Annotated in this window: 55 protein-coding genes, 3 tRNA genes and 1 pseudogene (1 of these 59 running past the window's edge); 30 read left to right on the top strand and 29 right to left on the bottom strand. The window is 69.7% G+C overall.

Translation table 11 applies throughout. The annotated features are described in order from the left end of the window. On the top strand, window positions 1-117 hold the 3' end of the coding sequence (locus AB3M90_RS00295; protein ID WP_412949249.1) for a DUF4192 family protein. The gene continues 999 nt to the left of window position 1, outside the view; only the last 117 of its 1116 coding nucleotides appear in the window; the start codon falls outside the window, past its left edge; the stop codon is at window positions 115-117. 16 nt (window positions 118-133) lie between these two features. On the opposite strand, the gene lysS is transcribed toward AB3M90_RS00295, so the two are convergent. Then, entirely contained in the window at window positions 134-1666 is a 1533-nt protein-coding gene (gene lysS, locus AB3M90_RS00290) for a lysine--tRNA ligase (RefSeq protein WP_412949247.1), read from the bottom strand. Window positions 1667-1746: 80 nt separating this feature from the next. On the opposite strand from lysS, the gene AB3M90_RS00285 reads away from it, so the two are divergent. Then, complete coding sequence (locus AB3M90_RS00285) at window positions 1747-3678, top strand: DUF2207 domain-containing protein (RefSeq protein WP_412949246.1); 1932 nt, start codon at window positions 1747-1749, stop codon at window positions 3676-3678. A gap of 16 nt (window positions 3679-3694) precedes the next feature. Here AB3M90_RS00285 and AB3M90_RS00280 read toward each other — a convergent pair whose 3' ends face one another. The 10 genes from AB3M90_RS00280 to hpt all read right to left on the bottom strand — a co-directional run bounded on the left by AB3M90_RS00280 (window position 3695) and on the right by hpt (window position 12293). Continuing rightward, window positions 3695-4387, bottom strand: a complete 693-nt coding sequence (locus tag AB3M90_RS00280) for a DUF2520 domain-containing protein (RefSeq protein WP_412949244.1) — start codon at window positions 4385-4387, stop codon at window positions 3695-3697. A 4-nt stretch (window positions 4388-4391) separates the two neighbouring features. Further along, window positions 4392-6212, bottom strand: a complete 1821-nt coding sequence (locus AB3M90_RS00275) for a PH domain-containing protein (RefSeq protein ID WP_412949242.1) — start codon at window positions 6210-6212, stop codon at window positions 4392-4394. Next, entirely contained in the window at window positions 6209-6790 is a 582-nt protein-coding gene (locus tag AB3M90_RS00270) for a PH domain-containing protein (RefSeq protein ID WP_412949240.1), read from the bottom strand. Before AB3M90_RS00270 ends, AB3M90_RS00275 begins: the two co-directional genes overlap by 4 nt. After that, the gene (locus tag AB3M90_RS00265) at window positions 6741-7223 is read right to left on the bottom strand and encodes a DUF3180 domain-containing protein (RefSeq protein ID WP_412949238.1); all 483 of its coding nucleotides are present in this window, start codon (window positions 7221-7223) and stop codon (window positions 6741-6743) included. Before AB3M90_RS00265 ends, AB3M90_RS00270 begins: the two co-directional genes overlap by 50 nt. Next, entirely contained in the window at window positions 7220-7759 is a 540-nt protein-coding gene (gene folK, locus AB3M90_RS00260; protein WP_412949236.1) for a 2-amino-4-hydroxy-6-hydroxymethyldihydropteridine diphosphokinase, read from the bottom strand. Before folK ends, AB3M90_RS00265 begins: the two co-directional genes overlap by 4 nt. Beyond that, complete coding sequence (folB, locus tag AB3M90_RS00255; protein WP_412949234.1) at window positions 7756-8148, bottom strand: dihydroneopterin aldolase; 393 nt, start codon at window positions 8146-8148, stop codon at window positions 7756-7758. Before folB ends, folK begins: the two co-directional genes overlap by 4 nt. 32 nt (window positions 8149-8180) lie before the next feature. Then, window positions 8181-8984 (bottom strand): dihydropteroate synthase, encoded by an 804-nt coding sequence (gene folP / locus AB3M90_RS00250; RefSeq protein WP_412949232.1) that lies wholly within the window; start codon window positions 8982-8984, stop codon window positions 8181-8183. Beyond that, the gene (gene folE, locus AB3M90_RS00245) at window positions 8981-9610 is read right to left on the bottom strand and encodes a GTP cyclohydrolase I (RefSeq protein ID WP_412949230.1); all 630 of its coding nucleotides are present in this window, start codon (window positions 9608-9610) and stop codon (window positions 8981-8983) included. The genes folP and folE overlap by 4 nt, the downstream gene beginning before the upstream one ends. A 1-nt stretch (window position 9611) precedes the next feature. Beyond that, window positions 9612-11612: an ATP-dependent zinc metalloprotease FtsH gene (ftsH, locus tag AB3M90_RS00240; protein ID WP_412949228.1), complete on the bottom strand. Its 2001-nt coding sequence runs from the start codon at window positions 11610-11612 to the stop codon at window positions 9612-9614. A gap of 129 nt (window positions 11613-11741) precedes the next feature. After that, complete coding sequence (hpt, locus tag AB3M90_RS00235; protein WP_412949226.1) at window positions 11742-12293, bottom strand: hypoxanthine phosphoribosyltransferase; 552 nt, start codon at window positions 12291-12293, stop codon at window positions 11742-11744. Between the two features lie 102 nt (window positions 12294-12395). On the opposite strand from hpt, the gene AB3M90_RS00230 reads away from it, so the two are divergent. Beyond that, window positions 12396-12938: a DUF937 domain-containing protein gene (locus AB3M90_RS00230; protein ID WP_412949224.1), complete on the top strand. Its 543-nt coding sequence runs from the start codon at window positions 12396-12398 to the stop codon at window positions 12936-12938. A 96-nt stretch (window positions 12939-13034) separates the two neighbouring features. On the opposite strand, the gene tilS is transcribed toward AB3M90_RS00230, so the two are convergent. Continuing rightward, the gene (gene tilS, locus AB3M90_RS00225; protein WP_412949223.1) at window positions 13035-14021 is read right to left on the bottom strand and encodes a tRNA lysidine(34) synthetase TilS; all 987 of its coding nucleotides are present in this window, start codon (window positions 14019-14021) and stop codon (window positions 13035-13037) included. A gap of 74 nt (window positions 14022-14095) precedes the next feature. Between tilS and AB3M90_RS00220 the strand changes: the two genes are divergently transcribed. Continuing rightward, window positions 14096-14740 carry a TMEM175 family protein gene (locus AB3M90_RS00220; RefSeq protein ID WP_412949220.1) on the top strand — a complete coding sequence of 215 codons (645 nt, stop codon included), beginning with the start codon at window positions 14096-14098 and terminating at the stop codon, window positions 14738-14740. Between the two features lie 58 nt (window positions 14741-14798). Further along, a complete protein-coding gene (locus AB3M90_RS00215; protein WP_412949218.1) occupies window positions 14799-15290 on the top strand; it encodes an inorganic diphosphatase in 492 nt (163 codons plus the stop codon). A gap of 145 nt (window positions 15291-15435) precedes the next feature. Here AB3M90_RS00215 and AB3M90_RS00210 read toward each other — a convergent pair whose 3' ends face one another. Next, window positions 15436-16785 carry a M23 family metallopeptidase gene (locus tag AB3M90_RS00210; RefSeq protein ID WP_412949217.1) on the bottom strand — a complete coding sequence of 450 codons (1350 nt, stop codon included), beginning with the start codon at window positions 16783-16785 and terminating at the stop codon, window positions 15436-15438. Between the two features lie 208 nt (window positions 16786-16993). Between AB3M90_RS00210 and AB3M90_RS00205 the strand changes: the two genes are divergently transcribed. The 5 genes from AB3M90_RS00205 (at window position 16994) to AB3M90_RS00185 (ending at window position 17902) form a co-directional block, all read left to right on the top strand. Next, a tRNA-Glu gene (locus AB3M90_RS00205) sits at window positions 16994-17066 on the top strand. A 29-nt stretch (window positions 17067-17095) separates the two neighbouring features. Beyond that, window positions 17096-17169 (top strand) — tRNA-Asp (locus tag AB3M90_RS00200). 68 nt (window positions 17170-17237) lie between these two features. Next, window positions 17238-17310 (top strand) — tRNA-Phe (locus AB3M90_RS00195). Between the two features lie 139 nt (window positions 17311-17449). Further along, a complete protein-coding gene (locus AB3M90_RS00190; RefSeq protein WP_412949216.1) occupies window positions 17450-17602 on the top strand; it encodes a hypothetical protein in 153 nt (50 codons plus the stop codon). After that, window positions 17603-17902, top strand: coding sequence for a hypothetical protein (locus AB3M90_RS00185; protein ID WP_412949215.1), 300 nt, complete (start codon window positions 17603-17605; stop codon window positions 17900-17902). Window positions 17903-17985: 83 nt separating this feature from the next. Here AB3M90_RS00185 and AB3M90_RS00180 read toward each other — a convergent pair whose 3' ends face one another. The 3 genes from AB3M90_RS00180 to AB3M90_RS00170 form a co-directional block, all read right to left on the bottom strand. Then, a complete protein-coding gene (locus AB3M90_RS00180; protein WP_412949213.1) occupies window positions 17986-18831 on the bottom strand; it encodes a coiled-coil domain-containing protein in 846 nt (281 codons plus the stop codon). A gap of 48 nt (window positions 18832-18879) precedes the next feature. Then, a complete protein-coding gene (locus AB3M90_RS00175; RefSeq protein ID WP_412949211.1) occupies window positions 18880-20205 on the bottom strand; it encodes a peptidoglycan DD-metalloendopeptidase family protein in 1326 nt (441 codons plus the stop codon). A 111-nt stretch (window positions 20206-20316) separates the two neighbouring features. Then, window positions 20317-20598 (bottom strand): hypothetical protein, encoded by a 282-nt coding sequence (locus tag AB3M90_RS00170; RefSeq protein WP_412949210.1) that lies wholly within the window; start codon window positions 20596-20598, stop codon window positions 20317-20319. A 120-nt stretch (window positions 20599-20718) separates the two neighbouring features. On the opposite strand from AB3M90_RS00170, the gene AB3M90_RS00165 reads away from it, so the two are divergent. Together AB3M90_RS00165 and AB3M90_RS00160 are read left to right on the top strand one after the other, a co-directional pair. Continuing rightward, entirely contained in the window at window positions 20719-21024 is a 306-nt protein-coding gene (locus AB3M90_RS00165; RefSeq protein WP_412949209.1) for a DUF7882 family protein, read from the top strand. Window positions 21025-21096: 72 nt separating this feature from the next. Then, a complete protein-coding gene (locus AB3M90_RS00160; RefSeq protein ID WP_412949208.1) occupies window positions 21097-22470 on the top strand; it encodes a coiled-coil domain-containing protein in 1374 nt (457 codons plus the stop codon). Between the two features lie 132 nt (window positions 22471-22602). Here the strand turns inward: AB3M90_RS00160 and AB3M90_RS00155 are convergent, their stop codons facing one another. The 3 genes from AB3M90_RS00155 to AB3M90_RS00145 form a co-directional block, all read right to left on the bottom strand. Then, window positions 22603-23721: a fatty acid desaturase family protein gene (locus AB3M90_RS00155; protein ID WP_412951177.1), complete on the bottom strand. Its 1119-nt coding sequence runs from the start codon at window positions 23719-23721 to the stop codon at window positions 22603-22605. 139 nt (window positions 23722-23860) lie between these two features. Further along, window positions 23861-24145, bottom strand: a complete 285-nt coding sequence (locus AB3M90_RS00150) for a hypothetical protein (RefSeq protein WP_412949207.1) — start codon at window positions 24143-24145, stop codon at window positions 23861-23863. Between the two features lie 106 nt (window positions 24146-24251). After that, window positions 24252-25043, bottom strand: a complete 792-nt coding sequence (locus tag AB3M90_RS00145; protein WP_412949206.1) for a dioxygenase family protein — start codon at window positions 25041-25043, stop codon at window positions 24252-24254. A gap of 451 nt (window positions 25044-25494) precedes the next feature. Between AB3M90_RS00145 and AB3M90_RS00140 the strand changes: the two genes are divergently transcribed. Genes AB3M90_RS00140 through AB3M90_RS00115 form a run of 6 tightly spaced genes read left to right on the top strand, consistent with a single transcriptional unit; the run spans window position 25495 to window position 34980 of the window. Then, complete coding sequence (locus AB3M90_RS00140; protein WP_412949205.1) at window positions 25495-27027, top strand: sugar transferase; 1533 nt, start codon at window positions 25495-25497, stop codon at window positions 27025-27027. Further along, window positions 27027-27695: a hypothetical protein gene (locus AB3M90_RS00135; protein ID WP_412949204.1), complete on the top strand. Its 669-nt coding sequence runs from the start codon at window positions 27027-27029 to the stop codon at window positions 27693-27695. The genes AB3M90_RS00140 and AB3M90_RS00135 overlap by 1 nt, the downstream gene beginning before the upstream one ends. Window positions 27696-27721: 26 nt before the next feature. Further along, a complete protein-coding gene (locus tag AB3M90_RS00130; RefSeq protein ID WP_412949203.1) occupies window positions 27722-31411 on the top strand; it encodes a fibrinogen-like YCDxxxxGGGW domain-containing protein in 3690 nt (1229 codons plus the stop codon). Continuing rightward, window positions 31408-32142, top strand: a complete 735-nt coding sequence (locus tag AB3M90_RS00125) for a CDP-alcohol phosphatidyltransferase family protein (RefSeq protein WP_412949202.1) — start codon at window positions 31408-31410, stop codon at window positions 32140-32142. Before AB3M90_RS00130 ends, AB3M90_RS00125 begins: the two co-directional genes overlap by 4 nt. After that, the gene (locus AB3M90_RS00120) at window positions 32139-33482 is read left to right on the top strand and encodes an O-antigen ligase family protein (protein WP_412949201.1); all 1344 of its coding nucleotides are present in this window, start codon (window positions 32139-32141) and stop codon (window positions 33480-33482) included. The genes AB3M90_RS00125 and AB3M90_RS00120 overlap by 4 nt, the downstream gene beginning before the upstream one ends. Next, window positions 33472-34980, top strand: a complete 1509-nt coding sequence (locus AB3M90_RS00115) for a lipopolysaccharide biosynthesis protein (RefSeq protein WP_412949197.1) — start codon at window positions 33472-33474, stop codon at window positions 34978-34980. Before AB3M90_RS00120 ends, AB3M90_RS00115 begins: the two co-directional genes overlap by 11 nt. A gap of 9 nt (window positions 34981-34989) precedes the next feature. Here AB3M90_RS00115 and AB3M90_RS00110 read toward each other — a convergent pair whose 3' ends face one another. Beyond that, complete coding sequence (locus AB3M90_RS00110) at window positions 34990-36171, bottom strand: Wzz/FepE/Etk N-terminal domain-containing protein (protein ID WP_412949195.1); 1182 nt, start codon at window positions 36169-36171, stop codon at window positions 34990-34992. A gap of 457 nt (window positions 36172-36628) precedes the next feature. On the opposite strand from AB3M90_RS00110, the gene AB3M90_RS00105 reads away from it, so the two are divergent. Further along, complete coding sequence (locus AB3M90_RS00105) at window positions 36629-38167, top strand: glycoside hydrolase family 26 protein (protein WP_412949194.1); 1539 nt, start codon at window positions 36629-36631, stop codon at window positions 38165-38167. 63 nt (window positions 38168-38230) lie between these two features. Here the strand turns inward: AB3M90_RS00105 and AB3M90_RS00100 are convergent, their stop codons facing one another. Then, the gene (locus AB3M90_RS00100; RefSeq protein ID WP_412949192.1) at window positions 38231-39166 is read right to left on the bottom strand and encodes a glycosyltransferase family 2 protein; all 936 of its coding nucleotides are present in this window, start codon (window positions 39164-39166) and stop codon (window positions 38231-38233) included. A gap of 156 nt (window positions 39167-39322) precedes the next feature. Here AB3M90_RS00100 and pssD point away from each other — a divergent pair, with 156 nt between their 5' ends. From pssD to AB3M90_RS00085, 3 genes are read left to right on the top strand one after another with little or no spacing between them, the layout of a single operon-like run. Next, complete coding sequence (gene pssD / locus AB3M90_RS00095; protein WP_412949190.1) at window positions 39323-39802, top strand: PssD/Cps14F family polysaccharide biosynthesis glycosyltransferase; 480 nt, start codon at window positions 39323-39325, stop codon at window positions 39800-39802. Further along, window positions 39799-40395 (top strand): glycosyltransferase, encoded by a 597-nt coding sequence (locus tag AB3M90_RS00090; RefSeq protein ID WP_412949189.1) that lies wholly within the window; start codon window positions 39799-39801, stop codon window positions 40393-40395. The genes pssD and AB3M90_RS00090 overlap by 4 nt, the downstream gene beginning before the upstream one ends. Beyond that, on the top strand, window positions 40392-41267 hold the full coding sequence (locus tag AB3M90_RS00085) for an alpha-1,2-fucosyltransferase (protein WP_412949188.1): 876 nt from the start codon (window positions 40392-40394) through the stop codon (window positions 41265-41267). Before AB3M90_RS00090 ends, AB3M90_RS00085 begins: the two co-directional genes overlap by 4 nt. A 45-nt stretch (window positions 41268-41312) precedes the next feature. On the opposite strand, the gene AB3M90_RS00080 is transcribed toward AB3M90_RS00085, so the two are convergent. The 3 genes from AB3M90_RS00080 to AB3M90_RS00070 all read right to left on the bottom strand — a co-directional run bounded on the left by AB3M90_RS00080 (window position 41313) and on the right by AB3M90_RS00070 (window position 44657). Further along, window positions 41313-42293 carry a GDP-L-fucose synthase family protein gene (locus tag AB3M90_RS00080; protein ID WP_412949186.1) on the bottom strand — a complete coding sequence of 327 codons (981 nt, stop codon included), beginning with the start codon at window positions 42291-42293 and terminating at the stop codon, window positions 41313-41315. A 4-nt stretch (window positions 42294-42297) separates the two neighbouring features. Continuing rightward, window positions 42298-43326, bottom strand: a complete 1029-nt coding sequence (gmd, locus tag AB3M90_RS00075) for a GDP-mannose 4,6-dehydratase (RefSeq protein WP_412949185.1) — start codon at window positions 43324-43326, stop codon at window positions 42298-42300. Window positions 43327-43442: 116 nt separating this feature from the next. Next, window positions 43443-44657, bottom strand: a complete 1215-nt coding sequence (locus AB3M90_RS00070; RefSeq protein ID WP_412949184.1) for a glycosyltransferase — start codon at window positions 44655-44657, stop codon at window positions 43443-43445. A 117-nt stretch (window positions 44658-44774) separates the two neighbouring features. Between AB3M90_RS00070 and AB3M90_RS00065 the strand changes: the two genes are divergently transcribed. The 6 genes from AB3M90_RS00065 (at window position 44775) to AB3M90_RS00040 (ending at window position 50499) form a co-directional block, all read left to right on the top strand. Then, window positions 44775-45245: an FAD synthase family protein gene (locus AB3M90_RS00065; RefSeq protein ID WP_412949182.1), complete on the top strand. Its 471-nt coding sequence runs from the start codon at window positions 44775-44777 to the stop codon at window positions 45243-45245. A 58-nt stretch (window positions 45246-45303) separates the two neighbouring features. Next, window positions 45304-45801, top strand: coding sequence for a transporter substrate-binding domain-containing protein (locus AB3M90_RS00060; protein WP_412949181.1), 498 nt, complete (start codon window positions 45304-45306; stop codon window positions 45799-45801). Next, window positions 45798-46781, top strand: a complete 984-nt coding sequence (locus AB3M90_RS00055) for a cation efflux transmembrane domain-containing protein (protein ID WP_412949179.1) — start codon at window positions 45798-45800, stop codon at window positions 46779-46781. The genes AB3M90_RS00060 and AB3M90_RS00055 overlap by 4 nt, the downstream gene beginning before the upstream one ends. Window positions 46782-46860: 79 nt before the next feature. Continuing rightward, the gene (locus tag AB3M90_RS00050; RefSeq protein ID WP_412949177.1) at window positions 46861-47124 is read left to right on the top strand and encodes a glutaredoxin family protein; all 264 of its coding nucleotides are present in this window, start codon (window positions 46861-46863) and stop codon (window positions 47122-47124) included. Between the two features lie 29 nt (window positions 47125-47153). Continuing rightward, a complete protein-coding gene (locus AB3M90_RS00045; protein WP_412949175.1) occupies window positions 47154-48653 on the top strand; it encodes an MFS transporter in 1500 nt (499 codons plus the stop codon). Window positions 48654-48681: 28 nt separating this feature from the next. Further along, complete coding sequence (locus AB3M90_RS00040; RefSeq protein WP_412949173.1) at window positions 48682-50499, top strand: aldehyde dehydrogenase family protein; 1818 nt, start codon at window positions 48682-48684, stop codon at window positions 50497-50499. Between the two features lie 12 nt (window positions 50500-50511). Here the strand turns inward: AB3M90_RS00040 and ypfJ are convergent, their stop codons facing one another. After that, the gene (gene ypfJ / locus AB3M90_RS00035) at window positions 50512-51396 is read right to left on the bottom strand and encodes a KPN_02809 family neutral zinc metallopeptidase (protein WP_412949171.1); all 885 of its coding nucleotides are present in this window, start codon (window positions 51394-51396) and stop codon (window positions 50512-50514) included. A gap of 52 nt (window positions 51397-51448) precedes the next feature. Here ypfJ and AB3M90_RS00030 point away from each other — a divergent pair, with 52 nt between their 5' ends. Further along, the gene (locus tag AB3M90_RS00030; RefSeq protein ID WP_412949169.1) at window positions 51449-52438 is read left to right on the top strand and encodes a malate dehydrogenase; all 990 of its coding nucleotides are present in this window, start codon (window positions 51449-51451) and stop codon (window positions 52436-52438) included. 53 nt (window positions 52439-52491) lie between these two features. After that, window positions 52492-52962, top strand: coding sequence for a recombinase family protein (locus AB3M90_RS00025; protein ID WP_412949168.1), 471 nt, complete (start codon window positions 52492-52494; stop codon window positions 52960-52962). A gap of 35 nt (window positions 52963-52997) precedes the next feature. Here AB3M90_RS00025 and AB3M90_RS00020 read toward each other — a convergent pair whose 3' ends face one another. From AB3M90_RS00020 to AB3M90_RS00005, 4 genes and pseudogenes are all read right to left on the bottom strand, one after another. Continuing rightward, window positions 52998-53771 (bottom strand): FHA domain-containing protein, encoded by a 774-nt coding sequence (locus tag AB3M90_RS00020; protein WP_412949167.1) that lies wholly within the window; start codon window positions 53769-53771, stop codon window positions 52998-53000. A 61-nt stretch (window positions 53772-53832) separates the two neighbouring features. Then, the gene (locus AB3M90_RS00015) at window positions 53833-54393 is read right to left on the bottom strand and encodes a GAD-like domain-containing protein (protein ID WP_412949166.1); all 561 of its coding nucleotides are present in this window, start codon (window positions 54391-54393) and stop codon (window positions 53833-53835) included. A 10-nt stretch (window positions 54394-54403) separates the two neighbouring features. Next, window positions 54404-55045, bottom strand: a complete 642-nt coding sequence (locus AB3M90_RS00010; RefSeq protein ID WP_412949165.1) for a polymorphic toxin type 15 domain-containing protein — start codon at window positions 55043-55045, stop codon at window positions 54404-54406. After that, window positions 55045-55352 (bottom strand): annotated as a pseudogene (locus AB3M90_RS00005) (hypothetical protein); the annotation flags it as partial. The pseudogene AB3M90_RS00005 and the gene AB3M90_RS00010, both read right to left, overlap by 1 nt.

The following is a 55352-nucleotide window of genomic DNA, read 5'->3' as shown; positions in this document are numbered from 1 at the left end:
TACCTCGACCTCGTGCGCGAGATCGACCCGCACTACGGCCTCGCGATGCTTTTCGACGAGATGATCGGCGGCGCGATGCTTCCCGAGTGGGTGTTCCGGCGAGGGCCGGCGGCATGACCACCGGAGGCGACGGCTACTTGACGAGAGGGAACAGGATCGTCTCGCGGATGCCGAGCCCGGTGATCGCCATCAGCAGCCGGTCGATGCCCATGCCCATGCCCCCGGACGGCGGCATGCCGTGCTCGAGCGCTCGGAGGAACTCGCCGTCGACGGGCATCGCCTCGGCATCACCGCGCGCGGCGAGCTTGGCCTGCTCCTCGAAGCGCTCGCGCTGGATGACGGGGTCGACGAGCTCGGAGTATCCGGTCGCGAGCTCGAAGCCGCGGATGTACAGGTCCCACTTCTCCACGACACCGTCGATCGAGCGGTGCTCGCGCACGAGGGGCGACGTGTCGACGGGGAAGTCCATCACGAAGGTCGGCCGCACCAGGTCGCCCTTCACGAAGTGCTCCCACAGCTCCTCGACGAGCTTGCCGTGCGTGGCGTGCGCAGGCACGTCGACGCCGCTCGACTCGGCGAACGCGATCAGGTCGGCCACCGCGTCTTGCGGCGTGACGGTGCGACCGCACGCGGCCGACAGCGACTCGTACATCGAGATGCGGTCCCACTCGCCGCCGAGGTCGTACTCGGTGCCGTCGGCCCAGGTCACCGTCGTCGATCCGGTCACCGCGATCGCGGCCTGCTGCACCAGCTCCTGCGTGAGCGCGGCCATCTGCTGATAGTCGCCGTACGCCTGATAGGCCTCGAGCATCGCGAACTCGGGACTGTGCGTCGAATCGGCGCCCTCATTGCGGAAATTGCGGTTGATCTCGAAGACGCGCTCGATGCCGCCCACCACCGCGCGCTTGAGGTACAGCTCGGGAGCGATGCGCAGATAGAGCTCGGTGTCGAAGGCGTTGGAGTGGGTGATGAAGGGTCGCGCCGATGCCCCGCCGTGCTGGACCTGCAGCATCGGGGTCTCGACCTCGAGGTAGCCGTGACCGGCGAAGGTGGCCCGCAGGCTCGCGTTCACGGCGGCGCGAGCACGGACCGTGGTGCGCGCCTGCTCGCGGACGATCAGGTCGAGGTACCGGCTGCGGACGCGCCCCTCTTCGCTGAGCTCGGAATACGCGTTGGGCAGGGGGAGGATGGCCTTCGAGGCGATCGACCAGTCGTCCGCCATGATCGAGAGCTCGCCGCGACGGCTGGAGATGACCTCGCCGTGCACGAAGACGTGGTCGCCCAGATCGACGAACTCCTTCCATTCCGCCAGCGACTCCTCGCCGACGTTCGCCAGGGAGATCATCGCCTGGATGCGCGTGCCGTCACCGGCCTGCAGCGTGGCGAAGCACAGCTTGCCGGTGTTGCGGCTGAACACCACGCGGCCCGCGACTCCGACCACCACGCCGGTCTCGGCACCGGCGTCGAGCGCACCATACTCTGCTCGGAGGTCGGGGATCGAGTGGGTCACGGGCACGCCGACCGGGAACGCACCGCCGCCGGCATCCGTGCGCTTCTCGATCAGTCGCTCGCGCTTGGCGAGACGGACGGCCTTCTGCTCGTGGACGTCCTGCTCGGTCGAGAGGTCGGCCGTGGCCGGTGCGGGCGCGGCGGGCGCGTCAGTCATGTGGGGGGCTCCTTGAAGTCGTCCCCAGTTTACCGAGGCGCCGACGGGTCACATCCGCGCGGGCTGAGTAGCCTCGAACCATGAACGACGCACGGAGACATCGCCCGCTCGCCGCCGTCCTGCTCGCTCTCGCCGCGATCGTCCTGCCCACCGGCGCCGTGATCGCCCTGCCCGCCGGTGCGGATGCCGCCACCTCGGCCGCACCGGCATCCGCCTCGGTGCTCGCCGGGCTCCATGCCGACGGCGATGTCGACGACTTCTCCTACGCGTCATGGGACGCGGTCTACGAGGTCGGTCTCGACGACGACGGCCGCGCGCGCATGCACGTCACAGAGACCCTCGTCGCCCGTTTCCCCGACGACGACCAGAATCGCGGCATCGTCCGGGGCCTCCCGACCAGCTACCAGAACGCCGGCATCGACACTCGCATCGTCTCGGTGACCGATGAGGACGGCGCCGCCGTGCCGTACGAGACCGACGAGGAGGACGGGCTGCTGTTCGTCCTCACCGGAACCGACGCCTACGTGCGCGGCCTCACCACGTACGTGATCGAGTACGAGATGCGCGACGTGATTCTGCCCGCCGATTCGTCGACGGCCTCCGGCACCCGCGAGGGCGCGCGCGAGAGCGATGATCGACGACCGCCGGCCGACGAGTTCTTCTGGGATCTGCTGCCGTTCGACAGCACGCAGCCCATCGAGCGGTTCCGCGCCGACATCGTCTTCGACGCCGCGATGAGCGATCGGCTCATCGGATCGAAACGGTGCTACACCGGGTTCTCGGGATCGACGGCCGAGTGCGACATCGCCGGCCCCTCGGTCACCGACGGCATCGCCGCGTTCCGTGTCGAGTCGGGCGAGCGAGCCGCCGGCGACGGGGTGACGATCGCGATCGGGTTCGAGCCGGGCACCGCCGTCCAGCCGTCGGCGCGAACGCCGAATCCCGTCACCGACACCGTCCCGCTGGTGGCGGCGATCGGAGCCGCGACGCTGTCCGTGGGCGCCTGGGTCGGCGTGTGGAGCTTCCAGCGCCGGCGGCGCACCGCCTCCGGCATCGTCATCGCCCAGTACGACGTGCCCGACGCGATGCCGCCCCTCCTCGCCGCAGCCATCGTGCCGGGTGCCCGCGACGCCATCCCGGCGGAGATCGTGCATCTCGCCGTGCGCGGAGCCCTGCGCATCGAGGAGGGCTCCACACCCGAGAGTCCTCGGCTGCGGCGCCTCGCCGAACCCCGCGCCCTCGATCCCCTCGACACCGAGACCCTCGATGCCCTCTTCGTCGCCTCCGACGCCGCGGAGAGCGTGGACATCCCCTCCGAGAGCGCGGATTTCGCCGAACGCATGGGTTCCCTCGGGCAGAGCGGGGTCGCCGCGGCAGCGGCGCGCGGGCTCACGGCGAGGGCCCGCAGCCGCACCGCGATTGTCCTCCAATGGTGCGCGATCGCCATCGCCGTCGTCGGACTGACTCTCTCGGTGTGGGGTGTGGCGAGCGGACGGATCTCGGCGGTCCCGGCGCTCGCCGCGGTCTCGTTCGGCGCTGTGCTGGTGCTCGTCGCCTCGTTCTTCTCCTTCGCACGGCACACGGTGCTGACCCCCGACGGCGCGCGCGAGCTCGAACGCCTCCGCGGCGTGGAGGAGTTCATCCGCATCGCCGACGCCGACCGGCTGCGGATGCTGCAGTCGTACAGCGGTGCCGAGCGCCGACCCGACGGCGACGTCGACGTGATCCACGTCTACGAGCGCCTGCTGCCCTACGCGATGCTCTTCGGCCTGGAGAGGGAGTGGGGCGACGTGCTCGAGCAGGCGTACGCCCGCGAGCAGAGTGGTCCGGCGTGGATCGGCGACCCGACCTCTCCCCATCTCGGCATCGCCCTCGCCGGGTTCACGGCCTCGTCTCATGCGGCGGCGACGTACACCGCGCCGACGGCCGGAACGTCGTCGAGCGCCGGCGGTTCGTTCGGAGGCGGATTCGCCGGGGGCGGAGGAGGCGGCGGCTTCTCGGGCGGCCGCTGACAGCGCCGGTCCCCGGTCAGAGCAGGGGCGGAGGATCGGATGCTTCGCGCAGCGCGCGCTCGACCGTCGACTGCACGAGCGCCGAGAGGTAGCCGCCCGGATTCTCCACACCGATCTCGCGCAGCCGGGCGGTCGACTGCGCGATGACGGAGCGGGAGAACGTCGTCGCGGTCTCGACGGCATCCGCGTAGGCCGGTCTGTCGCCCTCGGCGATGACGATCGGCTCGCAGCCCATCTCGACGGCGAGCGCCTGGGCGATCGGCAGCACGGCCGCCGGCGCCGTCACGGCGGCGAAACCGGCCTGCAGCTGGCGCAGATCGATCGATGTGCCCGTGAACGTGATGGCGGGATGCACGGCGAGCGGGATCGCACCCCGCTCCGCCGCCGGTCGCAGCACCTCGGTGCCGTAGCCGGGGTCGGTGTGCAGGACCAGCTGCCCGATCTGCCAGCCGCCGACCTCGGCGATCCCCGCCACGAGCGATGCGAGCTGATCGGTCGGCACGGCCAGGATCACGAGCTCGGCCCGACGCACCACTTCGAGAGCCTCGAGCACCGGCACCCCCGGGAGGACGGCGGCGGCGCGCTCGTCGTCGGAGCCGTGGGTCCTTCCCACGACTGCGTGGCCGGCGCCGCCCAGAGCCGCCCCGATCACCGGACCCACGCGGCCGGCGCCGATGATGCCGACGCCGAGTCGTCCGTCGCGGACCACGCCGTCACTCACCGCGCAGCGGCGCGGCCGGCGGAGCAGACGGCGGCGCGACCGGCGGAGCAGGCGGCGGGGCGACCGGCGGCGCGACCGGCGGAGATGCCACCGGCGGCGAGAAGGGCGGCGGCGGGGCGACCGGCGGCGCGACGGTCACGCCCGCATCCGCGGCGTGCGCGCTCCATCGGTGGGTCGTGTCACGCGACGCTGCCTCCGCGGCGGCGCGGCTCACCTCGCCGAGCAGAGCCAGTGCGTCTTCGCGCTCCAGCCCGGAGAGGTACCCGGTGATGGGCCCCAGGGCCGTGTGGACCTGAGCGCCCGAGACGCGCTGCGCCCGGTCGATCGGGCCCTGCGAGAGCGAGACGCCCTGCAGTCGCGCGAGCGGGAAGATCGCGAGCTTGCGCCAGACCACACCGCGCCGCAGCAGCAGCCCGAAATCGGCGACCGCGTAGCCGTGGCGCTTCCACGACAGCGGACGGCGCCACCATGCCCGACGAGGCATCTTCCGGTACGGGTCTCCTTCGGCCGGCCCCACGACGCCCTGCTCCCACAGCTCCGACAGGGCTGAGGCGGGCATGTCGGGGAGCACCAGGCCCAGCACGCGCTCCACATCGGCGCGCTTGCCGACGGGGAGCACGACGTTGAACTGCTGCGCGCTCCCCGACTGCTGCGCGGCGACGCTCTTGCCGCTCATCCGGTTGATCTTGACCGTCCACCAACCGAACGGGCGCCACAGCAGCGATTGCGAGATCTCGACCGCGAAGATGCGCCCGGGAGGAAGGGTCTCGGTCACGGTGGTGAGCAGTCCGAAGGTGATGCGGATGCCGTCGGGGGTGGGCGCGATCGAGTAGCGCAGCGACTTCGAGATCTGTGCCCACGTGATGCCGACGACCGCGATGATCATGGGGATGCCGATGCCGAGGCCGATGCCCAGCGCCACCAGCCCGCCGCCGGGATCGCCGTCGGCCAGCAGCCCGATCAGCGTGCTGCCGATGGCGATCGCGAAGATCACGCCGAAGAAGAGCAGCCAGAGCAGTCCCGAGATCAGCTGCGATCCGACGAGACGGCCGGTCGGGATCTTCACGACGCTCTCGGGTGCGACGTCGGCGAGATCGACGCCGGTGATCAGGCTCGTCACACCCTCATTCACCGAACCGATCAGCTGCGCCCTCGCCGAGATCGGTGCCGCCGCGGCATCCGTCTGGGGGTTCAGGGCGGCGTGACGCGCCGCGCGCGCTCCGGAGGCGAGTCGGAGGATGTCGGCGCGCACCGACTCGGCGCGCGTCGTGGCGAGGTACTCCAGATCGACGTTGGCGTCGTTGCCCGCGCCCACGACCTCGAGCTTGGCGAGGCCGATGATGCGCGCGGGGAACGGACGCGTGAGGTTGACGCCCTGCACGCGGTCGAGGGGAGCACGGCGATGCGAGCGGAAGACGATGCCCTTGCGCACCTCGACGTGCTCGCCGGTGATGCGGAACTGGTGGAAGCGCCAGACGATCCAGAAGATCAGGATCAGGATGACGAGCAGACCCAGCACGCCGAGGAGCACGAGCAGGATGAGATTGTTCTCGAGCACCCAGTCGACCGGGCTTCCGCCGGTGAAGTCGCCGTAGTGCGCCTCCTCCGGCGTGAACAGCGCCACGAACCAGGTGATCAGCCGATCGCGCATGTTCGTGATCACGATGCCCGCGATGATGATCAGCACCAGCCCGCCCTTGAACAGCGGGGTGAGCGGATGCATCCGGTGCCATTCACCGTCGGCGAGGGTCGCCGAATCGTCATCACTCGAATCCGGCGCCGGCGGGCTGCCTGGCAGCTGCGGGGCGCTCACAGGCCGGTCCGCCGGGTCTCGGCCACCTCGATGAGGGTGTCGCGCAGCGCCTCCGACGCCGATTGCGTGAGTCCGGGGATCTGCACGCCGGTCGTCGCCGCGGCGGTCACCATCTTCAGCTGCGAGACGCCGAAGGCGCGGTCCAGCGGCCCCTGGGTGATGTCGACGAGCTGCATGCGGCCGTAGGGCACGGCGATCATCCGCTGCCACAGGATGCCCTTGCGGAAGACGATGTCGTCGGCGCGGAGCATGTATCCGATCGCGCGCGCCTGACGCGGCAGGATGATGAGCGTGATCACGGTGATGAGCAGGATCGCGCCCGCGGGGATCCACACCCAGTCCTGGCCGAGCACGATGTTCAGGGCCACGGCGGCGGCGATGACGATCGCGATGAAGATGAGGTTCTGCACGATCTGCGACACCACGTAGCGCGGCGAGATCTGGTGCCACGTGCCGTCGAGCTCGAGCCGCGCCGGGTTGCGGGTCGTGCGCAGCCGGGTGTAGGTGCCCTGGTCGAGCGCGTCGAGGTCAGTGCCCTCCGCCGGGTTCAGGGGCGCGGTCTCTGGGTTCTGAGTCATCAGGATCCTTCGGCAGGGTGCAGAACTGCTCGGCGACGAGCGCGGCGATCACGAGAACGATCGCACTCCCGATCAGGGCCAGCATGGCCACTGTCGACCCTACCGGCGGATCGATGGGCCGCGACAACAGGAAGGTCAGCAGGCCGGCACCGAAGCCGGCCATGATCGCGCCCAGCAGGCTGGATGCCCGTGCCAGGGTCGCGGCGCGCAGCGCCCGGAAGGGATCGATCCGGATGCCGGTCCGCACGCTGCTGCGCACCGGCCAGGCGACGCCCAGCGCCGCCGACGCGATCAGGAGCAGGAGGACGGGCAGCAGGAGCGAGGGGGTGAAGGTCGCGCGGCCGGCCGCCGTCAGCAGGTGGTCGAGGAGGAAGCCCACTCCGCCGCCCGCGAGGGCGAGCACGACGAGGAGACCGGCCGAGGTGCGCCTCATCCCTCGCCTCGCAGACGTAGCTCGGCCACCAGGTCCGCCACGCTGCCGTGCCCGTGGAGCCGGGCGTCGGGGTCGACGTCGAGCCACGGCTCGAGCACGAACAGGCGCTCGGCGGCGCGCGGATGCGGCAGCTGAAGCTCCGGGGCGTCGGAGACGACGTCGCCGTAGGCGATCAGGTCGAGGTCGAGCGTGCGGTCGCCCCAGCGCTCTCGGCGCGTGCGACCGTGCTCGTCCTCGATGGCGTGCAGCATGCCGAGGAGGATCTCGGGAGCGAGGCGGGTCGTGACGAGCGCGACGGCGTTGACGTACCCCGGCGCCTCCGGGTCGGGTCCGTCGATGCGCAGCGCCACCGTCTCGAACAGCCGGGACAGGCGCACGTCGCTCACCAGTGGCAGACGGGCGATGCGATCGGCGGCCGCCTCGACGGTCGCGCGGCGATCGCCGAGGTTCGCGCCGAGGGCGACGACCGCGAGGGTGTCGGGGCGTCCGGGTCCGGAGGCGGGGATGTCGGGCGGGATCGTCAGACTGCGGCTCATGCGGGGATGACCTCCCGGGCCGTGTCACGGCGGCGATGCACGGTGACGGACACGTCGTCGAAGGTCAGCGGGATCGGCGCGTGCGGCTTGTGCACGGTCACGGTGACCGCCCGCACGCGCACGTCGTCGAGAGCGATCCGCGCGATGCGCTCGGCGAGCGTCTCGATGAGGTCGACCGGCTCGCCGGCGACCACCGCCGCCACCCTCTGTGCCAGCTCGCCGTAGTGCACCGTGTCGTGGACGTCGTCGGACGCCGCTGCCGGCCGCAGATCGAGCCGCAGCCGGAGGTCGACCGTGAACTCCTGGCCCTCGTCGCGTTCGTGCGCGTAGACGCCGTGGCGCCCGAACACGGTCAGTCCCGTGAGGGCGATCTCGTCGAGCTGATCCATGCTTCTAGCGTACGGCGACGCCCGCGGGCCGTTCAGCCGTTCCAGGCCTGAGCGACCGCGAGGGCGTCGCGGGTCGAGGCGACGTCGTGCACGCGCACGGCCCAGGCTCCCGCCCGCGCGGCCAGCGCGCTGGTGACGGCGGTGGCCAGGTCGCGTCGCTCCTCCGAGACCTCGTCGCCGTCGCCGCGCCGCAGCGTCTCGGCGAGGAACCGCTTGCGCGACGTGCCGAGCAGGACGCGCGGCCCCAGGGCGACGATCTCGTCGAGACCGCGCAGCACGTTCCAGTTCTGGGTACCGGCCTTGGCGAAGCCGATGCCGGGGTCGACGATGAGACGCGACGGGGCGATCCCGGATGCCGCGGCCTCGCCCATCCGCTCCTGCAGCTCTCCCGCGACCTCGCGGGCGATCCGGCGGTACTCGGCGTTCGCGTACATGTCGGAGGAGAATCCGCGCCAGTGCCCGATGACGTAGTCGGCACCGGACTCGGCGACCGCCGCGCGCATGTCGGGATCGGCGAGGCCGCCCGAGACGTCGTTGACGATCCGCGCCCCCGCGCGCACGGCGGCGACGGCGGTGGCCGCGCTGAGGGTGTCGATGCTGACCGGAACGCCGGCGGCCGCGAGCTGCTCGACGACGGGGAGGACGCGCTGCTGCTCCACCTCGGGGGCGACACGCTCGGCGCCCGGCCGCGTGGACTCCCCGCCGACATCGAGCACGGTGGCACCGTCGGCGCGCAGTCGGAGTCCGTGGGCGACGGCCCGGTCGACGTCGAGGTAGCGCCCCCCGTCGCTGAACGAGTCGGGCGTCACGTTGACGATGCCCCAGATGCCCGTCACCACGGGAGGCCCTGGTCGGAACCATGGGTCCCTGAGCTCGTCGAAGGGCCGCCGATCAATGCGATGAGCTCGGCCCGAGCCGCAGCATCCGTGTACACGCCGCGCGCGGCGATCGTCAGAGTCGACGCCTCCGGCTGCCGACCTCCGCGCATCGTGACGCACCCGTGCGCGGCGTCGAGCACGACCAGCACGCCACGGGTGTCGAGATGCTCGGCGATCGCGTCGGCGATCTGCTCGCCGAGACGCTCCTGCACCTGCGGTCGCGCCGAGAGGATCTCCACCACACGTACGAGCGCGCCGAGGCCGACGACCCGCTCCCCCGGCAGATACGCGAGGTGGGCGTGCCCGGCGAATGGCAGCAGGTGGTGTTCGCACACCGAGCGGAAGCGGATGTCGCGCAGCAGCACGGCGCCCGACGGCAGGGTGTCGGGAGCCGGACCGCGGGTGACGCTGATGGTGCGCGCGAGCGGCTCGGCGGCATCCTCGCCGACACCGGAGAAGAACTCCGAGTACAGCTCGGCCATCCGCGCCGGCGTCTGCCTGAGCCCGGGGCGATCGGGATCCTCGCCGATCGCCTCCAGGAGCTCCCGGGTGAGTCGCTCGACGCGCTGCCTGTCGACGGTCACGTCACGCCGTCGCGGGACGGGGGTGCCCGGCTCCCGCCGAACCCTGCTGCGTGCGCGGCGCGACGGCCGGAGCCTCGACGGATGCCGCGAGAGACACGTCCTTCTTCGGCACCTCGATCGGCGGGCGCTCCGAGACGGGGCGGTCTTCGCTCGACAGCCACAGCGGACGCTCGGGCAGCTTCTTGACCTCGGTGAAGATCTCGGCGATCCGGTTGTGATCGAGCGTCTCCTCCTCGAGCAGCGCCAGGGCGAGGCGGTCGAGGATGTCGCGGTTCGCGCTGAGCACCTCGTAGGCCTCGTTGTGGGCCTGCTCGATCAGGGCGCGCACCTCGGCGTCGACCCGCTCGGCGACCTTCTCGGAGTACTCCCGGCCGCGGCCCATGTCGCGTGCCACGAACACGTCGCCGCCCTCCGAGCCGAGCTTGACGGGACCGACCTGCGTGGTCATGCCGTATTCGATCACCATCTTGCGGGCGATCGAGGTCGCCTTCTCGATGTCGTTCGACGCGCCCGTGGTCGGGTCGTGGAAGATGATCTCCTCGGCGACGCGACCGCCCATGGCGTAGGTCAGCTGGTCCTGGAGCTCGTTGCGGGTGACCGAGTACTTGTCGTCGAGCGGCAGCACCATCGTGTAGCCGAGCGCCTTGCCGCGCGGGAGGATCGTGATCTTGGTGACCGGATCGGTGTAGTTCATCGCCGCGGCGGCGAGCGCGTGCCCGCCCTCGTGGTACGCCGTGATGAGCTTCTCCTTGTCGCGCATCACACGCGTGCGACGCTGAGGACCGGCGATCACGCGATCGATGGCCTCGTCGAGTGCGCGGTCGTCGATCAGCTGCGCGTTCGACCGTGCGGTCAGCAGCGCGGCCTCGTTCAGCACGTTGGCGAGATCGGCGCCGGTGAAGCCGGGCGTCTTGCGCGCCACCACTTCGAGATCGACGTTCTTCGACAGCGGCTTCCCGCGGCTGTGCACCTCGAGGATCTTCTGGCGGCCCTTCAGGTCGGGGGCGTCGACGCCGATCTGACGATCGAAGCGCCCGGGGCGCAGCAGGGCGGGATCGAGGATGTCGGGCCGGTTCGTGGCGGCGATCACGATGACGTTGGCGTTCGGGTCGAAGCCGTCCATCTCCACGAGCATCTGGTTGAGCGTCTGCTCGCGCTCGTCGTTGCCGCCCCCCATGCCGGCCCCGCGGTGACGGCCGACGGCGTCGATCTCGTCGATGAAGATGATGGCGGGGGCGTTCTCCTTGGCCTGACCGAAGAGGTCGCGCACGCGAGACGCACCGACACCGACGAACATCTCGACGAAGTCGGACCCCGAGATGGAGTAGAACGGGGCGCCGGCCTCGCCCGCGACGGCGCGAGCCAGCAGGGTCTTTCCGGTTCCGGGAGGGCCGTACAGCAGCACGCCCTTCGGGATGCGGGCGCCGATGGCCTGGAACTTCGCGGGATCCTGGAGGAACTCCTTGATCTCCTGCAGCTCCTCGATCGCCTCGTCGGCACCGGCGACGTCGGCGAAGGTGACGGTCGGCGTCTCCTTGTTGACGAGCTTGGCCTTGGATTTGCCGAACTGCATGACCTTGCCTCCCCCGCCCTGCATCGACGAGAGCAGCCACCAGAAGAGGAGGCCGAGCAGCACGAGCGGCAGGAGGAGGGAGAGGAATCCGTCGAACCAGGTGGCGCGGGGCACGGCGTCGTTGAAGCCGTCCTTCGGCGCCGCGTCGTCGATGGCCGAGACCACCTCGTCGGCACGGGCCGTGACGTAGTAGAACTGCACGTTCTCGGAACCCTCGAACGGCTTCGACAGCGTCATGTCGACGCGCTGGTCGCCGTCGGTGTTCACGACCTCGGTCACCGTCTTGCCGGAGAGCAGCTCGAGCCCTTCCTGGGTGGTGATCTGCTTCGGAGCGCCGAGGTTCGAGATGAGGAGGAAGCCACCGAAGAGCAACGCGCCGATCAGCGCGACGTAGATCAGCGGGTTCCGGGTGAGCTTCTTCACATCCATGGTCGGATCAGCGTATCGCGCGTGCGCTAGGCACCCGCTGTGCGTTCACCCACGGCGTATCCCTTCGACGGGCTCAGGGATCCATGGGTCGACGAGCCGGCCGCCCGGGTCGCTGAGCCTGTCGAAGCGTCAGGAGTAGACGTGCGGCGCGAGCACCGCGACGTCTCGCAGGTTGCGGTAGCGCTCGTCGTAGTCGAGCCCGTACCCGACGACGAAATCGGTGGGGATGTCGAAACCGACGTACTTGCAGTCGATCTCGACCTTCGCCGCCTCGGGCTTGCGCAGCAGCGCGAGCACCTCGATCGACGCGGCACCGCGAGAGCCGAAGTTCTCGAGCAGCCAGCTGAGCGTGAGACCGGAGTCGATGATGTCCTCGACGATGAGGACGTGCTTGCCGTTGAGGTCGGTGTCGAGGTCCTTCCGGATCTGCACGACGCCGCTCGATTTGGTGCTGGCGCCGTAGCTCGACACGGCCATCCAGTCCATCGGCGCATGGAACGGCAGCGCACGTGCGAAGTCGGCCATGACCATCACCGCACCCTTGAGCACCCCGATCAGGACCAGGTCCTTGCCCTCGTAGTCGACGGCGACCTGCGCGGCGAGCTCGTCGAGCTTCGCGCGGATCTCCTCTTCGGTGACGAGGATCTGGGCAAGGTCGTCCTGGATTTCCGCGGCGCGCATGGGTCGATTTTAGGCGATCCGGTCGGATGCTCCGACCCGGCGGTCGCGCGCACTACTGTGAGCGGGGAGACGGGCGGATGCCCACGGACGGAAGGAATCATCATGGCTCTCGACGACATCCTCGGCCAGGTGCCGATCGACGACCTCGCCGCGAGGCTGGGGGTCTCCCGCGATGAGGCGAAGGTCGCGGTCGAGCAGGGCGGCGCGGTGCTGCTGAGCGGTCTCGCGAAGAACGCCGAGACCGCCGAGGGCTCTGCCGCCATCCAGCAGGCCCTGCAGAAGCACGCCGGATCGAAGCGGGCGTCGACGGTCGACGACGTGGATCAGGCCGACGGCGGCAAGATCGTCGCGCACATCCTCAAGGGCAAGGAGAAGGAGGTCGCCGATCAGCTCACCGAGTCGAAGGCGACCGCCGGAATCGACTTCGGGAAGCTCCTGCCCATCCTCGCCCCCATCGTGATGGGGCTGATCGCGAACGCCACCAAGGGCAAGGACGCCCCGGCCGGCGGTCAGGCACAGTCCGGCGGCGGCGGACTCGGCGACGTGATCGGCGGCCTCCTCGGCGGCGGCTCGACCTCCGGCGGATCGGGTGGCGTCGGCGATCTGCTCGGAGGTGTGCTCGGCGGGCTCTTCGGCAAGAAGTAGCCCGCGACCGGTCGTCGAGCGAGCGCAGCGACACGAAACGCGGGCTTCCCGATCGTCGAGCGAGCGCAGCGAGACGAAACGCGGGCTGCCGGACGATCAGCGGGCCGTGAACACGATCCGGCCTCCGCGCCGGACCGCCGAGCATCCGGGCAGATCGATGGGCCCTTGGCCGGCCCAGTCGGTGACGAGGCGCGCCAACTCGACGGTCTGGGTGCGGGTCAGGCTCGCGCCGAACTCGCTGTCGACGACCACCCGGATGATGCGGTTGCGCAGGGCCGCGGGGTTGGCGGCGAGCGCGGCGACGCTGACCGAGATACCCGCTTCGGCGTGCTCGACGATGTCTTCGATCGTCTCGTGGATGATCTCGTCGAAGGCCTCCGCGTCCTCGCGGAGCTGCTCTGCGGTGCGCGCGAGCGCTTCGGCGATGCCCGGCCCCAGTTCCGCCTCCAGCACGGGGAGGACCCGCTGTCGCACGCGCACGCGGCGGAAGCGATCGTCGAGGTTGTGAGGGTCGTCCCACGGGTCGAGATCGGATGCCGCGCAGAACGCGCGCGTCGTCTCACGGCGCACCGAGAGGAGAGGGCGCAGCCACCGCACGCCGGCGTCGTCGACCCGTTCGGGCGCCATGGCCTGCAGGCTCGCCGCGCCCGAGCCGCGCGCCAGGCCGAGCAGCACGGTCTCCGCCTGGTCGTCGAGCGTGTGGCCGAGCAGCACGGCCGAGCCGTGGAGATCGGATGCCGCGGCGCGCAGCGCGGCGTACCGGGCGTCGCGCGCCGCGGCTTCGGGCCCGCCGTCGGCCTCGACGGCCACGCGCACGGTCCGCGCCTCGAGGCCGAGCGCGGTCGCCGTGCGCTGCACGCGCTTCGCCACCTCGTCGGAGTCGGACTGCAGCCCGTGATCGACCGTGAGCGACGCGACCCTCAGGCCGAGCCGCGGCCCCTCGAACGCGGCAGCGGCGGCGAGCGCCAGGGAATCCGCGCCGCCCGAGAGCGCCACGACGACGGTGGTCCCCTCGGGAAGGCGGGCCAGCGCGGTGCGCACGGCGAGGCGGATCTCGGCGATGGCGGGAGCAGGAGACGGCACGGCTCCACGCTAGGGCACTGCCGGCACGCGGTCACGGCGAGCGTCGCAGAGGGGCGGGGTACTAGTCTGACGCCGTGACCGATCAGCCCCACAGATTCACCACAGAGAGGTTCAAGGCGTTCGTCGACGCGGTGGTGGCGATCGCGATGACGCTGCTCATCCTTCCCCTGCTGGAGGCGGTCTCCGACGCGTCGTCGGGGAAGCTCACCACGGCGGAGTTCTTCCACGAGCACACGTCCCAGCTCTTCAGCTTCCTGCTCAGCTTCGTGCTGATCGCCACCTTCTGGGTCGGGCATCACAGTCAGTACCGTGACGTCGAGGCCATCACCGGCCCGCTGCTCTGGATCAACATCGCCTGGATGGCGACCATCGTGTGGCTGCCCGTGCCGACCGCGATGATCGGGCAACTGGACGCCGATCCGCTGCAGGCGATCGTCTACATCGGCACGCTGATCCTGACGCAGGTCACCACGCTCTCCGGGTGGTTGTACCTGCTGCGGCATCCCGGCCTCACCACCACGTCCCGCACCGAGCTCCGCGAAGGAGTGCTCGGCGACGCGTCGGCGATCATCCTGTTCTCCCTCGCCCTCCTCATCGCCGTGTTCCTCGCGCCGTACGGATACGCCGGGCTGCTGCTCCTTCTCCTGAGCGGCCCGACGACCCGCCTCCTGCGCCGCCTGTGGGCCGGAGGCCGAGCGACGCCCGACGCACCGCGCTGAAGACGACGCCGGTAGGCTGGTCGGCGGCATCCACCCGTCTTTCCTGAGGAGCACACGCATGGGCGCACACGACGCCGTCATCGAGATCCCGCGCGGCAGCCGCGTGAAGTACGAAGTCGACCACGAGACCGGACGAGTGCACCTCGACCGCGTGCTCTACACCACCTTCGGCTACCCGGCCGACTACGGATACTTCGACAACACCCTCGGCGAGGACGGCGACCCGCTCGACGTGCTGGTGCTGCTGGACCACGCCATCTACCCTGGCGTGGTCGTCGAGGTGCGCCCCGTCGCGGTGCTGAAGATGAGCGACGAGGCCGGCGGAGACGACAAGCTCGTCGCGGTGCTGTCGAAGGATCCCCGCTGGGCGCACATCCAGGACATCGGCGACCTCGCCGAGTACACGAAGAAGGAGATCGAGCACTTCTTCGAGCACTACAAGGACCTCGAGCCCAACAAGTGGGTCAAGGTCGACGCGTGGGGCGACGCCGCCGAGGCGCAGCGCATCCTCGATGAGGCCATCGTCCGGTTCGGCGAGCAGGACCACTGACCTCCCGACCGGCTTGAGCCCCACCCCGGGGGGCCCTGAGCCCACCCCGTGGGTCGCTGAGCCCACCCCGTGGGTCGCTGAGCCTGTCGAAGCGTAGACCCCCGGTTCCGCCTCGCGGCCGGGGGTCTTCCGCGTCGGTCGGGGATCAGATCCAGACGTTGCGGTCGGCCATGAAGTCGGCCGGGTTCGTGTAGCGGCCGTTGAGGTAGACCTCGAAGTGGAGGTGGCACCCGAAGGATCCGCCGGTGTTGCCGGCGTAGGCGATCACCTGACCGGCGTTGACCCACTGGCCGCGCCGCACCGCGAACCCGTTGGGCTTGATGTGCGCGTAGCCCGTCGCGACGCCGTTCCCGTGCTGGATGCGGATGTAGTTGCCGTAGCCGCCGTTGGCTGCCGCGTAGTCGACGGTGCCGCCGTAGGCCGCGTAGATCGCGGCGCCGCATCCGTTGGCCAGGTCGATGCCGTAGTGCCAGCTCGACGAGCATCCGTTGGCGTTGCACTGCTGTGAACGGGGACCGTACCCGGAACTGCGGTGCCCGCCGTGCGGTCGCACCCAGCCGCCCGATCCGGGGGTGCCGCCCCCGCCGCTGTTGCCGGCGGCGGCCGCGGCGGCCGCCGCGGCCTCGCGCTCTCTGCGCGCCTTGGCCTCGGCCTCGACGCCGGCCTGATAGGCGGCCACCGTCGTCGCCGTGGTGTCCTTCAGCGCGGCCAGCTGGGCCTGCATGGTGGCGAGGTTGGTCGTCTGCTCATCGAGCGCCGCCTGCGCCGCGTCGGCCGCCTGCTGCGCCGCCTGCATCTTCTGCTCGGCGACCTGCTGCAGCCGGTCGCGCTCATCGCGCGCGACGACGGCCTGGTCGCTGAGCGACTGGGCGGAGTTGCGCGCCGCGACCGCGTCGTCGTAGACCGACTGGTTGTACTCGAGGAGCTTGTCCATCGTGCCGAGACGGGCGAGGAGCTCGTCGGCGTGGTCGGCCGAGCCTGCGAAGAAGAGTTCGAGCGAGGTGTCGTCGCCGCCGTTGCGATACAGCTGCGCGGCGACCTGCCCCGCCTTGCGCTCCGACTCGGCGGCGACGGCGGCCTGCGCGTCGGCCTGCGCCTGGAGCGCGTCGGCCTCCGCGATGGCCGCGAAGTAGGCCTGCTGTGCGGCATAGAACTCGTCGGACGCGACCTGCGCGGCGGCCTGGGTCTCGGCGACCTTCTGCGTGAGCGATTGGATGAGGCCCTCGATGCGGGCCACCTCGGCGGCCTTGGCCGCCTCGTTCTGCTTGGCGCGCTGCACGTCGTCCCAGCTCGGGTACGACGCGGCGTAGGCCGCGGAGACGCCGGACGAGATGCCGAAGGCGCTCAGGGCGGCGACGCTGAGCACTCCGAGCCCGAGCGCGCCTCGTCGGCTGATGCGGTTCTGCGAGAAGGCACGACTCTCCGCCGGGGTGGGCGCGCACCCGCAGTCGTCGGATGCCGCGGCCGCCGCATCCACGATGGTCCTGTCGTTCACTCGGCTCCTTCCGCCGGTTTCACACGTGTCACACTAACAACAACGTTCACATCCGCACCAGTGGAGCAGCGGACGCCGCGGCACGCGTGACCTCTCCATCGTGCTCCGAGAAGAGACGTCTGTGGAGGTGCCGCGCCCTCGATTCGCGATTTGCTCGGATCATCCTTTATGCTTGAGCGTCGGCAAGGAAGTCCCCCGGGACTGACTCGGCCCCATCGTTTAGCGGCCTAGGACGCCGCCCTTTCACGGCGGTAGCACGGGTTCGAATCCCGTTGGGGTCACACCTTCCGATACAATTGAAAACAAGTATGGCCCTGTAGCGCAGTTGGTTAGCGTGCCGCCCTGTCACGGCGGAGGTCGCGGGTTCAAGTCCCGTCAGGGTCGCTCCCAGCGACGAGCCTTTTCTTCGGAGAGGGCTCTTCGTCTAGGACGCGACAGCATCGCCGTCGCGCGGCTCTGTAGCTCAGTTGGTAGAGCGTTCGACTGAAAATCGAAAGGTCACCGGATCGATGCCGGTCGGAGCCACACGAACCGTCATTACAACGGTTCCAGAAACCCTCGCCTAGCTTCTACATGGCGGGGGTTTTGCTTTGCCCGGCCGTCAAGGCCCTCCGTCCGCGGGCCGTTGCCGTCTAGGCTCGTGCCGACGAACGAAGGAGCAGCGATGAGCGATCCGAAGAACACCGACGGCACCCCGAGCGAGGAAGAAGAGACCGACACGGCATCGGGCGACGCCCCCGAGCAGGCCGATCCCCAGACGACCGAGCACACGCTCGACGACGACGGCACGCCCGTGGAGAACCCGTCAGGGGGCTGAGTGGGTGAGACCGGCGGCTCGCGCCGCATCGAACTGGTGCTGCACAAGCCGTGGTTCGCCCTCTATGCGGGTATCCGGCCGACCCTCGTGATCGAGGGTCGCGGCCAGCCGACGCAGTGGGGCCGGGGAACCTGGCAGGTGCCGCGCGGCGCTCCGGTCGTCGTCGGCGCGTACCTCTTCACCCGGCTGTGGCGGTTCGGACAGGCGGAGATCACGGTCGACCCCGCCACGACGTCCGCGGTCGAATACCGGGCACCGGCGCTGCCGTTCCTGCCCGGACGCTTCCGCCTCCTCCCCTGAAGGCAGACGCGCAGACCGGCGAACGCAGACGCGCACACCGGCGAACGCAGACGCCGCAGACCGACCGAACGCATCCGTCCCGCTCAGAGCTCGTCGAGAGCCTGCCGCGCCTCGTCGACCGCCGACGCGGCGGCATCCTTCTTCTCCGACGCCTCACCCCGCTCGCGCTCAGCGTCGGGCAGGTCGCCGTGCACGCGCTTCACCTGGGTTCGCAGGGCGTCGAGTTCGCGTTCGAGGCGTGCGGCCTGATCCGACAGGTCGTCGGCGCGCTCCTGCAGCGACCGCAGCTCCTTCTCTCGGCGGGCCAGCTCCCGCTCCGCCGCGGCGAGATCCTTCTCGGCCGCGTTCAGCCGCCGCTCGGCGTCGCGACGCAGTCGCCGCGCCTTCAGCTCGTCGGCCGGAGGCTCGGGCGCCGTGGGTGTCAGCGCGACCTCCCCGACGACCGATGCGCGGATGTCGTCGGCGCTCGCTGTCGGCTCCAGAGCACGCACCAGCCGACCGGATGCGACCGCGGCCGCGGCATCCGGATCGAAGAAGGCGGCCGAGATGGTCTGCTCGACCGCTTCCCGCGTCGCGGACGTGACCCGTTCCCCTCTCGACTCGGCGAGATCGGCGGCGGTCTCGGCGAGTCGCCGCGTCAGCTGCCTCCTGTCACGGCCGAGCTTGGCGAGAGCCGGCGCATCGAGGTCGTCCTGCGCCTCCCGCAGCTCCGCGGCCAGCTGCAGCGCCTGGCCCAGCTGGTCTGCGCGCTCCTGAGCGAAGACGTTCACCACCCACGCCGCGACGGACGGCTTCTTGAGGGCCCTGACCTCTTTCGCGAGCTCGGGCGATGCGATCTCGGTGGCGCGGGCGGTGCGGGCGGAGACGAAGTCGTCGGGCGCTCCGGCATACAGCGCCGTCGCGATCTCATCGAGGGTCGGGTCGGCCATGCGCCCACGATACGCGGATGCCGTGCACCGGCGGCATCCGCTCCCCGTCTACTCGATCGCGAGGTGCGCAGCCCAGTCCGCCCCCACGAGGACGCGCGTGTTGAAGGTGCCGTTGCCGAGCCCGGGATACACGTAGAGCTCGCCCGACGGCGTGCGGCCCAGCAGGTCGGCGCGGTCGTCGCTGGTGTAGTCGACGCCGCCGGTGACGGCGGTGAACTCGAGCCAGCCGTCGCCGATGCTCCGCCGAGCCCCGAACCCGTTGGCGACGCCGGGATAGAAGTAGAGGGTGCCGGTGTCATCGATGCCGATCAGGTCGCCGCGACCGTCGTTGTCGAAGTCGCCGCCGACGAGGGAGCGGAAGCCCTCCCACCCGCCTCCGAGGAGGACGTAGGGGGTGGCGAACCCGCCGGCGCCGTTGCCGCGGTAGATGGTCATGACACCCGTGGACGAGACCGCGACCACGTCTTGCTTGCCGTCACCGGTGTAGTCGGCGCCCGAGGTGATGTGCAGCATGTCGTACCAGCCGTTGCCCACGGTCCTTCCCGCCTGGAACCCGCCCGTCCCCGTTCCGGGGAAGAGCTCCAGTACGCCATCGCCCCGCGCGACCAGCAGATCGGCCCTGCCGTCGCCCGTGAACTCGGTATGGGTGATGTGCCGGCGGTAGTCGGCGAAGGCGACGAAGGGCGTCGACGGTGCGTGGAAGCTGCCGCCGCCCAGGCCGGTGCGCAGCTGCAGGTCGGCGTTGCCGGCGACGACGAGCAGATCGGCGCGGCCGTCTCCGTTGTAGTCGGCCGAGGCGATCGAGGCTCGTGGTCCGGTGCCGAGCCCGGGGATGACCAGCGGCATGAGGGTGCCGCGGGTGACATTCGAGAGACAGGTGAAGCCGCCGTTGATCGCCGTGTAGACGGCACCGTTCAAGCGCACCTCGAAGTGCAGGTGGTATGCCGAGGTGGCGCCGGTCTTGCCGACGATCCCGATCTCCTGGCCCCGGGTCACCCGCGTGCCCGGCGGGTAGTAGCCGGGCGATGCCATGTGCCCGTAGCGGGTGGTGTAGCCGCCCGGGTGCTCGATGTCGGTGTAGTAGCCGTAGCCGCTGTTCGAGGTGCGGACCTTGATGACCCCGTCGTAGGCCGCGAGGATGGGCGCTCCGCCCGCCCCGGTGATGTCGATGCCCTCGTGGGCGCGGTAGTTGCCCCGGCATCCGTCTCCGACCTTCGACTGGATGTTGCCCGAAGCCGGATAGACCATCTGTCCATCGGTCGCCGCCGCCGCCGGCGAGAGGGTCGACGCCGCGGGCACCAACACACCTGCGACCAGCGCCAGAGCCGCGACGATTCCTGCGCGCGCAAGACGCCACCGCGAGGTGCGCTTCATCTGCACGTGTCTTTCTTGCTCGATCGGCCCCAGGGACGCCGTGTCCACCGCCGTCAACGTACCAGTGCGCGACCTCTGCGCCCGGGAGCGCCTCACCCTGGGGCGAACTGCTCAGAGGAGATCGAAGAGCCCGCCGAAGGGAGCGGTGTCATCGCCGGTGTCGCGCTCATCGAACGGCGCGGTCTCGACCGTGATCACGATGTGCATCTGCGCGGAGATGAGGATGCTCACCGAACGGTTCCCGACCACGATGAGGTCGACGAATCGGGGGCCCGTCCGCATCGCCGACTCGATCTCCTGTTTGATGGCGTCGATGTCTTGTCCCTGGGCCAGCAGGAAGCCGACGTCGTCCACCGCCACCCGGGTGCGCACCATGGTTCGGACTTCGCTCATCTCCGCTGCCTCCCCGTCGTCCGTCATCCGGGGAATGTAGCCCGCACGGCACCTTCGGAGAAGGGGATTGCGCATCCGCCGCGGAGAGGCAAGGAACGCCCCCGGGTGTACGGTTCACCCATGGGCAGACTCCGCTACGACGGCACTTCCGATCCGATCCTCATCGAAGACGTCACGCTGGCGCACCTGAAGATCGTGATCGCCACGAAGCTCCGCCGCCAGGAGAGCTTCATGATGACCTGGCGTCCCCTCGACGAGGGGATCGACCGCAGGGCGACCGTATGGATCCATCCGGCCATCCCCCTGCAGTTCGGCTTCGACAGCGCCGACGCCCCTCCGGTCGACGCCCACGTGATCGCCGAGATGATGAAGGCGTTGAACGCGACCGGAGAGCTCGTCCTCGATCACCTCATCTCCTCGCGCTGACCGCGGCGGTTCGCGCTCTCGGAGGCGAATCGAGGGGCGCGCGCGGCAGCCTGCGCAAGTAGGCTGGAGCCCATGAGCGAATCCTCTGGAAACACCGATCGCGACGAGCGCTCCCCCGACTTCTTCGACCAGCTGATCGAGACCTCTCCGAAGGAGGGCCAGGGCGCCTTCACCGTGGGATTCCGCGGCTACGACAAGGGCGAGGTGGATGCCGCGCTGCACACGCTGCGCACACAGGTGCAGCAGCTCACCGACGAGCTCGCCGATGCGAAGACGCGCCAGGCCGATGAGCTCGACGCGGTCCGCGCCGAGGAGCGCGCCGCCCGGGAAGCCCTCGAGGGCGAGCTGAGCGCCGCGACCGCCAAGGTCTCCGACGCGGAGCAGCAGATCGCCACGCTCACCTCGGAGCTGGTCGACGCCCCGCAGGCCGAGGGAGAGGATGCCGCTCCGTCGCGCCAGCAGTTCGAGGCCATCCTCCGCGTCGCCGAGGAGCAGGCCAACGTGCTGATCCAGAACGCCGCCGTGCAGGCCGACCGCCTGATGGCCGCCGCGCGCGACGAGGTCGCCGCCCAGCGCGCCGAGGCGGATGCCGATGCCGAGCGGATCACCGCCCAGGCCGAGCGCGACGCCGACCAGGTGCGGCTGAAGATGGACACCGAGTACACCGCCCACGAGGCGCGCATCGAGCGCGAGGCCGCGCACGCCGCCGAGAAGGTGAACCAGGCCGCGCAGGAGGCGACCGCGATCCGCACCGAGGCGGAGAAGGGCGCCGCGGCGCTGCGCTCGCTCGTCACGCGCGAGACGACCCAGCTGCGAGCGGATGCCGAGCGCGAGGTGCGCGACATGAACGCGCGCGTCCTCGAATTCGAGGAGACGCTCACGCGCCGTCAGGACGACGCGCAGCAGGAGTTCCTCGTGCTGCACAACCAGGCGGTCGCCCACGCCGAGCGCATCACGACCGATGCCAACGAGCAGGTCGCCGCGTCGCTCGAGCACGCCCAGCGCATCTCGGCCCGGGCCGAGGACTACGAGCGCCTCACTCGCTCGCAGGCGCAGGCGATCGAGGCCGACGCGCAGGTGCGCGCCCGCGAGACGCTCGAGCGTGCCCGTGCGAAGTCGCAGAAGATCGTCGAGTCGGTCACCGGCCACACCACGGCCGTGCTGCGCGACGCCGAGGATCGCGCGCGGCAGCTGCGCTGGCAGCAGCAGCAGCTGACCAGCTTCATGGCGGAGGTGCGCGAGTTGATCCGCCCCGACGGCATCTTCTCGGACGACGAGCTTCCCGCGGCGATCGCCGGAACCGCACCGTCGGCGGATCGTGACGCCGACGGCGCGACCGAGGAGTTCCTGGGGGACGAGGTGCTCGACGACGAGCTCGACGACGACCGGCCGCTGGAGAAGATCACGATCGACGTCGTCGACGCCGAGGAGACGTCCTCGCGCTGACCGCGCAGTTCGCGGGCTACTACTCGCGCCTGCGCGACGTCGACGAGGTGATCCCCTCTTCACCCAAGAGTGATCGTCAACCCTGGCAAGTGGATCCGACGCGACCGCTGATCCGGCAACGCGCCGTTCCCGCTACGCGCGGCCGAAGCGTGCCGATGCCGGGCAGTCGAACGGATCGGCTCCCGCCGAGAGCCCCACGCGGTTGAGGTATTCGATGACGATGAGGTACGACCGGCCCAGGCTGGTCTCGGTGTACGGCACGTCCTTCGACGCGCAGAAGTCGCGCACGATCTCGCGGGCCTTCGCCAGGTGCGGGCGCGGCATGCTCGGAAAGAGGTGGTGCTCGACCTGGTAGTTGAGTCCGCCCATCAGCCAGGTCGCCCACCAGCCGCCGCGGATGTTGCGGGAGGTGCGCACCTGCTTGCTGAAGAAGTCGAGGCGGGCGTTCGAATCGATGATCGGCATGCCCTTGTGATTCGGTGCGAACGATGCGCCCATGTAGACGCCGAAGACGGCCAGCTGCACGCCCAGGAAGGCGAACGCCATTCCGAGCGGGAGCATGAGGAACACGGGGACGAGCAGGACGGCGAAGCGGGCGGCGATGATCGCGAGCTCCGTCCAGCGCCCCTTGACGCTCTTCTTCGTCGTGAGGTGTCTGAGACCGATGTAGTGCAGGTTCAGCCCCTCGAGCGTCAGCAGCGGGAAGAAGAGCCAGCCCTGGCGTCGGGTGATGAGTCGGATCAGCCCGCGTGACTGCGCGGCGTCGGTCTCGAGGAAGGAGATCGTGTCGACCTCGATGTCGGGGTCCTTGCCGACCTGGTTCGGATTGCCGTGGTGGCGGGTGTGCTTGGAGTCCCACCAGGAATAGCTCATGCCGATGCTGCCGGCGAGGATGCGCGCGAGGCGGAAGTTCGCCGGGCCCGAGCTCAGGATCTGCCGGTGAGCCGCTTCGTGGGCCAGGAACGCGATCTGGGTGAAGACCAGTCCGAACCCGGCGGCGATGAGCAGCTGGAACCAGCTGTCGCCGAGGAGCAGGAAGCCGGTCACCAGTCCGGCGAGCGCGACCACGATGCCGGCCGCCACGCACACGTAGAACCCTTGTGCGCGTCGCAGCAGGCCGGTCTCTTTGACGACCTGGCTGACCTGCTTGTACGCCTGCGCCATCGGCGGGAACTCTTTGTTCCCGGAGTAGGTCTGTCGGATCGGTCCCAGCGTCGCCGCGGTCGTGTCGATCTGAGTGATGGAGATGATGTCGTCCCGCCGTTCGGAGCCCTCGAGCTGTGGAAGCCCCAGGCAGATCGCCGAACGCTTACCTCACGCTAACCCCGGCTCCATGCGCCGGCGGGAATACATCGGGGGGCCTTGACGGAACCGGCCCGATGTGCAGGCGTCAGGCTCGCGCGCGTCGCGGGCGCCGGCGGAGGGCGCGACCGCGGTCGGCCGCCGGGCGCGCCGGCTTCGGGGCCGACGGGGCCCGGTTCTCCAGCGCGGAGCGGGCGTCGTCGAGGGTGTGGAAGGCACCGAGCTCGGTGCCGCGATGGTCGCGCGTGACGTGCGCCGTGCCGTCGAACTCGACGAATCCGGCGAACTCGCCGCCACGCGTCGCGACGTGGACGTCGAGGTCGGCCTGCTTCCAGGTCAGGGGGTCGGTGGAGGGAAAGGTGGTCGTGCTCATGGTGATGCTCATTGCTGTTGGGCGGGCACGCGAAGCGGTCCGCACGATGTGCGATCGAGGGCGGATGCCGCGCGCATCGATGCGCCTGGTCCGATGATGGCCCTGATCAGTGGCGACGCGGCGGCCGGGAGCGGCACAGCACACACGTTGCATTCCGATCATAGCAGACCGACGCCGACGACGAGCTCCGCAGCGAAACCGCGCGCCGCATCGCCGGTGACGCTCGCGAGTTGCGAGGCGCCCGCGTCGTCGCCGAAGTGCACGTGGGCCAGCGCCCGGCGTAGCAGCCCGGGAAGACCGAGGTGAACGACACCCTGCCGTCGGCATCCGCGATCTGGACTCCGCGCAGATACGTCGCGCTCTCGAGGCCGGGCGAGTAGAGGGAGTACTCCCCTTGTGCCGTGCAGTGCCACGCGTAGACGGCGACGCCGGCGAACGGCGCGCCGCCGTCGGCCAGGTCGAGGATCTGGAACTCGAGCGTCAGGGGCACGCCCTTGTCGGTCGCCGATCCGTCGATCGAGGAGCGGATGTCGCGGCGCACGATGCCGGAGTCGTCGAGGACATCGGGGCCGTTCGATCCGTCGCCGGGGTACGGGCCGGCCGTCTCGTCCGGGATCTCCGCCGTGCCCGCGGCGGCATCGGTGTCGGTTCCCGTGGACGGCGTGGTGGACGCCGTGGACGTGCCGGCAGAGGTGCCGGAGACGGTGGGAGTGCACGCGGCGAGCACCGCGGCGGCCGCCCCGAGCCCAGCGAGGCCCAGCACGCCGCGTCTGCTCATCAGCGTGCGGATGTCGAAGACGACGCCCTGATCCACGACCTCCTCGTCCGCCCGATCGAGCAGGCGACCTTCGTAGGCCGGGCCATCGGGCGTGGGATCGGCGGCGGGGATGCGTGCCATGTCGGGCTCCTCTCGGACGTGGATGCTGGTCACCGACCATGCTGAGGAGAGAACCGATCAGAACACCCTGGCCGAGGTGATGCCGTGCCCCAAGGTGCCGTGGCTGAGCGCATGGTGCAGCTGCGCCGAGGCGATGCTAGATCCGGCCCGGCTCGTTCCGGAGAGCTCGAGAAGACCCCCACGCGGATCGATACATCCATTCGGAAGAGAAATCTTTCGCTCCCGGCCTCCTTCCGCTACAGTGATCAAAGTCTGCTGTGCCTGCTGCTAGCGACCGCCGTGTGGGACGGCGTCATGCACTCCGTGAGTGGGATCACCGAGTTCAGCAGGACCCGAGGGGTCGGGACGCAGACGATTGCCGGGAACGTGGGGTTCACGGTTTGGGGAATCTGGGGAAATCGATGTCGCACTGGGGATTTCTGCGTACATTCACGGCTCAAGGGGCCTCGGCATGACTTCCGTCGAGGATGCTCTGAGCATCTCTCGTTCTGGCACGGTCTTCCTGCCGGTCGCGGCTCCGCGAGCCACCAAGTCGGTGACGCACACGGTGGTCACACCGCGCGCCTCCGCAACGTTGGAAAGACGCCGTCAGTGGGAACGCCGCTATCGGATGCGCCTGCGGATCACGGATGCGGCCGTCATCCTGTTCGCAGCGGTTCTGACTGCGACGGTCCAGCTGATCGCCGGCGTCTCCGAGCTCGAGGTCCTTCGCGACGGCATCCCCCTCGCCGTCCTGTGGTTCCTCATGCTCAGTGCGCTGCACACGCGGGACGCCGCGTTGTTCCGTGCGAGTGCCACCGAGTACCGCGGCGTGGTCCACGCCAGCGGGCTCGCCTTCGGGATCATCGCCATCGTGGCGGTGCTGCTCGCATGGAAGTCGATGCAACTGACGCTGCTGCTGGGGCTGCCCGTCGGTGTGTTGACGCTCTTGGTGACCAGGTGGTTGTGGCGCCACTGGCTCCAGGCGCAGCGCGCACGCGGGAGGTTCGCCTCCCGCACGCTGGTGGTCGGCAACAGGGATGACGTCGAGTACGTGGTGCGCACGCTGCACCCGATCGGCGCCTCCGGCTACCAGGTGGTCGGCGCCACCCTGCTCGACGGCAACGCTCGCGAGGTGGAGATCGGAGGCACGAGGTTCCCGGTTCTGGGGAACGTGAACACCGTGTCGACGGTCGCCGCCGAGCTGGGCGCCGACACCATCATCGTCGCGAGCCGGCCCGAAGGGGAGCCGGAGTTCGTGAAGCAGCTGAGCTGGCAGCTCGAGGGGACCGCTGCCGAGCTCGTTCTGTCGAGCCGTCTCACCGACGTCGCGGGTCCGCGGATCTCGTTCGCGCCCGTCGAGGGGCTGCCGCTGATCCAGGTGAAGATCCCGACCTACGAGGGCGGGGTGCACGTGCTCAAGCGCGCACTCGACATCGCCGTCGCCACGGTCGCGCTCATCCCGATCGGCCTGCTCGCCCCGGTGCTCGCCGCGCTGATCAAGCTGGACTCGCCCGGTCCGGTGTTCTTCTTCCAGGAGCGGGTCGGCCGCGACGGCCGCACGTTCCGGATGGTCAAGTTCCGCTCGATGAAGACCGATGCGGAGCAGCAGCTCGCCGCCCTCAAGGAGGCCAACCAGGGAGCCGGGCTGCTCTTCAAGATGAAGGACGACCCTCGTGTCACCCGAGTGGGGAAGGTGCTGCGCAAGCTGTCGCTCGACGAGCTGCCGCAGTTCTGGAACGTGCTCACGGGCGACATGAGCGTCGTAGGACCGCGACCGCCGCTCCCCAGCGAGGTCACGGCGTACGACGGCACGATCTTCCGACGCCTGTACATCAAGCCCGGTATCACGGGTCTGTGGCAGGTGTCGGGACGAAGCGACCTCTCTTGGGACGAGAGTGTTCGCCTCGACCTCCGCTATGTCGAGAACTGGTCGGTCATCAACGACCTGCAGATCATGTGGCGGACCGCCCGAGCAATGGTACAGCCGAAGGGGGCTTACTGATGAGCAGTATGGAAGTAGAGGCGAAGCATCATCGCCGATTGTGGATAACCGCCGCAGTCGTCGGGCTGCTCGCCGTGGCAGGCGTCGCGACCTATCTGGTCGTGGGCGCACCGAGTGCATCCGCACCGCAGTCGGCGTCAACCGATATGCCGATAGACAGCGGGGATGACACGGGTCTCTCGAAGGATCCGGTCGAGGCCGTCGAGGCCGTGACGACCGGACCGCTCTCCGACGACGAGGAAGCCGAAGTCGAGAGGACCACGTCGTCTCTCGACGCGGTCCTCGCGGCCAGCGACGAGATCGCGCAGCGCGGCGACGGCTCAGCCGTCGGCATGGACGCCATCGCGACGGGCTGGGTCCTCGGCGAGTTGGAGGCCAAGGCCCGCGAGCAGTACGACCTCGGATACAAGCAGGTCGGCGAGGCCGAGGTGACCAGCGTCACCCCCATCGCCGTCGACCTCGCATCCGACCCGGCGACCATCACGCTCAAGGTCTGCATCGACACCTCCGGGATCGACGTCGTCGACTCGGCGGGCAACTCGATGAAGGACTCGCTCTACAAGCCCGGCAAGCCGGTCGCCCACATCTACGGAGCGATCTTCGAGGACGACACCTGGAAGATCTCCACGCACGACATCCCTGAGACCCAGGACTGCGCAGCAGCCTGATCCTTGACCCGACTTGGAAAAATGAGATGAACATCAAGACCACGCCTCGGCGATCCCCGATCGCACGAGCAGGCATCGGCGCGGCCGTCGCGATCGCCGCCCTCGTCGGCTCGCTGCTGACGCCGATCGCCGCCTCCTCCGCCACCGCACCGCTTCCGGACGGACTGACCCAGGAGACCGCCGCGGGCTCGTGCTGGGAGATCAAGCAGAACTACCCGGCATCCGCCGACGGCGTGTACTGGCTCGTGACGCCCAAGCTCGTCGCTCCCGCGCAGTTCTACTGCGACCAGACCACCGACGGCGGCGGCTGGGTGCTCGTCGGCCGCGGCCGCGAGGGATGGCAGGAGGGCTACAACGGCATCCGCTCGTCCGAGCAGCTCCGCAACAACATCACCGGAACCGCGGCCTTCACGCCCGTGCAGCTGCCGTCAGAGACGATCGACGGGCTGCTGAACAGCGGTCGCGTCGACGCCCTCGACGACGGCATCCGCCTCCGCCGCGCCTCCAACACGGCGGGCACGCAGTGGCAGGAGACCCGGTTCAAGATGCAGAAGCGCGACCGGTGGGTCTGGACGTTCGCGGCAGCGCACCGCATCACCTCGTACTCCTTCAACGGCTCGGGCTCGAACAGCACGCAGCAGACCAACAACTTCGGAAACGACAACAACCTCCGTCGCGTGACCTTCACCGAGCGTCAGTCGCACAACTGGTCGAAGGGCTTCTCCTACGGCTCCTCGCAGGGCGGCAGCGCCGATGCGTCGTCGTACATGTGGGCGCCGGCCGGTCAGGGATACGCCATCCCCTTCACCCAGGTCTGGCTCCGTCCGAAGCTGAAGGTCGCCTCGATGGACTTCGGGACGATCCCGGCCACGGGCGCTGCGGCCACCACCGTCAAGGACATGCCGAGCACGTACGCGGCCACCACGACCTGGGGTGTCTCGGGTCTGGCCAACGGCCGTGGCGGCGAGCTCAACACCGAGGTCGCAGCCTTCGGCGAAGCCGGCGGCAAGGTGTACGTGGGCGGCAACTTCCGCTACGTGCAGCGCACCGAGGCGGGCGCCGATCAGGTGCAGCAGCCCTACCTGGCCGCGTTCGACGTGAACACCGGTCAGTGGGTGTCGTCGTTCCGCCCGAACCTCAACGGACAGGTCAAGGCGATCGTCGCCCTGCCCGACGGCCGGATCGCCGTCGGCGGCGAGTTCTCGTCGGTCGGCGGGGTGCCCCAGACGGGCATCGCCTTCCTCGACCCGCAGACGGGCAACCCGTCGGGCGCCCAGGTCATCGCCGAGAACCGGACGAGCGGCGGGGTGGCGTTCATCCGCGGCCTCGACGTCCGCAACGGCTTCCTCTACGTATCGGGAGCCTTCACGCACCTCTCCACCGCGAACGGCTCGAACGGCGCCTACACGTGGAACGGCGGTCGCATCAACCTGGTGACCGGACTGCCCGACGCGAACTGGAACGCCTACCTCAACGGCACGTCCGTCGCGGTCACGGCGGCCGAGCAGGGCGACCGCACCTACTTCTCGGGCTACTTCAAGCAGAAGGTGTCGTCGACCAACCCGGGCGTGACCTACACCACGACCAGCGCGGCCGCGCTCCAGACCACGGAGGGCGCCGAGCCCGTCCTGCCGCTCTGGGCGCCGACCTTCAGCAGTTCCGGCGCGATCTTCCAGTTCGGCGTCGCCGAGGCCGGCGGCAAGGTCTGGCTCGGCGGCTCGGAGCACTCGCTGTTCCAGTACGACCGGAGCAGCTTCCAGCTCCAGCGCGGGTCGATCACGCTCAACGGCGGCGACTTCCAGACCGTCGAGACCGACGGCTCCATCGTCGTGGGCGGATGCCACTGCGGCAACTGGGTCTACCAGGACAGCTACACGTGGAGCAACCCGGGCACGTCGTGGACGCAGGCCGACAAGATCAACGTCGTCGGACTCTGGGACGTCGCCACCGGCGACTACATCCCGCAGTGGTCTCCGACCGTGAACACCCGCGGCGGCTTCGGCGCGTGGGGCTCGCTGATCGACTCGACCGGCACCCTGTGGGTCGGCGGCGACTTCAGCCGCTCCGTCCGCGCCGGCGAGGTGCCGCAGTGGTCCGGCGGCTTCATCCGCTACAACCGGCAGGACGCGACCGCGCCGACGACTCCGGGCGCCATCACCGCGACCCCGGCCGACAACGGCACGAATGCGGTGCTGAACTGGGACGCGTCGACCGACAGTGGCGGCGTGACCTACGAGGTGCTGCGCGACAACCGCGTCATCGCCTCGACGACGGCGCGCACCTACACCGTGCCGGTGACCGACACCGCGACGAACTACTTCGTCCGGGCGCGCGACGCGCAGGGCAACCGCTCGGCGACGACCGCGGCGTTCGTGGTGGCTCCTGCTCCGGCATCCGCTCTCACGCTCATCGACAACGGCGAGACCTGGTCGTGGCGCTACACGTCGGACGCTCTGCCGGCCGACTGGAACACCCCCGGATTCGACGCGTCGTCGTGGAGCACCGGGAAGGGCCTGTTCGCTCGCGGCGTGGCCGGGGCGACCACCAACATCGACCCGACGGGGCTCGCGACGAAGCCGCTCAGCGCGCAGTTCCTCCACACGTTCGACGTGGAGGACGCTCTGACCGTCACCAACGGGAAGATCTCGGTCATCGCGAACGACGGCGTGGTGCTCTACCTGAACGGCACCGAGCTGGGACGCGTGCGGCTTCCCGCGGGGAACGTGACGCAGAACACCTACGCGAACGCTCTGGTGAACCACGCCACCGCGTCGGGCAGCCGGGTCGTCTTCGATGTGCCGCAGGGCGTCCTCGTCGACGGGACGAACGTGCTCGCGGCGTCGGTGCATGCCAACTACCGCAACTCGGCCGACCTGAGCTTCGATCTGGCCTTCACGGCAGAACGGGGCGAGGCGCCTGCGCCGCCGAACGCCGTCACGGCGCTCACGGCGACCAGCGGGCTGGACTCGGTCACGCTGACCTGGGCCGCCCCGACGGAGGGACTCGCGCCGACGGCGTACGTCATCAGCCGCGGTGGTCAGGACATCGGCAGCACCGACCCGGCGACCCTCACGTTCACCGAGAGCGGGCTCACCCCGTCGACGGCGTACGAGTACACGGTCAAGGCCGTCGGCATCGGCGGGTACTCCGCCCCGGCGACCGTCCAGGTGTCGACGACCGATCCGCCCGAGGAGCACGAGCTCCCCGTCACGATCGACAACGGTGCGACCTGGTCGTGGAAGTACTCGGCCGATCCGCTGCCCGCGGACTGGAACGCCGTGGCGTTCGACGACTCGGCGTGGAGCACCGGCCAGGGCGTCCTCGCCCGTGGAGTGGCCGGGGCCGCGACGAACATCGATCCGACCAACTTCGCGACCCGGCCGCTGAGTGCGCAGTTCCGGCACGAGTTCGACGTGACCGACGCGGCGAGCGTCGTCGACGGCACGGTCACGGTCATCGCGGATGACGGCGTGGTCGTGTACCTCAACGGCGTCGAACTCGGTCGAGCGAACCTCGGCACGGGCACGTTGACGATGAACTCGTACGCGACGGCCGCGCCCCGGTACGCCACCGCCTCGGCCAACCGCGTGACGTTCACGGTGCCGGCGAGCCTGCTCGTCGACGGCACGAACGTGCTCTCGGCTTCGGTTCACGCGAACTACCGGGGCACCGCGGACCTGAGCTTCGACGCGGCGCTCAGTATGCTACGCGGATGAGTCGGATCCCGATACACGAGGCACGAAGCGCGCTCACCGCCGCCAGGAAACCGGCGGTGGGCGTGCCCGCCTACCTTCGCTGGATCAATCGCCCCCTCGGCGGACGCGTCGCCATCGTGGCCGCGTCGTGGGGGGCGACCCCCAATATGGTCACCGCGGTCAGCGCCCTGCTCGGGTTCGTCGGGATCGGCATCCTCATCGCCGTTCCCGAGGCCTGGGCGGGGCCGGCCGCCACCGTCCTGCTGCTCGCGTGCTACGTCTTCGACTCCGCCGACGGACAGCTGGCGAGGATCCAGCGGCGCGGCGGCCCCGCGGGAGAGTGGCTGGATCACGTCGTCGACGCCGTCCGCGCCCCCCTCGTGCACATCGCCATCGCCGTGCACCTGGTGAGGACCCACCTCGAGGGCGGTCGTTTCGAGGTCGCGCAGCCGGTGACCGCCGTCGTCATCGTGGCCGCCGCCTTCTCGGCCCTCGTGTCGGCATGGTTCCTGTCGCAGATCCTCGCGGAGAAGCTGGCGCCGCCGGAGAAGCCCGACGCCGAGCGCGGCCGGCGTGGCATCATGGAGTCGTTCGTCAAGCAGCCGCAGGACTCCTCGACGACCTACGTGATCGTCGCGCTCATCGGCCTGCCGGTGGTCTTCGGAGTCGCCTACGTCGCCCTGTTCGCGTGGCAGCTGATGATCTTCGCCGTCTCTCTCCGCAGGAAGTACTCCAAACTCCGCAGCCTATGACCTCCACGAACACCACCCGCCGCAGGCCCGCGGCCTCTGCACGGCAGCGGCAGCGCCTGGGCGTCGGCGAGGACGGCGCCCTTCCCGCGTGGCCGGTCCTGGTGTTTCTCTGGGGCTATCCGATCTTCTGGATGCTGGGGCTGCTGCTGTTCGCGCTGGTCATCATGGCCGTGCCGATGCTGGCGTTCCTCATCATGCGACGGAGGCTGTTCGTCGCCCCCGGCGTGCTGCCGTGGGCGGGTTACGCCCTCTGGATGATCCCGTGCATGCTGATGATCGACACGCTGGGCCGGTTCGTCTCGACGGGCGTGCAGCTCAGCCAGTTCATCGCGCTGGCGATCGCGATGGTCTACATCGTCAATGCGCGGGAGAGCCTCACCCCCGCGCGGATCTTCAACGGCCTGACCTATATCTGGATCTTCGTCATCATCGGCGGATACCTCGGGATGCTGTTCCCGGAGGTGCGTCTGACCATGACGATCGGACAGCTGCTGCCGTCGGTGCTCTCCGACAACGACTACGTGCGTGAACTGGTCTACCCGAACCTCGCCGAAGTGCAGACGCCCTGGGGCGCGGAGGAGCCGTTCGTCCGCCCGTCCGCTCCCTTCGCCTATACGAACGGATGGGGCAGTGCGATCGCGGTCCTCACGCCGATCGCCATCGGCACGGCGATCGGCCACCGCACGGCCCGCGCGATCTGGCTGCTCGTCATCGCGGTCATCGCGGCCGTGCCCCCCGCGGTCGCCACCACCAACCGCGGGCTGTTCCTCGGCCTGGCGGTCGGCGTCGTCTACGTCGTCATCCGCCTGGCGATGCTCGGCAAGTGGCTCGCGACGATCTGGGTCACGGTCCTCGGCCTCGCGGTCTCCGCCGTGCTGGTGATGTCGGGCTTCCTCGACGGGATCATTGCCCGCCAGGAGGTGTCCGACACCACGGAGGGCCGCGGGAACCTGTACGTCGAGACCTTCGAGCGAGCGCTCGCCTCGCCGATCCTCGGGTACGGCGCGCCTCGTCCCAGCTTCTTCAGCGAGATCAGCGTCGGCACGCAGGGCGCGATCTGGAACACGATGTTCAGCTTCGGGTTCGTCGGCCTCGCTCTGTTCGCCGCCGCCCTGCTGACCGGCGTGTTGCGCACGTTCAACGCTCCCAACCTGTCGACGCTGTGGATTCACACGAGCATCGTCGTCGCGACCGTGCTCTCGCTCTTCTACGGCCTCGATCGCCAGCTGGTGTTCGTGTGCCTGGCCGTGGCCGTCCTCCTCCGCGAGAAGTATCTGGGACCCTCCGACTACTGGAGTCCCGAACCACTGCCCTTCCGGATGACGAAGCGTGCCGGCTGAGCGGCTCGCGCGCGGAGGCCTGATCAGCCTGGTCGGCTCCGGTATCGCCGCCCTGTCGTCGCTTCTGCTCACCGTGCTCGTGGGCCAGGTGCTGGGCGCCTCCGGCACGGGCATCTTCTTCCAGGCCCTGGGCATCTTCACCGTGCTGACGCAGGTGCTGAGACTGGGCACGAACACCGGCATCGTGCGCTTCATCGCCGAGCACCGCGCCTTCGCACGCGAGGGCGGAGAGTGGCGCATCATCCTTTTCGCGGCGGTGCCCGTGGCGGTGGTCTCCGCGGTGATGTCGATCGTCGTCTGGTTCGCCTCCGACGCCCTCGCACGATGGATGTCATCGCCCGACGACACCGATCTGCTCGCGGCGCTCCTGCGCACGATGGCACCCTTCATCGCGATGAGCGCGGTGCTCGGCGTGGTCGAGGCATCCGCTCGCATGCTGCGCGGTGTCGCCGTCTTCACCCTGCTCCAGAGCGTGATGCTGCCGCTCTCCCGTCTGCTCGCGGTCGGGATCTTCGCCCTCGCCGGAGCAACCGCCTGGCGTGCGTTCGAGGCATGGCTGCTGCCCCTGCCGCTCTGGCTCGTCGTCGGCGCCGTGGTCATCGCCGCTCCCCTGGTGCGGAGTTTCCGCCGGCGCTCGCGCTCGATCGACGACGACCAGCTGACGGCGCGCGCCTTCTGGCGCTTCAACCTCCCCCGCTCGGTGGGCTCCGCCCTCGAGATCGCCCTGGAATGGGCCGACGTGCTCATCGTCGCGGCGATCGCGTCACCCTCCGTCGCCGGCGTCTACGCCGTCGTGACGCGCGTGATCAAGGCCGGCGGCATCGTCGATCAGGCGATGCGCATCGCCGTCTCGCCGACCATCTCGGCGATGCTCGCCCGCTCGGAGCACGCTCGGGTCTCCGCGCTGCACACGTCGGTCGTGCGGGCGATGATCCTGCTCAGCTGGCCCTTCTACGTGCTCACCATCTCGATGGGCGGCGCGGTGCTCTCCCTGTTCGGACCGGAGTTCGTGGTCGGCTGGGCGCCGATGACCCTTCTCGCGGTGTCGCTCATGCTGCAGATCGCCTGCGGGATGCTGCAGAGCATCCTGATCCAGGGCGGCAAGAGCACCTGGCAGATGTACAACAAGTCGATCGCGGTGACGCTCAGCGTCGCCGGCAACCTCGCTCTCGTGCCCGTCCTCGGGATCTGGGGCGCCGCGATCACCTGGCTCGTCGTCGCCGTGACGGACAATATGATCGCCGCCGTACAGGTGCACCGCCGTATGGGCGTGCACCTGCAGCCGGGCCGACTGGTCCGCGCCATGCTGCCACCGCTGGTGGTGTTCGGCCTGGGAGGGGCGGTGTTCAGCATCCTCTGGGAGCTCGGCCCCCTCCCGCTGCTGATCGCGGTCGCCGTGCTCGGGTCGATCTACCTCGCGGTGCTCTGGGTCCTACGGCGCTGGCTCGACATCGTGCCGCTGTGGCGCAAGGTGCCCGTGCTGAAGCGATACGCCTGATCCGCTGCGTCAGGTGACCGCGCCGCCCTTGACGGGAGCGCGCTCGCCCTCCCACGCTGCGTCGTCCCCGTCGTCGTCCTCGTCGGGATCCGACTCGTCGGGATCGGACGAACCGGGATCGGACGAATCGGGCACACGCTCGGGCTCGTCGTCGATCGGTCCCGCCGTCACATCGTCGAGCGCGGGCTCGTCGTCGTGCGGCTCGTCGTCACCGAGAGCCTCGTCGACGGGCTCGTCGGCGTGCGGCTCGTCGGCGTCGAGAGCCTCGTCGACGGGCTCGTCGTCGTGCGGCTCCTGCTCGGGAAGTGCCGCCGCGCGGGGCTCCTCGTCAGAGGGCGCGTCCGCGTGCGGCCCCTCCTCGACGGGTGCCGCCGCGAGCGGCTTCTCACCGGCAGGCTCGTCGTGATCCGGCTCGCCGCCCGAGCTCGCCGCGTCCTCCGCAGCCCGATCCTCGGCGCGGTGAGTGCGGAATCGCGATGTCAGAAGGGCGGCGATGCCTCCGAGGAGCATGCCGAGGAACAGACCGGCCGCGATGAAGACCACGATCGACGGCCGGTTCGAGCTGCCGGGGATGTCGGCCGGCGTCACGAGGATGCCGGAGAACAGCGGCGTCGAGGTCAGGCGCGCCTGCTGGTCGAGGAGCGCCTGGAGCTGCAGCTGCGTCGCCGCGCGCGTGTTGCTGCCCTCCTGCTGGGTGATGAGCAGGTCCTGAAGCTTCTGGATGGCGTCGTCGAGCTCGGCGCTGGTCTGCTCGAGGACCGTCCGAGCGTTGGCCGTGCGCTGCTCGCCGTACGCCTCGGCGAGCGCGTTGGCCCACGCGGCCGCCTTGGTGCCGCTGCTCGCCGTGACCTGGAACATGAGCACCTGCGAGTTGCGCGGAACCTCGATGACGGTCGCGTCGCGCAGCGTCGACACCGACACGTCGCCCAGGGTGTCGGACGCGCGCTGCAGGACGGCGGTCGACGTCGCCACGACCCGCTCGGTCTCCATGTTGACCGTGTTGAAGCTCGAGCCCGACGAGAGCACGCTGATCGGTTCGACCGTGTGCTGGGCCTGCGCCGTGTACGTCTGAGGGAAGACCGCGAAGATGGCAGCACCGGCGAGCATGAAGGCGAGGATCGTGCCGACCAGCACGAACCACGACTGCATGACCCGTCGGTACAGGTCGTCGAGTGTCCACTGCGCAGCCATTTATCCCCCACCAGAATCGTGTGATGCCGCTCCCCATGCACACGGCCCTCACATCCTACAAGCCCTTCCCGGACACCTCCTGGAAACCGCCGTTCACGCGGAATTTATCGCATCGTTATGAGACAGAGGCCGTGTCCGGGTGTTTGCAATACGCATCAGAGTATGATTTGCTCCCTTTTGATCGTCTGCAGCCCAGGCGATCGACTGCGCTCTGGAGGGGGCGCCGGCATGGCGGGCGCGACAACCGTATGCCCCAAATCAAGGAGTAATCCTCTTGGCTGTCCACGCAAGTGAACACAAGTCCCGAATCCGACCCCTCCGCCTACTGACCATCATCACCACCGCCGCTGCGCTCGTCGTCGCGGTCATCGCGGGTTCGAGCCCCGCGGTCGCAGCGCCATCCGGCTCCGCTCCCACCGCGTCGGTCCCCGCCGCCGCACCCGCTCAGTCCACGTCCGTGACTCTCGTTCCCCTGAAGAGCCAGTGGAAGTGGCAGTACACCGGAACCTGGCCGTCCGGCTGGAACACCGCCGCGTTCGCCGACTCCGGCTGGCGGAGCGGCACGGCCCCCCTCGGCCGTGGCGCCAATGCCACGACGAAGCTCACGTACTCGGGCTCCCTGGCCCGCGATCCGCTGAGCATCCAGTTCCGCAAGGCGTTCACCGTGAAGGACCCGTCCACGCTCACGAACGCGAAGATCTCCGTGATGGCCGACGACGGTGTCGTCGTCTTCGTCAACGGGGTCGAGGTCGGACGCACGAACCTGCCCGCGGGCAAGATCTCCGCGACCACCTATGCGAACAAGGCGCCCAACGCCACGATCGCGAAGAAGCTGGTGCAGTTCACGATCCCCGCCGGCGTGCTCAAGGCCGGCTCCAACGTCGTGAGCGCATCGACGCATCTCAACTGGCGGGCGACTCCGAGCATCGGATTCGACGCCGGCATCGTCGCGACTCAGAAGTCGGCCCCCGCACCCGCACCGGCCCCCGCACCCGCTCCGGCACCGGCACCCGCTCCGGCACCGGCACCCGCTCCGGCACCGGCACCCGCTCCGGCACCGGTACCGGCACCGAACCCCGCCGCCTGCGGCGCGCAGGGTGAGCTCGCTCCGGCATGCGGTGCCCTCTGGGGCATCTACACCACGCAGGGCGCCAACCTCACCTCTGCCGTGACGGATCTCGAGGCCAAGCTCGGGCGTCCGTTCGACATCTCCCTGCGCTACCACGACTTCTCGACGCACCAGCATCAGGGACTCTTCCCCGACTCCCACGAGCAGGCCCTGGGCCGCGACCGCACTCTGCTGTTCGCCTGGCAGGCGCGTGTCGCGACGACCGGTCAGGACATTCCGTGGGCGCAGATCGCGAACGGCTCGAAGGACTCGTTCATCGACTCGGCCGCCGACCGGGTGAAGGCCTACGGCGAGAACGTGATGATCGCGTTCGACCCCGAGTTCGACAACCAGAAGAAGAAGGGCCCCATCGCCGACTACGTGAAGGCGTACCAGCGCATCCACGACCGTTTCGCCGCCAAGGGCGTCACGAACGTGACCTGGCTGTGGGTGTCGACCGGCTACCTCGGTGCCGGCAACGACAAGCACATCATGGCCGGGTACCCGGGCGACAAGTACGTCGACTGGGTGGGATACGACCCGTACAACTTCTACACGTGCAACGGCAGCGGATGGAGCACCTTCGAGCAGGAGGTCTCGTCGCCGTACAACTTCTTCGTCAGCCAGGGCCTCGGCAACAAGCCGCAGATCCTGTCGGAGTACGGCACGTCGTTCGACTCGGCGAACCCCGCACGGTCGACGAAGTGGTACGCCGACATCCCGGCGACGCTGAAAAAGTACCCCAACATCAAGGCTCTCGTCCGATTCAACTCGGGCGGAACCTTGAGCACGGGCCAGCAGTGTCAGCTGCAGCTCGACAACGGACCGGGCATGCTCTCGGCCTTCGCGAAGATCGGTCTCGACCCCTACGTGAACACCCGGAAGTGATGCGCGCTCCGCGCGCCTGATCCCGCGAAGGGCTCTGCTCCCCACGAGCGGAGCCCTTCGTCGTCAGATGCCCTTGCCGCGCTTGTTGAGGATGGCGATGATCGTCTTCGGCGTGAGCAGACCCGTCAGGACGATCCAGGTCAGCAGCGCACGAGGCTCGGTCAGACGGTGCCCGCGGGCACGGCGCGCCCACGTGCGCGCCTGCGCCTTGTCACCTCCGGCCGCATAGGCGAAGGCCACCTGGCCGCACATGCGCGCGGCGTTCCCGTCGTGCAGGAGCAGGTCGCTGTGCTTGCCGAGGAGGAATCCGAGGCCCTCGGCCATCGGGATCCAGCGCCCCGCGAAGTAGGAGTCCCGATCCCAGTGGACGATGACGAGGGGTTCGGGAACACTCACGATCGGACCCCGCTCGGTCATCCGCAGCAGAACGTCGTAATCCTCGGCGTACGACGAGGGGATCTCCTCGTCGACACCGCCGGGCAGGTCCTGCAGATCCGACCGACGGAAGAGGAAGGACGAGGGATGGATGTCGCTGACCCTCGAGGCGAGGAAGTCGTCGCGGGTGGTCACCGTGGGCGGGATGCGGGTGACGCTGCCCGACAGCGTCACGATCTCGACGCCCGACGACATTCCGACGGCATCCGGATGCTGCGCCCACGCTTCCGCCTGGGCACGCAGCTTTCCGACGGTCCACTCGTCGTCGTCGTCGCAGAAGGCGATCCACTCGCCCTGCGCCGCCGCGATGCCCGTGTTGCGGCCGCCCGCGAGCCCGGGGGTGCGGGTGTTGGCGATCGTGGTGAGCCGCACCGCACCGATGCCCTCCGAGCGCAGATCGTCGAGCTCGTCGATCTCGGTCTGGTCGTACACGACCACGATCTCGAGAGCGCCGCCGTACTGCTGCGCGACGATCGATCGCACAGCGCGACGGAGCAGCTCACCCCGACCTCGGGTGGCGATGACGACGGACACCGATGGTTCAGCCCAAGACGGCTCGCCCATGACGAATTCCCCGATTCCCCAGAAAGCGCGGCGTCGAACGACCCCGCGATGTGTGACGCCTCCCCAGGCGACACCGCCACATCGTAGCATGCAGCCGGATCCGGTCGCAGGGCGCGTTGCGAGCAGGAGGCCGCCACCGGGCATACTGGGGTGATCATGCTCCCGAACGCGCGCGCTCACCGCCGGCTGAAGATCCTCTTCGTCGTCTCCACCGGCGGTCACCTGACGCAACTCCTCGCGCTGCGGCCGTGGTGGCAGGAGCACGACCGGCAGTGGGTCACGTTCGATCACCCGCACGCCCACGCCTCGCTCGAGGGCGAGGATGTGACGTTCGCCTACTCGCCCACGACGCGGAACATCCCCAACGCCGTCCGCAACCTCTTCCTCGCCCGGAAGGTCCTGGCCCGCTCGGCGCCCGACCTCGTCGTCTCCACCGGCGCCGGCGTGGCCGTCCCGTTCTTCTGGCTCGCGCGGGCGAAAGGCATCCGGAGTCTCTACATCGAGGTGATCGACCGCATCGACACCCGCACGATGACCGGCAGGATGGTGTACCCCACCGTCGACGCCTTCGCCGTGCAGTGGCCCGAGCAGCAGCGCCTGTACCCCGGTTCGGTCGTGGTCGGGGCGACGCTGTGAGCGTGCGGCTCTTCGTCTCGGTCGGCACCGACCATCATCCGTTCGGGCGGCTGATCGGCTGGGTCGACCGCTGGGCGCAGGAGCACCCCGACGTCGATCTCGTCGTCCAGCACGGCTCGTCCCCCGCCTCGACGGTGGGGGTCAACCATCACATGATGACGGGCGATGAGCTCACGGCTCACTACGGCGCGGCGGACATCGTCGTCTCGCAGGTGGGGCCGGGAACCATCGCCGACGCGAACGCGGCCGGCGTCCGTCCGATCGTCGTTCCGCGCGATCCGGCGCTCGGAGAGGTCGTGGACGACCACCAGTCCGCCTTCGGCGACTTCATGGCCGCCCGTGAGCGCTGCATCGTCGTGCGCGACGAGAAGGATCTGCGCCGGACGCTCGATCGCACCCTCGCCGACCCCGGCTCGGTGCACTTCGATGCCGAGGCCGGAGCCGCGTCGGCCAGCACGGCCGTCGCGGAGCTCGCTCAGCGCATCGTCGCCGCACCGCGGCGCCGAGTGTCGCTGCGGGCGCTCCGGGCGATGGCGCGCCGCACTCCGGACGATGAAGGCGCTGCAGGGGCGAACGAGGGGACGACGACATGACATGGATTCCGCGCGGGAACGACATCGTGCTGACACTGCAGGGCGGTCTCGGCAACCAGCTCTTCGAGTGGGCGTTCGCGCACGCCCTCGCAGCTGAGGGCCGGACGGTGGTCTTCGACCGCGTGCGGCTGCGCGGCGAGCGCCCGTATGCGCTCGGCGGCCTGATCCGCCCGGACGAGTTCCTCGCGCGGCCGACCGGTCTGATCCTCGCGCTGGCCACGCGACGGAAGATGCTCACCGACACGTCGACCCTCCGGTTCGTCCCGCAGGTGCACTCGGGTTTCGACCGCACGGTGCGCGAACGACTGTCGGGCCGCTCGTACCTGCAGGGGTACTTCCAATCGCCGCGGTACTTCGATGCCGTGGCGGACGACGTGCGGGTGCGGGTCTCGGCCCACCTCGCCGGAATGCTCACTCCCTCCGGCGCCGACCTCGCCGAGGAGCTGAGGCGAGACCCGACCAGCGTCGCCGTCCACGTGCGCCGCGGCGACTACCTGACCAACCCGGATGCGACGGCGAAGCACGGAGTGCTCGACCAGAAGTACTACGACGAGGCTCTCGCCCTGACCGACGAGCTCGGCCACTCGCGACGCATCTGGTTCAGCGACGATCCCGAGTGGGTGGCGGCCCACCTCGCGCGTCCGGGCGACACCGTCTGCCCTCCGGAGGCGACGACCGACGACGGCGGCCAGATCGCGCTGATGAGCGCATGCGCCGCTCGCATCACGGCGAACAGCAGCTTCAGCTGGTGGGGAGGGTGGCTGGGCGAGCCGAGCACGCCGCAGCATCCGGTGATCGCACCGCGCTCGTGGTTCGCCGACCAGCACAGCGACGCGTCGGACCTCATCCCCGAGGGCTGGCTGCGACTGTGAGAGAAGGGGAGCCGCTCCTTGCCGGATCGGCTCCCCCGCTCGTCGTCAGGCGTTGCGCAGCTCGCCGACGTGGTCGCGGTACCACGCGAACGTCGAGGCCAGTCCCTCGCGGAGGCCGATGCTCGGCTCCCAGCCGAGTGCTCGGATCTTCGAGATGTCGAGCAGCTTCTGCGGAGTGCCGTCGGGCTTGCTCGTGTCCCAGCGGGTCTCGCCCTCGTATCCGGTGACCTCGGCCACGTGAGAGGCGATCTCGGCGATGGTCTCGTCGACCCCGGTCCCGACGTTCACCTGCTGCGGGCCGTCGTAGACGTCGAGCAGATGCAGGCTCGCCTCCGCCATGTCGTCGACGTGGAGGAACTCCCGTCGCGGCGTTCCCGTGCCCCAGTTCTCCACGAACGGCGAACCGTTGCGGCGAGCCTCGTCGTACCGGCGCAGCAGGGCCGGCAGCACGTGCGACCCCGTGGGCGAGAAGTTGTCGCCCGGACCGTAGAGGTTCGTCGGCATCGCCGAGATCCAGGGAAGACCGTATTGCCGCCGGACCGACTGAACCTGCAGGATGCCGGCGATCTTCGCGATCGCGTAGGCATCGTTGGTCGGCTCGAGGTGGCCGGTCAGCAGCGAGTCCTCCGGGATCGGCTGCGGGGCGAACTTCGGATAGATGCAGGACGACCCGAGGAAGAGCAGCTTCTCGACGCCCGCCTCGAGCGCCGCATCCATGACGTTGACCTGGATCTGCAGGTTCTCGCTCAGGAACTGCACCGGAGCCGTGCTGTTGGCGACGATGCCGCCCACCTTCGCCGCCGCGAGGACCACGTAGCGCGGTCGACTGCTGCGGAACCATTCGAAGGTGGCGTCGCGATCGCGCAGGTCGAGTTCCGACGAGGTCCGTCCGACGATGTCCTCGAACCCGTTCCGCTCGAGCGCCCGCCAGACGGCGCTTCCCACCATCCCGCGGTGGCCGGCCACATAGATCCGGCCCGACCGATCGATCGGAGCCGACGAGCGCTCGTTCATCTCGGCGCTCATCGCGTCACGCGGTCCAGGCGGGCGTGGCGACGGTGTCGATCCACGGCGTGCCGGCGTTCTCGAGCGCCTCGATGTCGGCGTCGACCATCAACCGGGCCAGGTCGTCGGGCATCACGGTCGCCGACCAGCCCAGCTTCTCGCGCGCCTTCGACGGGTCGCCGATGAGCGCGTCGACCTCGGTGGGGCGCAGGTAGCGCTCGTCGAACCGCACGTGCTCCTCCCAGTCGAGGCCGGCGTGCTCGAATGCGGTCTGCAGGAAGTCGCGGACCGTGCGGGCGACACCCGTGGCGAGCACGAAGTCGTCGGGCTCGTCGACCTGCAGCATCCGCCACATGCCTTCGACGTAGTCGGGGGCGTAGCCCCAGTCGCGGACGGCGTCGAGGTTCCCCATGTAGAGGTGGTCCTGGCGACCGGCTTTGATCGCCGCGACGGCGCGGGTGATCTTACGGGTCACGAACGTCTCGCCGCGTCGCGGCGACTCGTGGTTGAAGAGGATGCCGTTCACCGCGAAGAGGCCGTAGGCCTCGCGGTAGTTCTTCGTGATCCAGTAGCTGTAGAGCTTCGCGGCGGCATACGGCGACCGCGGGTAGAAGGGCGACTCCTCGTTCTGCGGCGGCGGCGTCGCACCGTACAGCTCCGAGGACGACGCCTGGTAGAACCGGGTCTGGATGCCCGACTGGCGCACGGCCTCCAGAAGTCGGATCGAGCCGGTGCCTGTGGTGTCGGCGGTGTGCTCGGGCTCGTCGAACGACACCCGCACGTGCGACTGCGCGGCGAGGTTGTAGACCTCGTCGGGCTGGATGCTCGACAGGAGCGTCACGAGACGCGCGCCGTCGCTGAGATCGCCGTAGTGGAGGAACAGGCGCGCGTCCGGGTCGTGCGGGTCCTGATACAGATGATCGATCCGGACGGTGTTGAAGGTCGAAGCCCGGCGGATGACGCCGTGCACCTCGTACCCCTTGCTCAGCAGCAGCTCCGCGAGATACGAGCCGTCCTGGCCCGTGATCCCCGTCACCAAGGCGCGTTTTGCCACAGTACTCCCCTTATGTGTTTCAAGACGGCAGTGCCGTCCCGGTCTCCCCAATGGACCGGGCCAGTGTAGCGCCTTTCCCGCGCCGGCCAGCGGACGGCGGTCGAGCCGCCCGCTCCCTACAGCTCCCCCGGCTTCATCACCTCGACGTCGATCGCGCGGATCACGCGCTGGGCCGCGGTGTCGACGGGGGGTTCGCCGCCGGCATCCGTCTTCCGCCGTCGCCGCGGCGCGTACACGACGAGCGAGTGGAACAGGAACCGGGCGAAGAAGGCGACGATGAGCGAGAGGGCGGTGGCGAGCACGCTCGAGATGTGCCACGTCTCGACCATGAGCGCCATGACGGGGATGCGCAGCGCCGCCTCGACGTTGTTGAACGCGAACGAGGTGGCGAAGCGGACGCCGAGTGCGCGGGCGTCGGTCCGCATGTCGGCGAACACGAACCGCTCCTGCAGCAGGAAGTTGCCGACGATGGTGACCTCGGCTCCGATGATCGCCGCCCACACGTAGGGGACTCCCGCCGTGGTGAGCGCCCACATGATGCCGAGGTTCGCGGCGGCGCCGATGATGCCGATCAGGGCGAATAGCGACATCTTGCCGAAGCGCAGTCGCGCGAGGTGGGCGAGGAAGGTCGCGCCCTGTCGCAGGCTCGCCTTGGAGCTGCCGTGCCGGCGCTCGGCGAACTCCATCGGCACCTCGGCGATGCGCACGTCGTTGCGCGCGAGGATCTCGAGCAGGATCTTGAAGCCCTGCGGTCTGAGCGCGGCGAGGTCGAGGCGGCTGCGGTCGACGAGGAAGAATCCGGTCATCGGATCGGTGCTGCGCGCGAGGCGGATCGGGAACATCGCCCGGGTGAGCCAGGTCGCCGAGCGCGATACGCCGAACCGCACCGCGGTGCCGAGGCCGCTCGTGTCGCCGCCGCCGATGTAACGTGAGGCGGCCACCACGTCGGCGTCTCCCGCCGCGTGGCGGTCGAGGAGGGCGGGGAGCAGCTCGGGGGGATGCTGCAGGTCGCCGTCCATGACGATGCAGACGTCGGATGCCGCGGCGCCCAGCCCGACCACGACGGCTCCGCCGAGTCCTCCGCCGTTCTCGGTGCGGTGGATGACCCGCACCGGGATCGGCGCGTCGGCCGCGACCCGCTCGACCTCGGCCGCGGTGCCGTCATCGCTGTCGTCGACGAACAGGATCTCGGCTTCGCGGCCGGCGAGCGCGGCGGCGGTGCGGGCGACGAGCTCCGACACGTTGTCGCGCTCGTTGAAGGTGGGCACGATCACCGTGACAGCTGCCGCCACGTGCTCCCCCTCCGCCTGCCCGTCGTCTGCGCAGTACATCGTCGCACGGGTTCCTATGGGCGGGGAAACCGATTCTGCTAGACTCGGCATTCGCGGCTGTGGGAGTCGCGCGGCGGATGGGGATCCGCTTCTGGGGACTACTGATCTGGGGAGATCATGGCGACGCGTATCGGCTACGCCGTTGGTGCATACGACCTGTTCCACGTCGGACATCTGAACCTTCTTCGTCACGCCAAGCAGCAGTGCGACATCCTGATCGCCGGCGTGGTCAGCGACGAGATGCTGCGCCAGGTGAAGGGCATCGAGCCCGTCATCCCGACCGCGGAGCGCGCCGAGATCGTGAAGCACATCTCGTTCGTCGACGACGTCTACGTCGAGACGACGCCGTCGAAGATGGACTCGTGGCGCGACGTGGGCTTCACCCACTTCTTCAAGGGCGACGACTGGCGCGGCACCGAGAAGGGGCTGCGGCTGGAGCGCGAGTTCGCCGAGGTCGGCGTCGAGGTCGTCTACTTCCCCTACACCGCGCACACCTCCAGCTCGTCGCTGCGTCGAGCACTCGACGCCATCACCGCCGGCGCCGGGGCTCCGGCCGCGGTGCCGCCGCTGAGCCTGTCCAACGGCTGATCCCGTCGCCTCGCGGAGCGCGCTTGCGTCCGATCTGCGAAGACGAGACGCTGGGGCGGTGCACCTTTCCGCTCGCCGCTTCCGCCCCCTCGTCCGGCAGGCAGGCCTCGCCGTCGGCGTCGTCGCCGTCATCGCCCTGACCGGATGCGGGGTCACCGTCCCGGCCGATCCGGACGGAACGCTGCAGAGCGTCACGGGCGGTGAGCTGCGGGTCGGGACGTCTGCCGATGCGGGACTCGTCGAGGTGGTCGACGGCGAGCCGCGGGGCAGCATCGTCGACCTCGTCGACGACTTCGCCGACAGCATCGATGCGCAGCCGACCTGGACCGTGGCATCCGAGGAGACCCTCGTGACCCGGCTCGAAGCCGGCGACCTCGACCTCATCGCCGGCGGCATCACCGCCGACACCCCGTGGCTCGACCGCGCCGGCGTCAGCCGGGGATACACCGGGATCGACGGTGCAGACGGCCGGGAGATCGTGATGCTCGTGCCTCTGGGCGAGAACGCGTTCCTCTCGGCGCTCGAGTCCTTCCTCGACCGGGAGGTGGCCCGATGAAGGCCCCGAACCAGTTCGGACGCACGACGCTTCCGCCCGAACAGGCGCGCGCCATCCGGCGGGCGGTGCGGTGGGAGGTCTTCACGATCGTCTACACCTCGGTCACGATCGCCGTGATCGCCCTGGTGGTGGGCAACTCGCAGGCGATGCGCACCGCGTGGATCGAGGACATGCTGTCGCTCATCCCGCAGTTCGCCTTCCTCGTCGCCCTCCTCTTCGTGCGGCGGCGCCCGACCGTCACCCACCCCTACGGCCTGCACCGGGCGATGGGGGTCGGCCACCTCGTGGCGGGTGTCGCCCTCCTCGCCGTGGGACTCAACCTCGCCGTCGAGGCGGTGACCGGGCTCATCGCCGGCGAGCATCCGACGATCGGCACCGTCGTGCTGTTCGGGCAGACCATCTGGCTGGGCTGGCTGATGGTGGCCGTGATGGCCGTCGTCATCGTGGGGCCGGTGTTCTTCTACGGCCCGGCGAAGGCGAAGCTCGCGCCCGTGCTGCACAACAAGCTCCTCTCGGCCGACGCCGACATGGCGAAGGCCGACTGGCAGACCACGGTCGCATCGATCGTCGGCGTGCTGGGTGTCGGCGTCGGACTATGGTGGCTCGACGGGGCGGCAGCGCTGTTCATCTCCCTCGGCATCATCTGGGACGGCTTCCGCAACACCCGGGCGGCCATCGTCGACCTGATGGATCAGCGGGCGCGCACGTACGACAACAAGAAGCCCCACGCCCTCGCCGCCGAGATCGTCGCCTACCTGCGCGAACGGCCGTGGATCTCGGATGCCGCGGTGCGCATGCGCGACCAGGGGCAGGTCTTCCACATCGAGGCGTTCGTGGTGCCGCGCACGCGCAAGGTGAAGGTGCACGATCTGACCACGACGGCGGAGGGAGTGGCCGCGCTCGACTGGAAGGTGCAGGACGTCGTCATCGTGCCCTCGGAAGAGCTCCCGGCCGAGGCCGATGACGGTCGCGGGTCGTGACGTCCCGGCGCGAGGAGGCGGCCCGCTCGGGAGGATGCGCTCCCGCGTCCGCTGTTCCGAGCGGACGTAGGCTGGATGCATGACCACTCCTGCCTCTGACACGATCACGATGTTCGGCGCCGAATGGTGCAGCGACTGCCGCCGCACCAAGAAGCAGCTCGACGAGCTGGGCGTCGCCTACACCTACGTCGACCTGGAGGCCGACCCCGCCGCGGCCGACGTCGCCAAGGAGATCTCGGGCCGCATGAACATCCCCGTGGTGCTGTATCCCGATGCGTCGCACCACGTCGAGCCCTCGAACGCCGACGTCGAGGCGAAACTCCGTGAGCTCGCGCTGATCTGACCCCTCAGGCGCGCCGGTACACTGGCGCGATGAGCACCGAGGCTCGACCCGAACGGGCATCCGTCCGTCTGTCCCCGCGCACGATCGCGCTGTACGCCGTCGGCTCGGTGGGGACGGGCGGCTACGCCACCCTCCCCGGGCTGGTGCTGACGTACTTCCTGACCGATCATCTCGGGGTGGCCGCCCTGGCGGCGGGCCTCATCGTCACCGCCGCCAAGATCTGGGACGTCGTCGTCGATCCGCTGATCGGCGCCGCATCCGACCGGCAGCTGGCGCGCACCGGCTCACGGCGCGGCCTCATGGTCACCGGGGCTCTCACCCTTCCGGTGTGCTTCGCCCTCACCTTCGCGGTGCCCCCGTCGTGGGGCGTGATCGGCGGGGCTCTGTGCGTGCTGCTGGCCTTCCTCGCGACGGCCACCGCGTTCAGCCTCTTCCAGGTGCCCTACGTCGCCCTGCCGGCGGAGCTGACCGGCAGCTACGACGAACGGACCCGGCTGCTGGGCTGGCGGGTCGTCGTGCTCACCGCGGCGATCCTGCTCTTCGGAGCCGGCGGTCCCGCCCTCCGTCGTGCCGGAGCGGATCCGGCCACGGGCTACCTCGTGATGGGCGTCGTTGCGGGCGTCGTGATCGGCATCGGCATGCTCATCGCCGCGCGGACGGCCCCTTCGACAGGCTCAGGGGCCCAGGCGGGAGGGTCAGGGACCCAGGCGGGAGAGTCAGGGACCCAGGCGGGAGAGTCAGGCACCCAGGCGGGAGGGTCAGGGACCCAGGCGGGAGGCTCAGGGACCCAGGCGGGAGGGTCAGGGACCCAGGTCGATTCCGGATGGCGCCATCAATACCTGTCGGGGTTCCGCGCCCTGCGGCGCAGCCAGCCGTTCCGCGCCCTGCTGGGCACCTTCCTCCTGCAGGCTCTGGCGACCGGAACCATGCTCGCCGGCGCACAGTACGTCGCAACGTGGGTGCTGCGCTCCGAGGATGCCGTGACCCTGGTGTTCGTCGCCCTCGTCGGCCCCGCGCTGATCGCGACCCCCGTGTGGACGGCGATCGCACGCCGCACCGGCAAGGAGAGCGCCTTCCGCGTGGCGAGCGTGCTCTTCGCGGCCGCGGCGGCCACGATCACGATCGCGGTGTGGGCGCCCGGCGCGTGGATCTACGCGTCGGTCGCGGCGGCGGGCGTCGCTTATGCGGGCCTGCAGTCGCTGCCCATGGCGATGCTGCCCGATGTCATCTCCCATGATGAGCGCCACAGCGGCCGCGGCCAGGCGGGCACGTTCACCGGCATCTGGACCGCCGGAGAGACGGTCGGCTTCGCCCTGGGCGCCACGGCCGTGGCGACGACCCTCGCGGCGACCGGCTACATCTCGACCGTCTCCGGCACCACGGTCGCCCAGCCCGCGGCCGCCGTCACGGGCATCGTGCTGAGCTTCAGCATCCTGCCCGCCCTGCTGATGGCGGCCAGCCTGGCGACCCTCGGCCGCTATCGGCTGCGCCGCGCCGACATCGACGACCCCGCCCCGGCCGACGCCTAAGCTGAGATCCCGCCCGAAGGAGACGCCGATGACCTCTGCGACCACGCCCTCCGCCCCGCCGTCCGCTCCCGAGGAGCGTCGGTCGACACCCCCGGCCGCCGAACTCGGCGACGGCGAGCGGGAGCGGCTCGACCTCGCCGTCGACGCGCTGCAGGCGGGCACGCGGACGTGGTCGGCTCTCACGGTCGCCCAGCGGGTCACGCTGCTGCGCGCCGTGCGCACGAGCGTGGCCGCCGCGGCGGAGGACTGGGCCGTCACCGCCGCCGCCTCGAAGGGCCTCGACGGGCGGCATCCGCTGCGTGGTGAGGAGTGGCTGAGCGGACCGTACAGCGTGCTCGGCGCCCTCGACGCGTACATCGAGACGCTGTCGCGACTCGCTCGGGGCGCGAATCCGCTCGACGGCGTGCGGCTGAGCCGCGCACCGGGCGGTCGCACCCGCGTGCACGCGTTCCCGCTGACGGGCATCGACCGCTTCCTGCTGTCGGGCTTCACGGGCGAGGTGTGGCTCGAGCCCGGCGTCACGCCCAACGCCGCCCGCGCCGCCGCCGGCCTCGCGCAGCGCACGCCGCGGGAGTCCGGCGGAGTGGGACTGGTCCTGGGCGCCGGCAACGTCACGGCGATCCCCGTCCTCGATGTGCTGTACGAGCTCCTGGCCCACAATCGCACGGCACTGCTGAAGGTCAATCCCACGCAGGATGCGCTCGTCCCGGTGTTCAAGCGCGCTCTCGCGCCGCTCATCCAGCCCGGTCTCCTGCGCATCACGCGCGGCGGACCGGCCGTCGGCGCCTACCTGACCTCCCACCCGCGGATCGCGCACGTGCACATCACCGGCTCGGCGGCGACGTTCGACGCGATCGTGTGGGGGCCGTCGACCGGCCCCGGTGCCGCGGCGACCACCCGGCGGCGACGCGAAGGCCGACCGCGGCTGAAGAAGCCCATCACCGCCGAGCTGGGCGGGGTGTCGCCGATCATCGTCGTGCCCGGCCGGTGGAGCGACGCCGACCTCGCCTACCAGGCCGCGCACGTCGCGACGATGCGACTGCAGAACGCCGGCCACAACTGCATCGCCGGCCAGGTCGTCATCCTGTCGTCCGATTGGGAGCAGGCCGACGCCTTCCGCGCCGCTCTCCGCCGCGCCTACGCCCAGGCCCCCGAGCGTCCGATCTGGTATCCGGGCGCCTCCGCTCGCATGCATCGCGCGACCGACTCCTACCCCGACGCCCTGGTCCTGGGCGACCGGCTGCTCGTCGAGCTGGGTGCCGACGATGACGCCGCGGCGCTGCAGAGCACCGAGTACTTCTCCCCCGTGCTGGGCGTGGTCGCCCTGCCGGGGAACGGACAGGCGTTCCTCGACGCGGCCGTGGCGCACGCGAACGACACGCTCCAGGGCACCCTCGGCGCCAATGTGCTGATCGACCCCGAGACCGAGACGGCGCTGGGCGCCGGATTCGAGCGGGCGCTCACCGGTCTGCGCTACGGCTCGATCGCGGTCAACGCCTGGACCGCGTTCGGGTTCATCACCCCGACGCTCACCTGGGGCGCCTTCCCCGGCGGCACGCTCGGCGACGTCGGCAGCGGCATCGGCGTCGTGCACAACGCCCTGCTCCTCGACCGGGTCGAGCGGTCCGTGGTCCGCGGGCCCTTCCGTCCGTTCCCGCGGTGGATCGGCGGGTCGCTCCGGCATCCGCTCTCCCGGGGGTCGTCGCGGGGCACGATCCTGCCGACGCCGCCCTGGTTCGTGTCGTCGCGGACCGGCGCCGCCGTGAGCGAGGGTCTCACCCGGCACCGTGCCGACGGCGGCACGCTCGGTCTGATCGCGACCCTGCTGCGCGCGCTCCGCGCCTGAGTCCGGCCCGCGTCAGAGGTCGCCCTCGTCGAGCGTGAAGGTCTGCGCGCACACGTCGAGGCCGTTCTGGTAGCCCTCGGCGAACCAGCGCTGCCGCGATTCACTGGATCCGTGGGTCCAGCTCTCGGGATTCACCGACCCCGACGACTGCTCCTGGATGTGATCGTCGCCGACCGTCGATGCCGCGTTCAGCGCATCCCGGATCTCGGCTTCGGTGGGGGCGATCAGGTAGGGGTCGCCGTCGGCGTCCTCCTGCTCGGTCATCCGTCCGATCCAGGCGCCGGCATAGCAGTCGGCCTGCAGCTCCATGCGCACCCCGTTGCTGCCCGGCCCCGTCCCGTTGTTCGGATACCGCTCCATGTCGCCGACGATGTTCTGGATGTGGTGGCCCCACTCGTGGCCGACGATGTACAACTGGGCGAGGTTGCCGGCGGATGCTCCGAACTGCTGCTGCATGAGCTGGAAGAACGTCGGGTCGATGTAGACGCCCTGCTCGGGCGGGCAGTAGAACGGTCCGACGGCGTTGGATGCCGTGCCGCACTGGGTGTTCGTCGCGCCGTCGACGACGATGAGCTGCGGCGGCGCGTACCCCTGCACGTGCTCCTCCCAGAACGCGTCGAGAGCGACCTGGGCGCCGGCCATCCGGCAGTCGACGTCGGCATTGGCGTCCTGCCCCGTGTCGCAGTTCTCGATGATCGAGCCGCCCGCGGGCTCCGTCCCGCCGCCGGGCGCACCGCCTCCCCCCAGCAGTCCGGACAGGTCGATGCCGAGGAGCGGTCCGGCGATCAGCGCGATGATGCCGAGCACGCCCACGGCGCCGCCGCCGGCGATGGCGGCGTTGCGTCCGCGTCGACGGGTGCGATTGCCGGAGATGTCGGCGTCGGGATTGAACGTCATGGGTCGAGGGTACTCCGCGCCACGGGCCGCTCGGCCGACGTAGGCTCGGGTCATGACGACGACGATCACCATCACCGGCGCGGGCGGGCAGATCGGCTACGCGCTCCTGTTCCGCATCGCGGCCGGCGACCTCCTCGGACCGGAGGAGAAGGTGCGGCTTCGGCTGCTGGAGATCCCGCAGGGTCTCGCCGCGGCCGAGGGCGCGGCGCTCGAGCTGCAGGATGGGGCGTTCGGCCTTCTGCAGCACGTCGAGGTCACCGACGACCCCGCCGTGGGCTTCGACGGGTGCGATCTGGCCCTCCTCGTGGGCGCCCGACCGCGGGGTCCCGGCATGGAACGCGCCGATCTGCTGGCCGCCAACGCCGGCATCTTCGGCCCTCAGGGTGCGGCCATCGCGGCGAACGCGGCATCCGGCGTGCGGGTCACGGTCGTCGGGAACCCGGCGAACACGAACGCCCTGATCGCGGCGGCATCCGCCGACGGCGTCCCGGCCGAGCGGTTCACGGCGCTCACCCGTCTCGACGAGAACCGTGCGAGGGCCCAGCTCGCCCTGACGCTGGGCACGCCCGTCGACACGGTGCGGCGCGTGCCGATCTGGGGCAACCACTCCGCGACGCAGTTCCCCGACATCTCTCACGCCACCGTCGCCGGCCGACCGGTCGGCGAGGCGCTGGAGCAGATCGTGGGCGACGTGCCCTCGTGGCTCGACGAGACGTTCATCCCTCGCGTCGCCCAGCGCGGAGCCGAGATCATCCGGGTGCGCGGTTCATCGTCGGTGGCATCCGCCGCGAACGCGACGATCGATCATGTGCGCGACTGGGTGCGCGGCACCGACGACTGGACGTCGGCCGGCGTCGTCTCGCACGGCGAGTACGGCGTTCCGGAGGGACTCGTGTCGTCGTTCCCGGTCGAATCGATCGACGGCGAATGGCGGATCGTCGAGGGCCTCGAGCTCTCCGGATGGGCACGCGAACGGGTGGACGCGTCGGTGGCCGAGCTCCGGGAGGAGCGCGAGGCCGTGCGATCGCTCGGGGTGCTGTAGCGCGGTCACCGTTCGGGCGCGGATCAGGGCAGAATGGATGCCGGAGGTGCGCGATGAGCGAGACGATGGACCCGACGAGGGCGGCGCCGTCGGTCGATGAGGCCGTCACCAGTCCGCTGCACCTGCCGCACGCGGCGGCCGAATGCCCGAAGTGCTTCACCGAGCTGCAGCAGAACCGCGACTGGTGGCTCGCCCGCCCGGTGGGCTCACGGCTCGTCGGCCTGGTGGTCGCCCGGGAGGGGATGCCGTCGGTCGCAGAGCAGCGCGAGGACCTGACCCGTTTCGGCGTACCCATCGAGGGCTTCCGCCACCCGGCGCCCGACATCCTGGAGAGCTGGAGCGATCGCCTCGGTCGCCTCATCGCGACGCTCACCGTGGGCGACGTGCTGGTCGTGGCGAACATCAACGCGCTCGGCCGCGATGCCGAGGAGGGCGCTCGCACCGCCGCCGAGCTGCGCCGTCATGGCGTCATCGTGAAGGTCCTGAAGCACGACGCACGGCACTTGGCCGACGCGGCCCGCTGACCGCGCTGCGACCTGCTGCGGAACGGGAGGTGCGCTCAGTCGCCGTCGGGGTCGCTCTGATCCCGTAGTGCCTCGTCGTCGAGCAGCGGCAGATCGGCGCGGGTGACCACCTGCGACGTCACGGCGTATTCGACGAGTCGTGCACGACGGTTGGTCGCCAGGTTCCCGGCACCTCCGCGCAGACCCTGCACACCCATGCGATCGAGCTTGTCGCAGACGTTGTCGAGCTTGCGGTTGAACTTGCTCATCGTCCACCCGAGTCGCTTCGCCGCGGCGCTCGACGAGGGCAGCTCGTTCATGCTGACGCCCTCCCGGCGCAGCATCGGCTCGGCGAGCGCCACCATGAGCTGCTTCTGCAGCGGCGTGAAGCTGGCCGGCATGACCGTGGTCTCGCCGCTCATCGACATCTCCACCTGCCGCGACACCTCGTAGGGTGCCTGCTCGGTGTGCAGGCTGAGCTCGTAGGTGAACGGCCCGGCGGTGAACACGATCACGTTCCGCTCGAAGACCAGCGGCATGCGTGCGCCCGGCGAGAGCCACGACTGCACGGCGCCGCCGGCGCTCGACACGGTGGCGGCGAGGCGCACGCCGATGTTCGCGAGCCACCAGAGGCCGTCGCGGTACTGCAGCTCGAGGAAGTGCCGGTGCAGGTACGGGTTGTCGTCGATCTCGAGATCGCCTTCGCGCCCGATGATGAAGGGCCGGTCGGCGGGCAGATCGTGCCATTCGCCGGCGAACTCGACGCGGAGCGGCGCTGCGGGGCCCGCACGCCCGGAATCGACGCTCGCAGGCTCCGCCGCAGGATTCACCTCAGTCACCGTAAAGACCCCCTGGCAGACATCCTGCCATGGAGACGGGCCCGCGCGTGCGTCAGTGCCCGATGACGCCCTGCAGGTCGACGGCCACCTGGATCGACGCGATGGTCTCGCGCTTGTGCAGATTCTCCGCTTTCGCCTCGCCGCCGAGCGACAGGAGGGGCACGAAGATGAACGACTGGTCGTACGGCAGCTCGCCGTGCATCGCGACCGCCTCGGGGAAGAGGTCCCAGTGCAGCGTGCGCGACAGGTGCTTCGCTCCCCCCGCGCGCGTCAGCGTGAGGAACGACTTCAGGCTGCCGAGCCCGGTCGTGTCGCCGAGGCGGTACAGGATGCCGGTGACGCCCGGGCGACTCGGCTCCCAGGTGATCAGGTCGCCCAGACCGGTGACCATGATCGGGATCGCGATGCCGTCGCCCTGCGTCTTGCCGATGCAGTCACCCACTTCGGCCTCGTACAGCTTCGGGTCGATGATCCGCAGGAATCCCTGGGCGAACGTTCCGTATCCGTAGCGCTCCCACACCTCGATGAGCTCGTCGGGGACACGCCCTCGATACTCCTCGACGATCTCCGCGGGAACCGGCGCGTGCGGGACGAAGTCAGCGATCTCAACCATGTTCCACAACCTATCGGAGGATGACGTTGATGTTGACGTCGTGGAGGTTGACCCCGGGGTTGGCGTTGACGAAGGCGATCACGGCCGCATCGATGTCGCCCACGCGCGACCGCCACTGGGATCCCAGCGACGAGTTGACCCGCGCGTCTCCCACGCGGGAGATGTCGGTCACGTCGCCGCCCGCGATGCCGTCGAGCCGGTGCAGCGCGGCCTGCGACGACAACCACTGCTCGGCGACCTGCGTCGCCTCGTCGTAGTCCATGTCGTTCTCGACGAGTTCCGCGATCTTGTCCTGCAGCGCGTCGTCGCGAGCGTTCTGCTGCGCGCGCAGCGAGTCGCTCGTCCGACCGTTCTCGAGGTAGTCGATGCGGTTGCGCAGCCAGTCGGCCGCCGTCATCGACTGCAGCGTGTCCATCTGCTCGTCGTACTGCCGGTTGTACTCGGCGGAGTCGTGGTTCCGGTTGCGCCGGAAGCGCTTCAGGCTCACGTCGATCGTGTTGTCGAACCGGTCGGTGTCCCTGACCTGCCTCACCACGTTGTCGAGGTGACCGTTCATGTTGTCGGTCAGCTGGTGCAGTCGATCGCGGGCGTGGACACCGCCCTTGAGCGCGGCCTGCTTGAGCTCGCGGATGATCGGCTTGATGGCGCTCATCAGTCGTCCCCTCCGAAGTCGAGCGCCGAGAACTCGGCGAAGAACGTCGACGTGATCGTCTGGATGTCGGCGCCGTGCACCTTCATGTCGGACTGCGCCTGCTCGAGCGCTTCGAGGTCGGCGTAGAACTCGTCGGAATCGCCCGCCGCGGCCTCGACCATCGGTGCGTCGAGAATGGCGTCGATCACCGCGGGCAGCTGCTCGGCGAGCGGCTCGATCGCCATCGGCGCGAGCTGGTTGAGCAACTGCTCGACCGCGATGTCGACCGCGGCGTTGAGCAGCTTCTTCTTGATCAGCAGCATCGGAC

This window comes from Microbacterium martis (assembly GCF_047246685.1).
In the GTDB taxonomy this organism is placed as follows: Bacteria; Actinomycetota; Actinomycetes; order Actinomycetales; family Microbacteriaceae; genus Microbacterium.
Note: the sequence above shows the minus strand (reverse complement) of the source record. Positions and strands in the feature narration are given on the sequence as shown.

Excerpts from the sequence above, each read along its gene's own strand:
- lysS (WP_412949247.1), bottom strand. The coding sequence starts at position 1,666 with ATGACTGACGCGCCCGCCGCGCCCGCACCGGCCACGGCCGACCTCTCG.
- AB3M90_RS00285 (WP_412949246.1), top strand. The coding sequence starts at position 1,747 with ATGAACGACGCACGGAGACATCGCCCGCTCGCCGCCGTCCTGCTCGCT.
- AB3M90_RS00270 (WP_412949240.1), bottom strand. The coding sequence starts at position 6,790 with ATGACTCAGAACCCAGAGACCGCGCCCCTGAACCCGGCGGAGGGCACT.
- AB3M90_RS00265 (WP_412949238.1), bottom strand. The coding sequence starts at position 7,223 with ATGAGGCGCACCTCGGCCGGTCTCCTCGTCGTGCTCGCCCTCGCGGGC.
- folK (WP_412949236.1), bottom strand. The coding sequence starts at position 7,759 with ATGAGCCGCAGTCTGACGATCCCGCCCGACATCCCCGCCTCCGGACCC.
- folB (WP_412949234.1), bottom strand. The coding sequence starts at position 8,148 with ATGGATCAGCTCGACGAGATCGCCCTCACGGGACTGACCGTGTTCGGG.
- ftsH (WP_412949228.1), bottom strand. The coding sequence starts at position 11,612 with ATGGATGTGAAGAAGCTCACCCGGAACCCGCTGATCTACGTCGCGCTG.
- hpt (WP_412949226.1), bottom strand. The coding sequence starts at position 12,293 with ATGCGCGCCGCGGAAATCCAGGACGACCTTGCCCAGATCCTCGTCACC.
- AB3M90_RS00230 (WP_412949224.1), top strand. The coding sequence starts at position 12,396 with ATGGCTCTCGACGACATCCTCGGCCAGGTGCCGATCGACGACCTCGCC.
- AB3M90_RS00215 (WP_412949218.1), top strand. The coding sequence starts at position 14,799 with ATGGGCGCACACGACGCCGTCATCGAGATCCCGCGCGGCAGCCGCGTG.
- AB3M90_RS00190 (WP_412949216.1), top strand. The coding sequence starts at position 17,450 with ATGAGCGATCCGAAGAACACCGACGGCACCCCGAGCGAGGAAGAAGAG.
- AB3M90_RS00180 (WP_412949213.1), bottom strand. The coding sequence starts at position 18,831 with ATGGCCGACCCGACCCTCGATGAGATCGCGACGGCGCTGTATGCCGGA.
- AB3M90_RS00175 (WP_412949211.1), bottom strand. The coding sequence starts at position 20,205 with ATGAAGCGCACCTCGCGGTGGCGTCTTGCGCGCGCAGGAATCGTCGCG.
- AB3M90_RS00170 (WP_412949210.1), bottom strand. The coding sequence starts at position 20,598 with ATGAGCGAAGTCCGAACCATGGTGCGCACCCGGGTGGCGGTGGACGAC.
- AB3M90_RS00165 (WP_412949209.1), top strand. The coding sequence starts at position 20,719 with ATGGGCAGACTCCGCTACGACGGCACTTCCGATCCGATCCTCATCGAA.
- AB3M90_RS00160 (WP_412949208.1), top strand. The coding sequence starts at position 21,097 with ATGAGCGAATCCTCTGGAAACACCGATCGCGACGAGCGCTCCCCCGAC.
- AB3M90_RS00150 (WP_412949207.1), bottom strand. The coding sequence starts at position 24,145 with ATGAGCACGACCACCTTTCCCTCCACCGACCCCCTGACCTGGAAGCAG.
- AB3M90_RS00145 (WP_412949206.1), bottom strand. The coding sequence starts at position 25,043 with ATGGCACGCATCCCCGCCGCCGATCCCACGCCCGATGGCCCGGCCTAC.
- AB3M90_RS00140 (WP_412949205.1), top strand. The coding sequence starts at position 25,495 with ATGACTTCCGTCGAGGATGCTCTGAGCATCTCTCGTTCTGGCACGGTC.
- AB3M90_RS00135 (WP_412949204.1), top strand. The coding sequence starts at position 27,027 with ATGAGCAGTATGGAAGTAGAGGCGAAGCATCATCGCCGATTGTGGATA.
- AB3M90_RS00130 (WP_412949203.1), top strand. The coding sequence starts at position 27,722 with ATGAACATCAAGACCACGCCTCGGCGATCCCCGATCGCACGAGCAGGC.
- AB3M90_RS00125 (WP_412949202.1), top strand. The coding sequence starts at position 31,408 with ATGAGTCGGATCCCGATACACGAGGCACGAAGCGCGCTCACCGCCGCC.
- AB3M90_RS00120 (WP_412949201.1), top strand. The coding sequence starts at position 32,139 with ATGACCTCCACGAACACCACCCGCCGCAGGCCCGCGGCCTCTGCACGG.
- AB3M90_RS00110 (WP_412949195.1), bottom strand. The coding sequence starts at position 36,171 with ATGGCTGCGCAGTGGACACTCGACGACCTGTACCGACGGGTCATGCAG.
- AB3M90_RS00100 (WP_412949192.1), bottom strand. The coding sequence starts at position 39,166 with ATGGGCGAGCCGTCTTGGGCTGAACCATCGGTGTCCGTCGTCATCGCC.
- pssD (WP_412949190.1), top strand. The coding sequence starts at position 39,323 with ATGCTCCCGAACGCGCGCGCTCACCGCCGGCTGAAGATCCTCTTCGTC.
- AB3M90_RS00085 (WP_412949188.1), top strand. The coding sequence starts at position 40,392 with ATGACATGGATTCCGCGCGGGAACGACATCGTGCTGACACTGCAGGGC.
- AB3M90_RS00080 (WP_412949186.1), bottom strand. The coding sequence starts at position 42,293 with ATGAGCGCCGAGATGAACGAGCGCTCGTCGGCTCCGATCGATCGGTCG.
- AB3M90_RS00070 (WP_412949184.1), bottom strand. The coding sequence starts at position 44,657 with ATGTACTGCGCAGACGACGGGCAGGCGGAGGGGGAGCACGTGGCGGCA.
- AB3M90_RS00065 (WP_412949182.1), top strand. The coding sequence starts at position 44,775 with ATGGCGACGCGTATCGGCTACGCCGTTGGTGCATACGACCTGTTCCAC.
- AB3M90_RS00055 (WP_412949179.1), top strand. The coding sequence starts at position 45,798 with ATGAAGGCCCCGAACCAGTTCGGACGCACGACGCTTCCGCCCGAACAG.
- AB3M90_RS00050 (WP_412949177.1), top strand. The coding sequence starts at position 46,861 with ATGACCACTCCTGCCTCTGACACGATCACGATGTTCGGCGCCGAATGG.
- AB3M90_RS00045 (WP_412949175.1), top strand. The coding sequence starts at position 47,154 with ATGAGCACCGAGGCTCGACCCGAACGGGCATCCGTCCGTCTGTCCCCG.
- AB3M90_RS00040 (WP_412949173.1), top strand. The coding sequence starts at position 48,682 with ATGACCTCTGCGACCACGCCCTCCGCCCCGCCGTCCGCTCCCGAGGAG.
- ypfJ (WP_412949171.1), bottom strand. The coding sequence starts at position 51,396 with ATGACGTTCAATCCCGACGCCGACATCTCCGGCAATCGCACCCGTCGA.
- AB3M90_RS00030 (WP_412949169.1), top strand. The coding sequence starts at position 51,449 with ATGACGACGACGATCACCATCACCGGCGCGGGCGGGCAGATCGGCTAC.
- AB3M90_RS00025 (WP_412949168.1), top strand. The coding sequence starts at position 52,492 with ATGAGCGAGACGATGGACCCGACGAGGGCGGCGCCGTCGGTCGATGAG.
- AB3M90_RS00015 (WP_412949166.1), bottom strand. The coding sequence starts at position 54,393 with ATGGTTGAGATCGCTGACTTCGTCCCGCACGCGCCGGTTCCCGCGGAG.
- AB3M90_RS00010 (WP_412949165.1), bottom strand. The coding sequence starts at position 55,045 with ATGAGCGCCATCAAGCCGATCATCCGCGAGCTCAAGCAGGCCGCGCTC.